This window comes from Acrocarpospora catenulata, assembly GCF_018476525.1.
Lineage (GTDB): Bacteria > Actinomycetota > Actinomycetes > Streptosporangiales > Streptosporangiaceae > Acrocarpospora > Acrocarpospora catenulata.
The window spans coordinates 1-57,671 of record NZ_JAHCST010000050.1 but is presented as its reverse complement, the minus strand read 5'-3'; the positions used below and the strand labels follow the sequence as shown (position 1 = coordinate 57,671).

General features: G+C 70.9%; 46 protein-coding genes and 1 pseudogene (1 of these 47 running past the window's edge). 20 read left to right on the top strand and 27 right to left on the bottom strand.

Going from position 1 to position 57,671, the window contains the following annotated elements:
* From KIP79_RS34690 to KIP79_RS34665, 6 genes are all read left to right on the top strand, one after another.
* Window positions 1-641 carry the 3' portion of a helix-turn-helix transcriptional regulator gene (locus KIP79_RS34690; protein WP_308170046.1) on the top strand. 301 nt of this gene lie to the left of the window's left edge, so the window shows 641 of its 942 coding nt (coding positions 302-942); its start codon lies beyond the left edge, outside the window; its stop codon occupies window positions 639-641.
* Window positions 641-832 carry a hypothetical protein gene (locus KIP79_RS34685; protein ID WP_214109196.1) on the top strand — a complete coding sequence of 64 codons (192 nt, stop codon included), beginning with the start codon at window positions 641-643 and terminating at the stop codon, window positions 830-832. Before KIP79_RS34690 ends, KIP79_RS34685 begins: the two co-directional genes overlap by 1 nt.
* 67 nt (window positions 833-899) lie before the next feature.
* Window positions 900-1,229: a Sec-independent protein translocase subunit TatA gene (gene tatA / locus KIP79_RS34680; RefSeq protein WP_214109195.1), complete on the top strand. Its 330-nt coding sequence runs from the start codon at window positions 900-902 to the stop codon at window positions 1,227-1,229.
* Window positions 1,230-1,265: 36 nt separating this feature from the next.
* A complete protein-coding gene (gene tatC, locus KIP79_RS34675; RefSeq protein ID WP_214109194.1) occupies window positions 1,266-2,114 on the top strand; it encodes a twin-arginine translocase subunit TatC in 849 nt (282 codons plus the stop codon).
* Window positions 2,115-3,005: a YegS/Rv2252/BmrU family lipid kinase gene (locus KIP79_RS34670; protein WP_214109193.1), complete on the top strand. Its 891-nt coding sequence runs from the start codon at window positions 2,115-2,117 to the stop codon at window positions 3,003-3,005. It abuts the gene before it with no gap.
* A gap of 56 nt (window positions 3,006-3,061) precedes the next feature.
* Window positions 3,062-5,770, top strand: coding sequence for a DEAD/DEAH box helicase (locus tag KIP79_RS34665; RefSeq protein WP_214109192.1), 2,709 nt, complete (start codon window positions 3,062-3,064; stop codon window positions 5,768-5,770).
* Here KIP79_RS34665 and KIP79_RS34660 read toward each other — a convergent pair whose 3' ends face one another.
* Complete coding sequence (locus tag KIP79_RS34660; RefSeq protein WP_214109217.1) at window positions 5,771-6,658, bottom strand: 5'-3' exonuclease; 888 nt, start codon at window positions 6,656-6,658, stop codon at window positions 5,771-5,773.
* 21 nt (window positions 6,659-6,679) lie between these two features.
* The gene (locus tag KIP79_RS34655) at window positions 6,680-7,513 is read right to left on the bottom strand and encodes a PP2C family protein-serine/threonine phosphatase (RefSeq protein WP_214109191.1); all 834 of its coding nucleotides are present in this window, start codon (window positions 7,511-7,513) and stop codon (window positions 6,680-6,682) included.
* A 247-nt stretch (window positions 7,514-7,760) separates the two neighbouring features.
* Between KIP79_RS34655 and KIP79_RS34650 the strand changes: the two genes are divergently transcribed.
* On the top strand, window positions 7,761-8,858 hold the full coding sequence (locus KIP79_RS34650) for a M24 family metallopeptidase (RefSeq protein WP_214109216.1): 1,098 nt from the start codon (window positions 7,761-7,763) through the stop codon (window positions 8,856-8,858).
* Window positions 8,855-9,991 carry an acyl-CoA dehydrogenase family protein gene (locus KIP79_RS34645; RefSeq protein ID WP_214109190.1) on the top strand — a complete coding sequence of 379 codons (1,137 nt, stop codon included), beginning with the start codon at window positions 8,855-8,857 and terminating at the stop codon, window positions 9,989-9,991. Before KIP79_RS34650 ends, KIP79_RS34645 begins: the two co-directional genes overlap by 4 nt.
* 65 nt (window positions 9,992-10,056) lie before the next feature.
* On the opposite strand, the gene KIP79_RS34640 is transcribed toward KIP79_RS34645, so the two are convergent.
* From KIP79_RS34640 to KIP79_RS34630, 3 genes are all read right to left on the bottom strand, one after another.
* Entirely contained in the window at window positions 10,057-10,269 is a 213-nt protein-coding gene (locus tag KIP79_RS34640) for a DUF397 domain-containing protein (protein WP_308170045.1), read from the bottom strand.
* Complete coding sequence (locus KIP79_RS34635) at window positions 10,260-11,084, bottom strand: helix-turn-helix domain-containing protein (RefSeq protein WP_214109189.1); 825 nt, start codon at window positions 11,082-11,084, stop codon at window positions 10,260-10,262. Before KIP79_RS34635 ends, KIP79_RS34640 begins: the two co-directional genes overlap by 10 nt.
* Before the next feature lie 409 nt (window positions 11,085-11,493).
* Window positions 11,494-13,821, bottom strand: coding sequence for an FtsX-like permease family protein (locus KIP79_RS34630; RefSeq protein ID WP_214109188.1), 2,328 nt, complete (start codon window positions 13,819-13,821; stop codon window positions 11,494-11,496).
* Window positions 13,822-14,442: 621 nt separating this feature from the next.
* Between KIP79_RS34630 and KIP79_RS49785 the strand changes: the two are divergent.
* Window positions 14,443-14,529, top strand: a pseudogene (locus tag KIP79_RS49785) (FAD-dependent monooxygenase); the annotation flags it as partial.
* 95 nt (window positions 14,530-14,624) lie between these two features.
* Here the strand turns inward: KIP79_RS49785 and KIP79_RS49780 are convergent.
* The 11 genes from KIP79_RS49780 to KIP79_RS34575 form a co-directional block, all read right to left on the bottom strand.
* On the bottom strand, window positions 14,625-16,061 hold the full coding sequence (locus tag KIP79_RS49780) for a hypothetical protein (RefSeq protein ID WP_214109187.1): 1,437 nt from the start codon (window positions 16,059-16,061) through the stop codon (window positions 14,625-14,627).
* 99 nt (window positions 16,062-16,160) lie between these two features.
* Window positions 16,161-16,487 carry a hypothetical protein gene (locus KIP79_RS34615; RefSeq protein ID WP_214109186.1) on the bottom strand — a complete coding sequence of 109 codons (327 nt, stop codon included), beginning with the start codon at window positions 16,485-16,487 and terminating at the stop codon, window positions 16,161-16,163.
* A complete protein-coding gene (locus tag KIP79_RS34610) occupies window positions 16,484-17,377 on the bottom strand; it encodes a dihydrodipicolinate synthase family protein (protein WP_214109185.1) in 894 nt (297 codons plus the stop codon). Before KIP79_RS34610 ends, KIP79_RS34615 begins: the two co-directional genes overlap by 4 nt.
* A 30-nt stretch (window positions 17,378-17,407) precedes the next feature.
* Window positions 17,408-18,724 carry an aminotransferase class I/II-fold pyridoxal phosphate-dependent enzyme gene (locus tag KIP79_RS34605; protein WP_214109184.1) on the bottom strand — a complete coding sequence of 439 codons (1,317 nt, stop codon included), beginning with the start codon at window positions 18,722-18,724 and terminating at the stop codon, window positions 17,408-17,410.
* 2 nt (window positions 18,725-18,726) lie between these two features.
* Window positions 18,727-19,755, bottom strand: a complete 1,029-nt coding sequence (locus KIP79_RS34600; protein WP_214109214.1) for a nitronate monooxygenase — start codon at window positions 19,753-19,755, stop codon at window positions 18,727-18,729.
* A 164-nt stretch (window positions 19,756-19,919) separates the two neighbouring features.
* Entirely contained in the window at window positions 19,920-20,051 is a 132-nt protein-coding gene (locus tag KIP79_RS48715) for a hypothetical protein (RefSeq protein ID WP_256447588.1), read from the bottom strand.
* A gap of 113 nt (window positions 20,052-20,164) precedes the next feature.
* Entirely contained in the window at window positions 20,165-21,418 is a 1,254-nt protein-coding gene (locus tag KIP79_RS34595) for a TIGR02679 family protein (protein ID WP_214109183.1), read from the bottom strand.
* The gene (locus tag KIP79_RS34590) at window positions 21,415-25,515 is read right to left on the bottom strand and encodes a TIGR02680 family protein (RefSeq protein ID WP_214109182.1); all 4,101 of its coding nucleotides are present in this window, start codon (window positions 25,513-25,515) and stop codon (window positions 21,415-21,417) included. Before KIP79_RS34590 ends, KIP79_RS34595 begins: the two co-directional genes overlap by 4 nt.
* Entirely contained in the window at window positions 25,515-26,666 is a 1,152-nt protein-coding gene (locus KIP79_RS34585; RefSeq protein WP_214109181.1) for a TIGR02678 family protein, read from the bottom strand. The genes KIP79_RS34590 and KIP79_RS34585 overlap by 1 nt, the downstream gene beginning before the upstream one ends.
* On the bottom strand, window positions 26,663-28,192 hold the full coding sequence (locus KIP79_RS34580; RefSeq protein WP_214109180.1) for a TIGR02677 family protein: 1,530 nt from the start codon (window positions 28,190-28,192) through the stop codon (window positions 26,663-26,665). The genes KIP79_RS34585 and KIP79_RS34580 overlap by 4 nt, the downstream gene beginning before the upstream one ends.
* Before the next feature lie 43 nt (window positions 28,193-28,235).
* Window positions 28,236-30,887, bottom strand: a complete 2,652-nt coding sequence (locus tag KIP79_RS34575; protein ID WP_214109179.1) for an NACHT domain-containing protein — start codon at window positions 30,885-30,887, stop codon at window positions 28,236-28,238.
* Window positions 30,888-31,018: 131 nt separating this feature from the next.
* On the opposite strand from KIP79_RS34575, the gene KIP79_RS34570 reads away from it, so the two are divergent.
* Both KIP79_RS34570 and KIP79_RS34565 read left to right on the top strand, forming a co-directional pair.
* A complete protein-coding gene (locus KIP79_RS34570) occupies window positions 31,019-31,237 on the top strand; it encodes a hypothetical protein (protein ID WP_214109178.1) in 219 nt (72 codons plus the stop codon).
* A 496-nt stretch (window positions 31,238-31,733) separates the two neighbouring features.
* Entirely contained in the window at window positions 31,734-32,954 is a 1,221-nt protein-coding gene (locus KIP79_RS34565; protein WP_214109177.1) for a calcium:cation antiporter, read from the top strand.
* On the opposite strand, the gene KIP79_RS34560 is transcribed toward KIP79_RS34565, so the two are convergent.
* Both KIP79_RS34560 and KIP79_RS34555 read right to left on the bottom strand, forming a co-directional pair.
* Window positions 32,927-34,801 carry an ABC transporter ATP-binding protein gene (locus tag KIP79_RS34560; RefSeq protein WP_214109176.1) on the bottom strand — a complete coding sequence of 625 codons (1,875 nt, stop codon included), beginning with the start codon at window positions 34,799-34,801 and terminating at the stop codon, window positions 32,927-32,929. The genes KIP79_RS34565 and KIP79_RS34560 overlap by 28 nt on opposite strands.
* Before the next feature lie 108 nt (window positions 34,802-34,909).
* The gene (locus tag KIP79_RS34555; RefSeq protein ID WP_214109175.1) at window positions 34,910-36,922 is read right to left on the bottom strand and encodes an erythromycin esterase family protein; all 2,013 of its coding nucleotides are present in this window, start codon (window positions 36,920-36,922) and stop codon (window positions 34,910-34,912) included.
* A gap of 237 nt (window positions 36,923-37,159) precedes the next feature.
* Here KIP79_RS34555 and KIP79_RS34550 point away from each other — a divergent pair, with 237 nt between their 5' ends.
* Window positions 37,160-38,662 (top strand): sensor histidine kinase, encoded by a 1,503-nt coding sequence (locus tag KIP79_RS34550; protein WP_214109174.1) that lies wholly within the window; start codon window positions 37,160-37,162, stop codon window positions 38,660-38,662.
* Here the strand turns inward: KIP79_RS34550 and KIP79_RS34545 are convergent.
* Together KIP79_RS34545 and KIP79_RS34540 are read right to left on the bottom strand one after the other, a co-directional pair.
* Entirely contained in the window at window positions 38,659-39,627 is a 969-nt protein-coding gene (locus tag KIP79_RS34545) for an endonuclease/exonuclease/phosphatase family protein (RefSeq protein ID WP_214109173.1), read from the bottom strand. The two genes, KIP79_RS34550 and KIP79_RS34545, sit on opposite strands and share 4 nt — an antisense overlap.
* A gap of 36 nt (window positions 39,628-39,663) precedes the next feature.
* Window positions 39,664-39,804 (bottom strand): hypothetical protein, encoded by a 141-nt coding sequence (locus KIP79_RS34540; protein WP_214109172.1) that lies wholly within the window; start codon window positions 39,802-39,804, stop codon window positions 39,664-39,666.
* A gap of 159 nt (window positions 39,805-39,963) precedes the next feature.
* On the opposite strand from KIP79_RS34540, the gene KIP79_RS49040 reads away from it, so the two are divergent.
* A complete protein-coding gene (locus KIP79_RS49040; protein WP_214109171.1) occupies window positions 39,964-40,446 on the top strand; it encodes a uroporphyrinogen decarboxylase/cobalamine-independent methonine synthase family protein in 483 nt (160 codons plus the stop codon).
* Here KIP79_RS49040 and KIP79_RS34530 read toward each other — a convergent pair.
* Both KIP79_RS34530 and KIP79_RS34525 read right to left on the bottom strand, forming a co-directional pair.
* Window positions 40,436-41,623, bottom strand: a complete 1,188-nt coding sequence (locus tag KIP79_RS34530) for an MFS transporter (RefSeq protein ID WP_214109170.1) — start codon at window positions 41,621-41,623, stop codon at window positions 40,436-40,438. The genes KIP79_RS49040 and KIP79_RS34530 overlap by 11 nt on opposite strands.
* Before the next feature lie 104 nt (window positions 41,624-41,727).
* Complete coding sequence (locus KIP79_RS34525) at window positions 41,728-44,763, bottom strand: NACHT domain-containing protein (RefSeq protein ID WP_214109169.1); 3,036 nt, start codon at window positions 44,761-44,763, stop codon at window positions 41,728-41,730.
* A 201-nt stretch (window positions 44,764-44,964) separates the two neighbouring features.
* Here KIP79_RS34525 and KIP79_RS34520 point away from each other — a divergent pair, with 201 nt between their 5' ends.
* Both KIP79_RS34520 and KIP79_RS34515 read left to right on the top strand, forming a co-directional pair.
* Window positions 44,965-46,068, top strand: a complete 1,104-nt coding sequence (locus tag KIP79_RS34520; RefSeq protein ID WP_214109168.1) for a hypothetical protein — start codon at window positions 44,965-44,967, stop codon at window positions 46,066-46,068.
* Between the two features lie 177 nt (window positions 46,069-46,245).
* Window positions 46,246-46,896, top strand: coding sequence for a hypothetical protein (locus KIP79_RS34515; protein ID WP_214109167.1), 651 nt, complete (start codon window positions 46,246-46,248; stop codon window positions 46,894-46,896).
* Window positions 46,897-46,942: 46 nt separating this feature from the next.
* Here the strand turns inward: KIP79_RS34515 and KIP79_RS34510 are convergent, their stop codons facing one another.
* The gene (locus tag KIP79_RS34510; RefSeq protein ID WP_214109166.1) at window positions 46,943-47,767 is read right to left on the bottom strand and encodes an alpha/beta fold hydrolase; all 825 of its coding nucleotides are present in this window, start codon (window positions 47,765-47,767) and stop codon (window positions 46,943-46,945) included.
* A gap of 26 nt (window positions 47,768-47,793) precedes the next feature.
* Complete coding sequence (locus KIP79_RS34505) at window positions 47,794-48,159, bottom strand: hypothetical protein (RefSeq protein ID WP_214109165.1); 366 nt, start codon at window positions 48,157-48,159, stop codon at window positions 47,794-47,796.
* A gap of 247 nt (window positions 48,160-48,406) precedes the next feature.
* Between KIP79_RS34505 and KIP79_RS47690 the strand changes: the two genes are divergently transcribed.
* The 3 genes from KIP79_RS47690 to KIP79_RS34485 all read left to right on the top strand — a co-directional run bounded on the left by KIP79_RS47690 (window position 48,407) and on the right by KIP79_RS34485 (window position 51,304).
* Complete coding sequence (locus tag KIP79_RS47690) at window positions 48,407-50,029, top strand: fibronectin type III domain-containing protein (protein ID WP_250214321.1); 1,623 nt, start codon at window positions 48,407-48,409, stop codon at window positions 50,027-50,029.
* A gap of 94 nt (window positions 50,030-50,123) precedes the next feature.
* Window positions 50,124-50,774 (top strand): hypothetical protein, encoded by a 651-nt coding sequence (locus KIP79_RS34490; protein ID WP_214109164.1) that lies wholly within the window; start codon window positions 50,124-50,126, stop codon window positions 50,772-50,774.
* Between the two features lie 89 nt (window positions 50,775-50,863).
* Window positions 50,864-51,304 (top strand): Lrp/AsnC family transcriptional regulator, encoded by a 441-nt coding sequence (locus tag KIP79_RS34485; protein WP_214109163.1) that lies wholly within the window; start codon window positions 50,864-50,866, stop codon window positions 51,302-51,304.
* On the opposite strand, the gene KIP79_RS34480 is transcribed toward KIP79_RS34485, so the two are convergent.
* Genes KIP79_RS34480 through KIP79_RS34470 form a run of 3 tightly spaced genes read right to left on the bottom strand, consistent with a single transcriptional unit; the run spans window position 51,283 to window position 54,754 of the window.
* Complete coding sequence (locus tag KIP79_RS34480; protein WP_214109162.1) at window positions 51,283-52,302, bottom strand: N-acetylglucosamine kinase; 1,020 nt, start codon at window positions 52,300-52,302, stop codon at window positions 51,283-51,285. The two genes, KIP79_RS34485 and KIP79_RS34480, sit on opposite strands and share 22 nt — an antisense overlap.
* Entirely contained in the window at window positions 52,299-53,558 is a 1,260-nt protein-coding gene (locus tag KIP79_RS34475; protein ID WP_214109161.1) for a 6-phospho-beta-glucosidase, read from the bottom strand. Before KIP79_RS34475 ends, KIP79_RS34480 begins: the two co-directional genes overlap by 4 nt.
* Window positions 53,555-54,754, bottom strand: coding sequence for an ROK family transcriptional regulator (locus KIP79_RS34470; RefSeq protein ID WP_214109160.1), 1,200 nt, complete (start codon window positions 54,752-54,754; stop codon window positions 53,555-53,557). Before KIP79_RS34470 ends, KIP79_RS34475 begins: the two co-directional genes overlap by 4 nt.
* 134 nt (window positions 54,755-54,888) lie before the next feature.
* Here KIP79_RS34470 and KIP79_RS34465 point away from each other — a divergent pair, with 134 nt between their 5' ends.
* The gene (locus tag KIP79_RS34465; RefSeq protein WP_308170044.1) at window positions 54,889-55,926 is read left to right on the top strand and encodes a LacI family DNA-binding transcriptional regulator; all 1,038 of its coding nucleotides are present in this window, start codon (window positions 54,889-54,891) and stop codon (window positions 55,924-55,926) included.
* A 143-nt stretch (window positions 55,927-56,069) separates the two neighbouring features.
* A partial coding sequence (locus KIP79_RS47685; protein ID WP_250214320.1) for an extracellular catalytic domain type 1 short-chain-length polyhydroxyalkanoate depolymerase occupies window positions 56,070-57,671 on the top strand: 1,602 nt, incomplete at its 3' end.

Below are 57,671 nucleotides of genomic sequence, written 5' to 3'. Positions count from 1 at the left end.
AGTTCGGCGGCAGCGAGGCGCTCGGCCGGGTGATCGCCAAACTGGAGCAGGCCGCCGGGGACGGCGCCGCGGCGGTCAGCAACCAGGTCGCGGTCGAGGTGGACGCCGCGCCCGGCGCGCTGGCCACCGTCACCGCCGCCGTCCGCGCCGGGCGGCGCCTCTCGCTCCGCTACTACGTGCCGGGGCGGGACGAGGTGACCCCGCGCGAGGTGGACCCGCTCCGCGTGGTGCTGGTGGACGGCCGCCACTACCTGGAGGGCTGGTGCTACCGGGCCGAGGCGATGCGCATGTTCCGGGTGGACCGCGTCCTCGAGGTCACCATGCTGGACGTGCCCGCCGACCCGCCCGCCGAGGCCGAGCCGATGGACGTCGCCGACGGCGTCTTCCGGCCCTCGGAGAGCGACGAACTGGTCGAGCTGGAGGTCACCCCCGCCGGGCGCTGGGTCTCGGAGTACTACCCGGTGGAGCGCGTGGAGGAGCTCGGCGAGGGCCGCCAGCGGATCACCCTGCGGGCGCGCGACCAGTCCTGGCTGGTACGGCTGGCGCTCCGGCTGGGCGACGCGGGCCGGGTGATCCGGCCGGAGTCGCTGGCCGAGCGGGTCACCGAGACCGCCCGGCAGGCGCTGGCCAATTACTACTGATGGGCAAAGACATGGCGTGGATCTACCTGGCGGTCGGCCTCGGCGTGGCCGGGCTGGCCGTGCTGGGGGTGCTGACCGCCCGGGTTTTATCGGCCGTACGGGGCCTGGACCGGGAGTTGGACCTGGCTCGTCGGCGGCTGGAACCTCGGTTACGTGCCGGAATCAGTGCGGTTCGTCCTCCCGAAGGGTGAAGAGTACGGTCCGCACGGCGTACGATCGGCTTGAGACGCGCACCATCCGCCTTGTAAGGGAAGTGTCATGGGCAACCTGGGACCCACTGAGCTGATCATTATCGGTCTCATCGTCATCCTCCTGTTCGGCGCGAAGAAGCTGCCGGACACGGCGCGGGCGCTCGGCCAGTCGCTCCGGCTGTTCAAGAAGGAGACCAGCAAGCTGCGGGACGAGGACGAGAACACCACGGTTGTGCAGGGTGAGACGGTGACCCCGCCGCCGGCCCAGACCGCGCCGCCCGCGCAGATTCCGCCCACGGCTCCGCAGGCGGCCACGCCCTCGGTTGAGGACCGGCTGCGCGCGCTGGAGGAGGAGAACGCCAAGCTGCGCGCCACCCAGGCCGAGAAGAAGAACTGAGCCGGAACTCACCCCTCCTAGCCCAGGAATCGTCCCATGGCGCTGCTGAAACGGTCGACTCCCACCACGGCCGCGAGCGATGACGGCCGCATGTCGCTCATGGATCACATCCGTGAGCTTCGGAACCGGCTCATCAAGATCATTCTCGGTGTGGTCGTAGGAACGATTGTCGGGTTCGTCTTCTTCGACCCGATCTGGGATTTCATGACCGGCCCGTTCTGCCGCCTGCCGGAGGCGTACCGGCTGGGCGGCGGCACCGAGTGCAGCCTCGTGGTCGGCAGCGTGACCGGCGGTATCTTCATCAACCTGAAGGTCGCGTTCATGTTCGGCCTGGTGGTGGCCGCGCCGATCTGGCTCTTCCAGGTCTGGGCGTTCGTCACCCCCGGTCTCTACCGGAACGAGAAGCGGTACTCCTACACCTTCCTCGCCCTGGCCATCCCGCTCTTCCTGGCGGGGGCCGCGCTGGCCTACCTGACCATGGACAAGGGCCTGTCGCTGCTGCTGGGATTCGTGCCGGACAACGCGGTCGCGCTGATCGACGTCAGCGACTACCTGTCGTTCCTGATGATGATGCTGCTCATCTTCGGCGTCTCGTTCCTGCTGCCGCTGCTGCTGGCCTTCCTGAACATCCTCGGCGTGCTGAAGTACAGCGCGGTGGCCAAGCACCAGCGCATGGTCGTGTTCCTGATGTTCGTGTTCGCGGCCGTCGCGACGCCGAGCCAGGACCCGTTCACCATGCTGGCTCTGGCGCTGCCCATGATCGCCCTGTTCTACCTGGCCCTGGGCTTCATGTACGCGCACGACAAGCGGCAGGCGGTCGCCGACGCGGCGAAGGCCAAGGCGCTGGAGGAGGAGCTCGACGGGCCGTCCGCTCCGGCGGAATAGGTGAGGCGCCTCACGGTCCTGGTCAACCCCGCCGCTCGCGGCGGGCGCGGCCTGCGCCTGCTCGGCCCGGTGCTGACCCGCCTGCGCGAGGGCGGCTGTGAGGTCACCGTCCTGACCGGGACCTCGGCCGACGAGGCTCTCGCCCTGGCCCGTACGGCTGTCGCCGCCGCGCCTGACGCCCTGGTGGCCTTCGGCGGCGACGGGCTGGTGCACCTGGCACTCCAGGCCGTCGCGGGGACCGACGTGCCGCTGGGCATCATCCCCGCCGGGACCGGCAACGACATCGCCGACGCCGTGGGCGTGCCGCACAAGGACCCGCTGCGGGCCGCCGACGCGGTGACCGGGGGAACCGTCCGGATGATCGACGCGGCCCGGATCACCCCCGGCGGGCGCTGGTTCGCCGGGGTCCTGGCCTGCGGCTTCGACTCCCGCGTGAACGAACGCGCCAACCGGAAGACCTGGCCGCCCGGCATGGCCAAGTATCTGCTGGCCGTGGCCGAGGAGTTACGGAGCTTCGCCCCCATCCCGTTCACCCTCACCCTCGACGGGGAGCGGGTGACACAGGAGGCGATGCTCGTGGCGGTGGCCAACACCCGCTCGTACGGGGCGGGCATGCGGATCTGCCCCGACGCGCGCCCCGACGACGGCCTGCTGGACGTGCTGGTCCTGGGCGCGCTCCCGAAGACCGCCTTCCTGCGCACCTTCCCCGGTGTCTACCGGGGCACCCACACCGCCCACCCGGCGGTCCGGATCGTCCGCGTCCGCAGTGTGACCCTCGACGCGCCGGACGTGATCGCCTACGCCGACGGCGAACGCGTCGGCCCGGCCCCGCTGACCTGCGAGGTCGTCCCGGGCGCGGTGCGCGTGCTGACCCCTCGATCTACTTTGTAAAGAGCCACGGCGCGGAGTAGGACGCCCGTAACACGGATATCGGTAGGGTTGACGGCATGAGCACGCCTGCGGAACGCTACGCCGCCTTCCGTGACCAGCAGAGCGAGCACGGCCCCGCGCTCACCTCGTTCCGCGGGTTGTACGACTTCGAGCTGGACGAGTTCCAGCTCGACGCCTGCCAGGCACTGGAGGCGGGGGACGGGGTGCTGGTGGCCGCCCCGACCGGCTCGGGCAAGACGGTGGTCGGCGAGTTCGCCGTGCACCTGGCCCTGGAACAGGGCCGCAAGTGCTTCTACACCACCCCGATCAAGGCCCTCTCCAACCAGAAGTACAACGACCTGGTCCGGCGGTACGGCGCGGCCAAGGTCGGCCTGCTCACCGGCGACAACAGCGTCAACGGCGAGGCCCCGATCGTGGTGATGACCACCGAGGTGCTGCGCAACATGCTCTACGCCGGGTCCGGCACGCTGGCCGGCCTCGGCTACGTGGTCATGGACGAGGTGCACTACCTGGCCGACCGGTTCCGCGGCGCGGTCTGGGAAGAGGTGATCATCCACCTGCCCGAGTCGGTCCGGGTGGCCGCCCTGTCGGCCACGGTCAGCAACGCCGAGGAGTTCGGCGAGTGGCTGGGCGAGGTGCGCGGCGACACCACGGTGATCGTCGACGAGCACCGCCCGGTCCCGCTCTGGCAGCACATGCTGGTCGGCAACCGCCTCTACGACCTGTTCGCCAACGAGGACGGCGCGACCCGGATCAACGCGAACCTGATGCGGCTGTCCAGGGACGAGCAGCGCCTGGCCCAGGCGCGCGGCAAGCGCGGCTACGGCCGCCCCCGGCGCGGCGGCCACGACCGGGCCGCCACCATCGAACGGCTGGACGCCGAGGGCCTGCTGCCCGCCATCACCTTCATCTTCTCCCGCGCCGGCTGCGACACCGCCGTCACCCAGTGCCTGTACGGGGGGCTGCGGCTGACCACCGACAAGGAGCGCCACGAGATCCGGCAGCTGGTGGACGAGCGCACCGCCCACCTGCCGGACGAGGACCTGGCCGTGCTCGGCTACCTGGAGTGGCGGGACGGTCTGGAGCGCGGCCTGGCCGCCCACCACGCCGGCATGCTCCCCACCTTCAAGGAGGTGGTGGAGGAGCTGTTCACCAAGGGCCTGGTCAAGGCGGTGTTCGCGACCGAGACGCTGGCCCTGGGCATCAACATGCCGGCCCGCTCGGTGGTGATCGAGAAGCTGGACAAGTGGAACGGGGAGACCCACGCCGACCTGACCCCGGGGGAGTACACCCAGCTCACCGGCCGGGCCGGGCGGCGCGGCATCGACGTGGAGGGCCACGCGGTGGTCGTCTACCAGGCGGGGATGGACCCGGTGAGCGTGGCCGGTCTGGCCAGCACCCGCACCTACCCGCTCCGCTCCAGTTTCCGGCCCTCCTACAACATGGCCGTGAACCTGGTCGGGCAGGTCGGCCGGGAGCGGGCGCGCACCCTGCTGGAGGACTCCTTCGCCCAGTTCCAGGCCGACCGGGCGGTGGTCGGGCTGGCCCGCCAGCTGCGCAAGTCCGAGCAGGCGCTGGCCGGGTACGCCGAGGCGATGACCTGCCATCTGGGGGACTTCCCCGAGTACGCGGCGATGCGGCGGCGGCTGTCGGACCGGGAGGCCGAGCTGGCCCGGCAGCGGGGGGCGGCGCGGCGGGCGCAGGCCGTACAGAGCCTGGAGACGCTCAAGCCCGGCGACGTGATCCGCATTCCCGGCGGGCGGCGAGCCGGTCTCGCCGTGGTGCTGGACCCGGGGCTGAACGTGCGCGGGGAGGGGCCCTCGCCGGTGGTGCTGACCGTGGGCAAGCAGGTCAAGCGCCTGGGTACGGCGGACTTCCCGGTCCCCGTGGAGCCGGTGGACTGGATCCGCATCCCGAAGAACTTCAACGCGCGCAGCCCGAAGGAGCGGGCCAACCTGGTGGCCACCATGCACGCCAAGCTGGGCGACCGGGACCTCGGCAAGCCCACCAGGGCGCGCGACCACGCCACCGAGGACGAGGAGATCAACCGGCTCCGCCGCGACCTGCGCCGCCACCCCTGCCACGGCTGCGACGAGCGGGAGGACCACGCCCGCTGGGCCGAGCGCTACCACAAGCTGCTCCGCGAGACCGAGACGCTCCGCCGCCGGGTGGAGGGCCGCTCGCACGTCATCGCGCGTACCTTCGACCGGGTCTGCGGGGTGCTCGACCAGCTCGGCTACCTGGACGGGGAGACCGTCACCGACCAGGGGCGCCGGCTGGCCCAGCTCTACACCGAGCTGGACCTGCTGACCGCCGAGTGCCTGCGCGAGGGCGTCTGGGACGGCCTGGACCCGGCCGAGCTGGCCGCCTGCGTCTCCGGCCTGGTCTTCGAGTCCCGCCAGTCCGACGACACCCGCAGCCCGAAGATCCCGGCCGGGGCCGCCAAGGAGGCGCTGGGCGCGATGCTCCGGATCTGGAGCGAGCTGGAGGGCGTCGAGGAGGACCACGGGCTGTCCTTCACCAAGGAGCCCGACTTCGGGTTCGCCTGGGCGGCCTTCCGCTGGGCCAAGGGGCACTCGCTGGACGCCGTGCTCACCGACGGCGACCTGGCCGCCGGTGACTTCGTGCGCTGGGTCAAGCAGCTGCTCGACCTGCTCGGCCAGCTGAGCACGGCCGCGCCGAAGGGCAGCAAGGTCAGGGAGAACGCCAACAAGGCGCTGGACGCGCTCCGCCGCGGCGTGGTGTCCTACTCCTCGGTCGGCTGATCACTGTTTCGCGAGGACGGCCAGGAGGCGGTTGAGCGGGCCGTCCAGGCCGTAACGGTCGGCGAGTTCGACCAGGCGCTCCGGGTCGCGGGGTTTGCGGGGGAGCGCGATGTCCACCTCGGGGATGGGCACGTCGTGGGCGACCTTGACGACGGCGGGGGCGACCGCGAGGTACTCGCCGGCGGCGTTCAGCTTGTTGCGGGCGCCGGCCGGGAAGCCGTCCTCGCCGGTGGCGGCCAGCAGCGCGGCCAGCGAGCCGAAGCGGGTGATCAGGGCCGCCGCGGTCTTCTCGCCGATGCCGGGCACGCCGGGCAGGCCGTCGCTGGGGTCGCCGCGCAGGGTGGCGAAGTCGGCGTAGGCGCGGCCGGGGATGCCGTACTTGGCGGTGACGAACGCCTCGTCCACCGTCTGGAGGTTACGAATCCCCCTTACTGTGTAAAGGACCCGGCATGGCTTCGCGTCATCCACCAGCTGGAACAGATCCCGATCGCCGGTGACGATCTCCACCGCGCCCTGCTGCCGGATCGCCAGGGTGCCGATCACGTCGTCCGCCTCGTATCCGGCGACGCCGATCCGGGCCACGCCCAGCGCGTCCAGGACCTCCTCGATCACCGGCACCTGCGGGGCCAGCGTGTCGGGGATCTGCTCCTGGTCGCCTTCGGCCACCCGGTGCGCCTTGTACGAGGGGAGCGCGGCCACCCGGAAGGCGGGCCGCCAGTCCGCGTCCATGCAGGCCACCAGCTCGCTGGGGGAGTGCGAGCGGACCAGCGTGGCGATCATGTCGATCAGCCCGCGCACGGCGTTGACGGGCATGCCGTCCGGCGCGGTCATCGACTCCGGGATGCCGTAGAAGGCGCGGAAATAGAGCGAGGGGGTGTCCAGGAGCATCAGCACCCTGTCTATGGTGCTCTACTCTCCGAGCAGCCGCACCGCCAGCAGGCACATGTCGTCGTCCGGGTTGGGGCCGCCCACCTCGTCGATCAGCGCGTCCAGGTCGGGCCCCTCCAGGTCGGGCCAGTCCAGTCGCTCGGCCGCGCGCAGCGCCAGGGTCAGGCCCTCCCCGATGTCCCGGTTCCGGCGTTCCACCAGCCCGTCGGTGAACAGCAGCAGCCGGTCCCCGGGCTGCAGGCGCAGCTCGGCCACCGCGAACGGGGGATGCGGGACGGCGCCCAGGACCAGCCCGGCGGGGGTGGACGGCTGGCTGGCCCGGCCGTCCCTGACCAGGATGGGCGCCAGGTGCCCGGCCTGGGCCCAGCGGAACAGGCCGGTCCGGGGGGTGAACAGGCCGGTGATCACGGTGGCGATGGTGTCGTCCAGGCAGTTGAGCACCAGGCGGTTGAGCCAGGACAGCAGCCGGTCCGGGGGCTGGCGGGTCATGGCCAGGCCGACCAGGGCGTGCCGGAGCTGGGCCATCTGCGCGATGGCCGCGATCCCGTGGCCGGACACGTCGCCCACCGCGAGCAGCACCCGGCCGTCGGCGAGCGGGGTCGCCTCGTACCAGTCGCCGCCCAGGCCGGACTGGCCGGCGGGCACGTACCTGACCGCGATGTTGGCGGAGGGCAGGTCCAGGATGGCCCCGGGTTCGGGGAGGATGGCGGCGCGCAGGGCCGTGCTGAGGCCGCGCTCGGCGGCCAGCTGCTCTTCCTGCCGGTCCAGGCGGGCGCGCAGGTCCGCCACCATTTCCGCGGCGGTCTGCGGGGTGGTGAGGTGGGTGGTGGTCAGGGGGGCCAGCGGAGCTCTCATCGGGGAGATGCGGTCGTCCGCGGGGAGGAGGGGCGGATCGCCGCCCACGACGCCGACCATGGGACTCGCTCTCGACACAGCATGTATCCGGACAATCATGAACTGGCCGTGATCGGCCTTGCGCGGAGCGTAGCAGTCATTCGGGGTGGGTGGGGAGTATTTGCGACCATCGGGCGCGCCCGCTCCCTCGCTCGGTTTGTCGGCGGGCTGTGCTTGGATAAGGGACGTGACAACGGAGTCCTCTGAGCTGTATCCGGTGACCAGGATCGCCCGGGTCCGGGAGGCCGTGGCCGCCTCCGGGCTGGATGCGCTGCTGCTCACCCCCGGTCCCGACCTGCGCTACGTCTGCGGTTACGACGCGCACGCGCTGGAGCGCCTGACCTGCCTGGTGGTGCCCGCCGCCGGGGAGGCGTTCATGATGGTGCCCCGGCTGGAACTGCCGGCCGCGCAGGCCTCGCCCGCGGGGCGGACCGGGGTGGAGTTCGTGCCCTGGGACGAGACCGACGATCCGTATGCGGTGGTCGCCAAGCGGCTCGGCACGGTCGGCGCGGTCGGTCTCGCCGACCGGATGTGGGCGATGCAGTCGCTGCGCTTCCGTGAGGCGCTGCCCGGGGCGGAGCAGGCCCTGGCCGGGCGGGTGCTGCGTGAGCTGCGCATGCGTAAGTCCCCGGCCGAGGCCGCCGCGCTGCGCGCCGCCGGCGCCGCCATCGACGCCGTGCACGAACTGGTGCCGAGCCTGCTGCGGGCGGGGCGGACCGAGCGGCAGGTCGGCCGGGACATCGCCGACGCGATCATGAACGCCGGGCACGCCACCATCGACTTCGTCATCGTCGGCTCGGGCCCCAACAGCGCCTCCCCGCACCACGAGCTCTCCGACCGGGTGATCCAGCCGGGCGACCCCGTGGTGGTCGACATCGGCGGCACCATGCCCTCCGGCTACTGCTCCGACTCCACCCGCAACTACGTGGTGGGCGAGCCCGGCAAGGAGTACCTGGCCTACTTCGAGGTGCTCCGCCGCGCCCAGGAGGTGGCCTGCGAGTTCGTGAAGCCGGGGGTGACCTGCGAGGCGGTGGACGCCGCCGCCCGCGAGGTGATCGCCGACGCGGGTTACGGGGAGTACTTCATCCACCGCACCGGCCACGGCATCGGCCTGGAGTCGCACGAGGAGCCCTACATCGTCGCCGGCAACACCGAGCTCATGGCGCCGGGCTTCGCCTTCTCCATCGAGCCGGGCATCTACCTGCCCGGCCGCCACGGCGCCCGCATCGAGGACATCGTGATCTGCGGCGAGTCCGGCGGGGAACGGCTCAACCTGACCACCCGGGATCTGGTCGTCGTCGGATGAACGTGGACCGGGTCTCGCCCACCCACGAGGGCTACGAACTGTTCGAGCTGGTGCGGGAGCTGGCCGCCAAGGAGGTCCAGCCGCGCGCCGCCGCCGACGAGGCCGCCGGGCGCTTCCCGCGCGAGCTGTTCACCCTGCTCGGCTCCACCGGCCTGCTCGGCCTGCCCTACCCCGAGGAGTACGGCGGGGCGGGGTTGCCGTACGAGGTGTATCTGCAGGTCGTCGAGGAGCTCGCCGGGGCCTGGCTGGCGGTCGGGCTCGGCCTGTCGGTGCACACGCTGTCCTGCTTCCCGCTGGCCGCCTACGGCACGCCCGCGCAGCGCGAGGAGCACCTGCCGTCGCTGCTCGGCGGCGAGTTGCTGGGGGCCTACTGCCTGTCGGAGCCGCAGTCCGGCTCCGACGCCGCCGCGCTCACCACCCGGGCGACCCCCACCTCGGACGGCTACACGGTCGACGGCGTGAAAGCCTGGACCACCCACGGCGGCGTGGCCGACTTCTACACCCTGATGGCCAGGACCGACGAGGGCGTCTCCTGCTTCCATGTCCCCGCCGGGCTGGACGGCCTGTCCTTCGCCGCTCCCGAACGCAAGATGGGCATGCGCTCCTCACCCACCGCCCAGGTCCGCTTCGAGGGCGTAGGGCTCCCGCCGCAGGCCCTGGTCGGCACCCCCGGCCAAGGCTTCCGCATCGCCATGTCCGCCCTGGACGGCGGCCGCCTCGGCATCGCCGCCTGCGCCGTCGGCCTGGCCCAGGCGGCCTTCGAGACCGCCACCGCCTACGCCAGGGAACGCCGCCAGTTCGGCTCCCGCATCGCCGACTTCCAGGGCATCGGCTTCCTCCTGGCCGACATGGCCACCCAGATCGCCGCCGCCCGCGCCCTCTACCTGGACGCCGCCCGCTCCCGCGACGCCGGCCGTCCGTACGGTCCCAAGGCGGCGATGGCCAAACTCTTCGCCACCGACATGTGCATGAAGGTCACCACCGACGCCGTCCAGGTCCTCGGCGGCTACGGCTACGTGGAGGACTTCCCGGTCGAACGCTTCATGCGCGAAGCCAAGGTCCTCCAGATCGTGGAAGGCACCAACCAGATCCAGCGCCTGGTCATCAGCCGGGCACTCACCAAAGTCGAATAGCTCCAGAGACACCCCGCATGCCCGGCGCTCTACTTCGGGCCGGGCATGCGTCCATCAAAGTCGCATCAGAAGTCGAATTCTCCAGCCTTCGCGCCCTTCACGAACGCATCCCACACACTCGCGCTGACCACGAAAGGCGGTTGCTCGGGGGATTCAGTGTCGCGGAGGCCGACTCGGCCACCGGTAAGCGGGGCGACCTCCAGGCAGTCTCCACCGCTTCCGCCTGAGAAGGACGACTTACGCCAGTGCGCGGCTGCCAGTTCTGCGTTCAGGTCCACAGGTTCACCAGCTTCTCTTTTATTAGTTCGATCGATGCACGCGCGGGAAATGCCTCGGCGCGTAGTGCGTCATAGAGGTTGATTACCTTGGCCACCTTTTCGGCCTCAATGGTGACAAAACCGAGTGTAGCAGCCTCCATGTACACGGTGTCGGGTTGTCCCGGGCGTCCGGCGATCATGAACCCGCCTTCGAGACCAATGGTCGCGCGGCTGTCCATGGGGGAGACCTGAATGGTCACGCTGCGATTGTCGGACATCTTGATCAGATGTTCTAGTTGCTCGCGCATTACATCCCTGCCGCCGATCGGGCGGGATAGCACGCCCTCGTCCAGGACCGCCCACAACATTGGGGGCGTGACGCGGTCCAGGATGAGCTGCCGGTCCAGGCGGGCGACGACGGCCTCCTCGATCTGGTCGTCGGCCATCCGGGGGCGCCCGCTGAGAATCGCGCGAGCGTATGCCTCTGTTTGGAGCAGGCCGGGGACGACATTCGGCTGCCAGGTTCGGATGACCGTGGCGTCCGGTTCGATTTCCAGCCAGGGCTGGAACCACTCCGGTCTGGCCGTCATGCTGACCAGTGGCCACAGGCGGAGGAGTTCGCCGTTGAGGCCGAGGGCCTTCTCGCAGAGTTCGACGAACTGGCGGCTTGGGATCCGTGTTGCCCGTTCGACGAAGCTGACCATGCCCGCGCTGAAGTTGATCTTCTCGGCGAGTTGTTCCTGGGACATGTCGGAGGCCATTCGGTATTTCCGAATCTCCGAGCCGAGGAGCGCGCGCGGGCTTTCGGCGGGGTCGAGCTCTTGGGGGGCGGGCATTTTACCTCCAGTCATCGAGGTTATACCGGCGGTTCAACAGGAATTGTTAAACCGATGAAAAATGGCCATCTTGTACGCCAAACAAATTAAGGCCATCATGTGCCCGATCCGTCAAGCTTTTCGTCTGCCTTCTTTTGTCTATTGGTGTCGACCGCCACGACAAAAGGGATAAATCCTACGATTTGCCAACTCGTGCGGTGGCCGCCGAGCCCGCGCAGCACCAGCCGGGAGTGCGGGCACGACCTGGACCTCGGCCGTCTCCAGCCGCTCACTTCTACGAGGGGAGTTCGTGGTCGGCGAAGGCGCCGCCCAGCCAAGATCGGCGCACTTGGCGACGACGAGTATGGGTGGCCTGGTGCAGCTGGCTGAACAGTTACCCCGGGAACCTCGTGTCCGCTGGTCGAGTGGCTCACTCCGTGTGGAAGATGTGGCCGATGTGCAGCCGTGCGGCGAGGTGTCCCGGCCACAGCGCGAGAAGGTTGGCGACCAGGAGCGCTGCCGGTCCGATCGCCAGCAGCGCCCAGAGGGCGACCGGTGGCTCGTAGAACAGCGGGGTCTGGTTGGCGACGATGCGCCACAGCGTGCGGCCCAACATGACGCCGAGCGGCACCCCCAAGGAAAGGCCCACGATCGCGAGCAGTGACGCCTGGGTGAACACGACGAGCCGCGACTGGCGGCGGGTCATGCCGAGTGTCCGCATGACCGCGACCTGGCGCCTGCGCCGTCGTACGGCGGTGGCCAGCGCGTGGCCCACGGCGCCTACAGCGAGGAGCGCGAGAAAGCCGCCAAGGAACAGCGGCAGGCTCTGGATGTCCTGGACCTCGACGAGCTGAGGGGGCGCGCTCATCGGCAACAAGTCCATGCGTTCAACACCGTCGATCGCTTTGATGGCTGTCAGGAGGCGGCTGCGAACGGCCTCCGTATCGGCGCCCCCCCGAAGAGCGACGAGTGCCGCGTGGTATTTGAAGTCCGTACCGAACAGCGTCTCGAAACCGGCCGCGCTGGTCCATGCCCCGGAGTGGTAGTCGTTGTGCGAACCCTGCGGAACGAAGCCGATCCCGGACACTTTCAGGTCCTTTGGTCCGGTCGTCCCGGTCAGCCGTACGGTCGAGCCGACCTGTAGCTCAAGATTGCGCGCAGTGATTGGGCCGAGGACGATGTCGCCCGCCGTTTCGGGCAGCCGGCCTGAGGTGAGAACCACCGGGACGGGGGCGCCGACAGGTGCGTAGGTGTAGACAGTGACGGTGACCGCGTCCCCGCCCGTGACCTGGCCCGCCCCGGCCACCGCAATGCGGGCGTCGTTGACCGCGATGACATCGCGATCTCGGGCGGCAGTGGCTGTGATCTTGTCCGTCGGCTGCCAGTCCCGCCCATTCTCGCCGAGCACCGTCAATAACTGAAATGTCTGGCCGAACCTGCGAGGATCGTTCGCCGCGTCCGTAACACCCGCGGCGAACGTGAAGGAGGACAGCACCCCGAGCACACCAGCGACCGCCCCGAACATCGCGGGCCGCACCGGAACAGCATCGCGGCCCCGGCCGGGCTCAAGGGCGAATTGGCTGCCGACCACGAGAGGTACGGGCAGGCCGAGGCGCGCCCCTGCTCGGGCGACGGCGGAGCGACGCGGCGGTGCCTCGGATCGCGCCGCCGCGACCGAGATCCGCCCCGATACAAGCGCTCCGGCGAGGACCATCAGCGGCACGACCGCCCACCCGGAGGCGAGGACGAGCACATCGACGTCGATGCCGGGTACGGGCTCGACCAGAGATGCGGCGCCGATCGGCATCCACAGGGAACCGACGACGGCTACGCCGATCCCTAGCGTCGCGCCGACCAGGGAGGCGAGGAACGGCCCCGCAGCGGCGGCGGTCAGTGTCTGCCTCGTGGTCATGCCGGGGACGCGCAGCACCTGCAACTCGGTCACGTTGGCCGTGGTATAGCGGGCGACCGACTGGCCGACAAGGACGACCGCGGCGACCAGCGCGGCCAGGGCGAAGGCCAGAAGGGACAGGCTCTCGTAGGCGTTGACCTGCTGAGTATGCCGGGCGACGTCAGCCTCGTTCCGGATCTCGATGTCTGTCCGGCCGGTGATCTTGGCCAGCCCTTCCTTGAATGTCGGGAGTCCCTCCTCTCCTGAGTCGAGACGGACCAGCGCGTTGACGAAGCCGTACGAGCCGGTGCCGACGAAGTTTCTCGGATAGGCGGCGAAGAGAGCCGGTGAGGGGTAGACCGAGAACTGGCGTTCCAGCGTGTCAGAGAACCAGAAAGAACGGATGACACCGACGATGCGTGCCCGCACCCGCGGGCCGTGGGGGCTGCCGTCGAAGTAGGGGTCGTCGGCCTCCTGCTCGGTCATCAGGCGCAGGGTGAGAGCGTCCCCGACGCCCAAACCGGTGGCGGCGGGAAACCGGCCGGTGACCATGACCTCGTCGGCACGGCCGGGATCGGCGAGGCGTCCCTCCAGCACCACCGGTCGTTCCACCGTCTGGTACGCCTCGTGGTCCGCAGGCGGGAGAAGCCCCCCGTAGCCAGGGAGCTCTTCTACGGAGAAGGGCGCCACGGCGAAGCCGGACACGGCCGCGACGCCGGGCATCGCGCGCACTTTGTCCCAGTCGAACTTGGGATCGTTGGGCAGGACGACGGCGTCGGACGGCAGCGTCACCGCACGCAGACGGCCCAGCGCGCTCTCCCCCCGCCGTGCGCCGGCCACGGCCGTCAGCACGGTGGCGGTCGCCATGGCCACGAGCAGCGCGAGGACGGTGAGTGACCGAACCCGTCTGCGCAACTCCAGGCGGAGCCAGACGGCGGCGAGATTCATGAGGGCTCCATGGGTGTGCTCGACGCGTTCATCGCGCCAGGAAGGCCGCCGCTGCTCGGCTCCGACAGCACCGGCATGATGCGCTCCACCGCTGAATTACATATCGCTTTAAATACCCGCGAAAGGGCGCTGGCCGTGAGGTTCCCGGGGGTGCTGGCACCCCCACCGTCCGGCAGGCTGGCACCCTCGCGCAACAGGGCATCGAGCTTGCATTGCCAGCCTGACCTCAGCGCTGGCGTGGACGGTGGATCGGGCCAAAGCGACTCAGCGAGAACTGGACGGGTAGCTCCTGACGGTCCCTCGGCCCCGATATTCCCGGATATGTGGGTTGTGCATTCGCCTGCGCAGTCTGTCGGTGGCGTTCAACCGCGACGGCCGTCTGGCCAGCGCCGGGGAAGACGGTGTGATCAGGCTGTGGGACCTGAACGTCGAGCACGCCGCCCAGTGGATCTGCTCCACCACCCGGAACGTCCTCACGCCCCGGCAGTGGAAAAGTACATCCCCCAGCTCCCCTACGCCCCACCGTGCCCGTGATGCTCCGACGCCACGCGGCTGGCCGAGCGCTACCGGTACGACCGGGTGCTGCTGGCCGGCGACGCGGCACACATCGTGCAGGCAGTCCGCGGGGCCAGCAAGGCTGATGAGTCGCGACACGTCTGTGGAATGCCGGTCCGGGAGGCGTACCCGAAGGACCTCACAACTGGAGATCGGGCACGAATTCGTCAGGAACGTGAGCCGGGCAGCAGGTCGGTGAGGTTGCGGAGCTTGCCGCTTCGGCTTCCCGTTCCCGGGTCGATCCAGGCGATGATCGAGAGCAGCAGCCAGGTGACCGCGATGGGCAGCACCTGGTCCACGATGCTGTCGGGAATGACCGATGTGGTGGTCCGCAGGAGCAGGAAGACGGCCAGCGGGGCGATTGCCACGAACGCCCCGCCGAGCCCGCGCAGCACCAGCCGCAGCCGGGAGTGCGGGACGACCTGGACCTCGGCCGTCTCCAGCCGGTCCCAGTCACCGTCGATGATCGGCACCACCGCGGGGACCAGCCGGGCGGCGATCTCGTGGGCGGGAGTGCTCTGCCGCAGCAGGAACTCCATCTTCAGCTCACGCAGCCGGGCCGCGATCCCCCGGCAGCGCTCGGCCACCATCCGGTCCCCCATGGGATCCCAGGCCGTCAGCTGCCGGGGCAGACAGCGTTCGATCAACCGGGCCAGCCACTCCAGCTCCCAGGCGACGCCGACCGGATCGCTGAAGGGGAACGCCTGCCCGAGCGCCGACCGCTCCTCCAACGGCAGGTGCGCGTCCTGCGCCCGCGCACCGAACCAGATCAGCGTCTGCACCAGCTCGCCGACCGTCCACACCCGCATCTTGCGGCGTTCCAGGAGGCTCGTGATCAGGTAGGTCAGGACGAAGACGAACCCCGCGACCACCATCGCCGTCAGTCCCGCCCAGAGCCCGGACCAGAGCCCCCCGGCCCAGCCCGCTCCGTCCCCCTGCCCGACCGCCAGCGTCACCACGGCCAGCGCGCCCTGCACGACCAGAAACACCGCGGCACGGGTCCGGATGCGCCGGATGTCCAGCACGAACACGCCCGCCAACGCCACGATCAGGCCGACCGTGCTCGCCAGCAGCAGCGCTCCCGTCACCGGCAACCATCCGGCTTCCGTCCACGGACCGTACAGAAGCAGGCCGGACACCACCAGGAAGGCCAGCCCGAACAGGCCGGAAGGCCGCGGCATCGCGAAATCGGCGTGGCGGAGGCTGCCCGACAGGGCACCGAGCGTGAACAGCACACCCAGCACGAGGTGAGCGAGACGCCAGCCGGTAGGCGGGTCGGCGACGGAGTACGACATGGTCACCGTGGCGGCGACCGGGACCAGCGGCCACAGCAGGACATAGGAGATGGCGTCCCGGTAACGCTCGATGACGTGGAACCATGCCTGGCGGGCGTTCGTCTGCCGCAGCCACCACTCGCAGTCATCCTTGATCCGCTCACGGTCGTCGTCGTCGATCAGCGGCGTCTCGGCCAGGTATCGGAGCATTGTGGTGTCGAACATGGTGCGTCGTTCCACGTAGTACTCGCGAACCGGGGCGATGAGCGGCAGGCTGAGCAGCCATTGCCCCACCTGCGGAACGGCTGAGGAATCGGCGCTCTGATCCACAGGCCCTCCCGTGGCGACGGAACCGCCCGATCGTTCTCAGAGCTTTTCACAGTGGCCGTCGCATGCAAAGAAGTGCTTTCTGCCCCGAAGAGGCCGTGGTCATCGGCGGGGCGGCAGGGCGCGTTCGGCCAGGGATGCGGCTGTGGCGGCGAGGGTGAGGCCGATGGCGAGGAGGAGGGGCAGGTGGAGGGTGGTGGTGATGATCGCGCCGGCCAGGGCGGTGCCTGCGGAGCCGGCGGTGATCTTCAGTGCGCCGATCCAGACGAACACCTGGCCGCGGGCTGTGGCGGGGGCGTACTCGTTGCGGGCGGCGAGGGTCGCGGCGAAGAAGCAGGAGTTGAGGACGCCGGCGAGGGCATAGGCGGCTGCCGCCGCCCAGAACACGCCGGTCAGTGTGACCGCGGCGAGGGCTAAGGCGACGGTCATGAGCCCAGGCTCAACTCGTCGACGACCCGGGCGACCTCGGCGTGGTCGGCGTCCGGCAGTCCGCGGATCGGCAGGGGGAGGCAGGGCCGATCGACCAGGCCCAGGTGCTCGGCGATCGCCGCTGTCACCCGCAGGCTGCCGTGGCGGGCGAAAAGGTCCCACAGTGGTCGCAGGCGCGCGGACAACGCGGTGGCCCGCTCGACGTCGCCGGCTTGCGCGGTGCGGGTGATCGCGAGCGCCGGTGCTGGCAGGGTGCCGGCGATGACGGAGTACCAGGCGTCGCAGCCCGCGTTCAGGCCGGTGGCCGCGAAGGCGTCACCGGAGACTCCGATCGTGACGTGCGTGGGAAGGATCTCGCGGAGCCGGGCGATCCGGGCGGCGGCCTGCGCGGGGTCCGCCGGGACGCCGGGGATCTTGATCGAGGCGACGTGGGGGAGCGCGGCGATGGCCTGATAGAGGTCGTCGGTGAAGGTGAAGTGGGTGGTGCCGGGGTTGTCGTAGACCACCAGGGGCACCGACAGCTCCCGGGTCACGACCTCGTACAGGCCGTACACGTCGTCCGGGGTCAGCGCCTGGTACGACACCGGGGCCAGCAGCACCCCGGCGGCACCGGCGGCCTGGGCGTCCTCGGCGAGCTCCAGGACATGTTTGGTACGCAGTGCGCCGATCCCGATGACCACCGGCACCTCCCCGGCGTGCTTGACGGCGAGGTGGGCGATACGGGTGCGTTCCTCGCGCGTGAGATAGGCGTAGGAGCCGGTCGACCCCAGTGCCGTGATCGAGTCGACCGCGGCGGCGGCCAGGCGCGCGACGAGCCCGGCGAAAGCGGACTCGTCGATGCGCTGCTCGTCCATCGGGGTTAGGGGGAAGGCGCTGAGGCCGGTGAACATGGAGGTCTTCCTTCTGGTACGGGGGACGAACTACGCCATTTGCAGGACAGCGGCGAGGTCGGCCGCGAACGCGGTCGCCTGCTGCGGGGAGAGCGTCGCGGTGGTCACCCGGATCGCCGGCGGCGGCCGGTCGCCCACGGCGAAGTTCTCGCCCGGCCGGACGGCCCAGCCGCGTTTGGCCAGGTCGTTCACGACTTGCCGGGGCCTGCCGGGGAGGGGGACCCAGACGTTCAGGCCGTCTGTGTGCCGCTGCATCGGCAGGCCTCGCCCGGTGAGCTCGGCGACGAGCAGGCCGCTGCGTCCGGCGTAGGACGCACGCGCCCGGTCCAGTAGCGCGTGGGTGTGCGGGTCGGCCAGCAGCCGGGCGACGAGGTGCTGAAGGATGTGGCTGACCCAGGTGGTCGCCGAGCTCAGCCGGGACTCCAGCCGGGTCGCGGTGTCCGGGTCGGCCAGCACGAACGCGACCCGCAGGTCGGGGCCGAGGAACTTGGACACTGACCGCACCAGCGCCCACCGGTGCGCGTCCGGCGGCGTGACGCGCAGGTAGGGACGGGACGACACGGCCGAGAAGTGGTCGTCCTCAACCACGAGCACGCCGGGGTATCCGGCCAGCACCTCGCGCAGCGCGGCAACCCGCGCCGGGCTCAGGCTCGCCCCGGTCGGGTTGTGCGCCCTGGGGGTGCACACGAGCGCCCGAGCGCCTGCCGCCAACGCGGCGCGCAGCCCCTCTACCGTCATGCCCTCCTCGTCGACGGCGACCGGGGCGCTCTGGAAGCCGCCCAGGCGGAGGGCGCCGATGCTGGACAGGAAGCAAGGGTCCTCGACGGCCACGGTGTCGCCTCGGGTCAGGTACGCGCCCAGCAGCCGATCGACCGCGTCGACCGACCCGTGGGTCAGCACCAGCCGATGCGGCCCTGCCACGTCCGGGGTCATGTGCTGGGCGGCCCACCGTTGGAGTTCCTCGCTGACCGGGGCGGTCCCGTACAGCGGCGGCGAGTAGCCGGCGTCCAGCACGCCGGCCATCCTGGGGAGGAACGCGGGGTCGGGGTTGCCGCTGCTGAGATTGACCACCCCGCCTTCCGAGGCCTGGCCTTCGCCGTCCAGGTTCGGCACCCCGAGGACGATCGTGCCACCCCGCCGGCGGGTCTCCACGATGCCCGCCGCGGCGAGCTGCGCGTACGCGGCGGCGACCGTGTTCCGGTTCAGCCCCAGCTCGGTGGCCAGCGTGCGGATCGAGGGCAGCGCGTCGCCGGCCGAGAGGGCGCCGGCGTCGATCCGCGCCCGGATCGAGGCGACGAGCCCGCCGGCGTTGGCGCCCTGGATGCCGCCCGCCACTGTGTCGCTCATGCTCACAAGCCCTCGGTGAGGTGCCGGATGACCTGTGCCGCCGAGCCGTCACGGGCACTGCGATACCCGGTGCCCGCCCACAGGTGCAGCAGGTCGGCGTCACCGGCCTTCGCGGCGGCCTGGCGCAGCGCCCGGGTCAGGTGGTGGATCGCCGGGTATCCGAACGGCGCGGAGGCGTCATGGCGGTCGATGAAGCCGTTGCGCAGGCCGCGGGCCGGGCGACCGGTGAAGGCGTGCGTGATGACCGTCTGGGTGAACGCCGGGTCGGCCAGCGCGTCCTTGTGGGTCTGCGAGGCGCCCGACTCCTCCGTACGCAGCAGTAGCGTCCCCACAGCCACCGCCTCCGCGCCCGCGTGCAGCAGCTCGCGGACGGCCTCGGGCCCGTCCACCCCGCCACCGGCGACCACGGGCAGGTCCACCGCCGCACGCACGTCGAGTACGAGGTCCCGGGTGGCGATCGGGGTCAACGGCCGGGCCGGATCGTACGTCGCGCTGTGCCCTCCGGCCGCGGTGCCCTGGACCACCAGCCCGTCCACCCCGGCCTCCTGCGCGGCCCGCGCCTCCGACGCCGTCGTGACCGTGGCCAGCACCCGGCTACCGGCTCGCCGCAACGCGGCGATGTCCCGCGCCCGCGGCAGGCCGAAGGTCAGCGAGACCACCGGCACCGGATCGGACAGCAGCAGCGCGAGCTTCTCCGGCCAGTGGTCGTCATCGTCCACCACCGGCCGCGGATCCAGACGAAGCCCGTACCGCTCCGCCTCGAGCTGCAACTCGGCGGCGTAAGCACGAAACGCCGCCTCATCCACCCCGCCCGAACCAGAAACGAACAGATTGACGCCGAAGGCCCCGCCGAACCTGCGAACCAGCCCGATCTCATCGGCGAGAGCACCGGCCGCCTTGTACCCCCCAGCAAGAAACGGGAACCCTCCCGCACCCCCCACCGCCCCGGCGAGAGCGACCGTGCTCGGCCCACCCGCCATCGGCGCCCCGACAACCGGAAGCGACGCCTCCAACAACCCGGACCGAAGCATCAACGAGGCCCTTCCGTATCCGTACTACCCTGCCGCGCAGCCCGCGACATGATATGTCCTAGGACATAATTGTAGGTCATGGGTGCGGCGTGCCCGCAGGGTCCTCGGTCGGCGCGCAGGTGCCGCGTAATCCTCGCTGGTAGCGGGCGCGGCGACCCACGCTGTCAGGCGACTGCTATGAGTGCCGCGATTAGGCCGTACTCGATGGCCGTGGCGGCGGATGCGGCGGTCTGGGTGGCGGCGATGGCTGTCAGGGCTACGGCGAGTGTGATGACGAATCTGGTGGAAGTACGCATTGCATCACCTTCAGTGATTGATGGGCCCGGTCTCCTCGTATTCGGTGTTCAGCGGGGTCTGGATTGCGGGGGTTTGGTCGCGTTGACGGAGCGGTCGGTGGGGGAGTGCCGGGTCAAAGATGATCTGCTTGGGGCGCGGCGGCCAGGTCGGTGAGGAGGTCGGAGAGGACGAGTTCCTCTTCGACTCGGACGGCGCGTTGTGCCATGGCCTGGGACAGGTCTGGAGCCCAGGGCGTTGGGTGTGGGCGGCCGGTCAGGGGGGCGGAGGCGGGGACCGCCTGGTAGGAGGGGGTGTCGAAGCGCCATGGCTGGAAGCCGATTCGTTCGTGGACGGCGGTGGCGATGGCAACTCCGCCCCAGTCGAAGTCTCCGTGGTAGGCGAAGGTGGCGCCGCTGGAGGCGAGGAGGTCGAGTAGGTGCCAGACGGCCGCTGATGGTCTGCCGCTCGCGCATACCAGGGGCGGGCAGGAGGGGCCGAGTTCGTCGGCGGCGGCGGCGATCACTACGGGGTTCTCGCAGATGCGGACCAGGCCGGCGGTGAGGGGGGTCTCGTGGCGGCGGAGTTGGCGGAGGGTCAGTACGCAGGGCTCGCCCGCCTCGGTGGCCGCGTTGAGGATCCGGCCGGTGGGGGTGCGGTCGTCGCCGGTCAGGCCGAGGCAGAGGACGAGGGAGGACAGGTCGTCGAGGTGGACGCCGACCGCGGCCCAGGCGGCGCGGCGGGCGTCCGCTCTGCCGCCGTCCGTGTACGGCAGGCCGGCGAGTGCGCGTGCCGCCGACAGGGCCAGTGTCGCCAGTGGGCGGCCCTCGTCCAGTGCGTGGGCGTCGCCGCAGGTTTCTGCGGCCAGGCGGCCGAGGGGCAGGCCAGGTGCGGGTAGCCGGGCCAGGATCGAGGTGAGGTGGTCGAGCAGCGGGCGCGCCTCGTCGGCGGTCGGAGCGAGCCTGCGGACCAGTCCGGTGGTTTCCAGCCAGGAGCGCCAGCCGGAGAGTTCCGGGCGATCGGCGATCAGGGTGTCGAGCCGGCCGAACGCCCGTAGCCAGGCGGCAGCCAGGGCCGCGTTCTCGGCGGCCAGATCGCGGACGGGGCCGCCCAGGCGTACCACGGCCTCGTGCAGGCCTTCGGGTGCGACGCCGCTGGCCCGCAGCATCTGGTCCACCTCGTCCAAGGAGACCGACAGTGAGGTGCCGGTGCCGGCGCGGCGGCCGAGGAGGAGTTCGATCGCCCGTCGCTGCCCCGGCGACGCGCTGGTGAGGGTGATCGTGCCGGTCAGCGGTCTGCCCTGGGCCAGGCGGCGGCGTGCCCGGTCCACCAGCCAGGCGGTCTCCTCCCCACCCAGGAGTCGGCGTAGCCGCTGGTATTCGTCGCTCATGTGAACAGGTCGTCCTGCCGTACGGCGACACTGGGGGCGGCCACGGGCAGGGAGGCGACGGGACGTTCGGTGCGGCGGCGTTCGCGGCCGTCCCAGCGCCATGGGGTGACCAGGACGGCGTCGATGCCGTCGCGGCGGCTGAGCTGGCAGATCGCCAGGCCGGGGACCTGCGGGTAGCAGCCCCACTCGCGTTCGCTGGTCATCACCACGTCCATGTCGAAGGTGGCCAGCAGGCCCAGGCACTTGGCCCGCGAGTCGTCGTCGACCCCGGCGAACGCCTCGTCCAGGGCGACCAGGCGGGGAGCGTGCGGGTTGCCCGCCGACTTGTAGTGCGCGGAGGCGGCGGCGAACAGCGGCACCGAGGCCGCCAGCACCCGCTCGCCGCCGGAGGCGGGGCCGGTCGCGGCCCGCCACTGACCGTCCTGCAGCCGCTGGATCGCGAACTCGTGCCAGCCGCGGTAGTCCAGCGCCCTGGTCAGCGCCTCGGTCCAGCCCGCGGCCGGGTTGTCGGCGTGCTCGCGGGCGATCCGGTCCTGCAGGAACGCGCCGACGAGGGAACGGTCGGCGACCGACCAGGCGTCCACCGTCTGCCGGAGCTTGTCGCGGACCCGGTCCAGACCTTCGGGGGCGTTCCTGGCGGTCTTCCAGATCAGGCGCAGGCGCATGCCGGTGGAGGTGGGGCGGGACTCCAGCTCGGCGTTCATCTCCCTGACCTCGAACTCGGCCGCGGCGATCAGCTCGTGCAGCGTACCCGCCACCTCGTTGAGCAGATGGTTCTCCAGGATCTCGCGTTCCTTCGCCGACAGGAGCCTGGCCCGGTGCTCGGTCTCCTCCGTCAGCGCCTCGGCCAGCTCGGGAACGTCCCTGGTACGCCCCTGGAACAGCACGTCCACGATCATGATGCCCTCGCGCAGGGTGAGCCCGACGGAGTGCCCGTGCCTGGCCAGGGCGTCCGACAGCAGCTTGTGCTCCTCGGCCACCTTCTTCTGCACCCGATCCCACGGGCCGTCGCCGTCGTCCACGCCGTCGAGCTCGGCGTTGACCGTCCTGGCCAGGAGCACGGTCGGGGTGGCCGCCCACTCGCCCGCCGGGTCGGGCACCGCCAGGGCGGGCAGGGCCACGCGCAGCAGGCCGGTGGCGGCGAACGCCTGGAACTCCCGTACCGCGGCGTCGCGCGCCGCGGCCGCCTCCCCGATCTGGCCGCGCAGGGTGTCACGCGCGCCCTCGGCCTTGCCGCGTTCCTGCAGGGCGCCCTGCTCTCTGCGCCGGGCCGCGTTCTCCGCGGTCAGGCGCTCCTCCAGGTCCCGTTTCACCAGTTCGAGCTGCCGGAACAGTTCCTCGACGGCCGCGCCGGCGGTCTCGGCCAGCGCGCGGTAGGTCTCGGCGGCGGCGTCCGCCCGCTCGCGCGCCGCGGCCGCCAGCTCCGCCGCCTCGTGCAGCTGCCGCCTGGTCCGGTCGAGTTCCTCTGCGGCCTCCTCGGCCGCCTCCAGCGCGGTACGCCGGGCCTGCTCGACGGGCCAGAACCTGGCCAGGGCCAGCCGGTAGTCGGCCACCCCGGCCTTGACCGCCGCCAGGCCCGGAGGGTCGGCGGGCAGACCGACGTCCCCGGCGAACTCGGCCGCCCGGAGTTCGGCGGCGTCCAGCTCGTGGTGGCGGGCCAGCGTGACCCGGGTCGCGGCGGCGTGCTTGGCCTCCAGTTCGCTCCGCCGTTCGTGTTCGGCGGCGAGCTTGACCTGCGCCTCGCGCAGCGGCGCGTCCGCGGGCAGCGCCCGGTGTTCGGCGGCGAGCCGGTCCCGCCGTGCGGCCAGCGTGTCCAGGTCGGCGTCCAGCTGTTCGATCCGGCGGCGTACCTGGTCGAGTTCGCCGCGGAGCACGGCCAGCCTGGCGCGCCGCGCGGCCTCCCGCGCCCCTTCGCCGATGTGGTGGGCGTCCTGCTTGTGCCAGGATCCGGCCAGTACGCCGTTGGCCCACCGGCCGTCCACCGCCACCCACGTCCCGCCGGGGCGGCCGGGGCCCAGCCCGATGGCCTGGAGCACGGCTCGTACGGCGTCGTCGGGCAGGGCCGCGGCCTGCGGGTCGGCCCGGTCGACGGCCGGGCGCAGGACGACCGCGCACGACGGCCCGGTCAGGGGCTCGCCGGCCACGATGACGGTGTCGTCCGCGGCGAGCAGGGTTCCCGCCGGCGTCACCCAGGCGTCGAGGATGCCCGCGGCCTCCAGTGCGGCCTCCAGCCCGGCCCGATGCGCGGGCGGCACGGCCTCGGCGAAGTCCACGACCTTCCACAGGGGCGCGCCGGGGCGGCCGAGCCGGGTCTCGGGGGCACGGGTGCGCGGGGCCGGCGGAGCGTCGTGGCCACCGGTTTCCAGCCTGGCGATCTCCTCGGCCAGCGTCGCGGCCAGCTGCCTGGCCCCGCGCAGCTCGGCGTCGAGTTCGGCGCCGAGGCGGCCGAGCGCGTCGGTGGCGGCTCTGGCCGCGTCGTCGACGGCGGACGCGGCCGGGTTGGGGCCGTCGGCGGCCACGGCCCAGCCTTCCAGCGCCGCCAGCGCCTCGTCAGGGTCCTCCAGCCGCAGCTCGGTCAGGCCGGCCAGGTAGATGGCGTAGGCATCGACCAGGCCGGTGGTCGCCGTGGCCGTCGCCTCCTCGGCGGCGGCGACCCGCTCGGCGGCGGCCTGCAGTTCGCCGGTCAGCCGGTCCACCTCCGCGCGGGCCGCGGCCAGCCGGGACCTGGCCTGCGCCACGGTGTCGATCAGCCGTTCCAGCTCGCCGATCGCCTGGTCCTGGCGGGCCGCCAGCGTCTCGGCGTCCCGCCGCGCCCTGGCCAGTTCGGGCGGCGGCACGATGGCGTGCCAGTCGAGGATGGCGAGGTGGGCGGGCTCGAACGCCGCCGCGCGGGCGGCCGTGCGGGTCAGCTCCCTGGCCTGGTCCAGGTCGCGGCCCGCCTCCTGCGCCCGGTCCAGGGCCGTACGGGTCCGCTGCTCGCGGCGGTGGGTCTCGGCGGTGAGGCGGTCACGCTCCCCCTCGCAGCGTTTGGCGTGGTCGGACTGCCGCCTGGCCTCCTCACCGGTCTGGTTGAGCCGTTCCGCGTCGCGCATCTCGGGGCTCTGCCGCAGTGCCTCCCTGCGGGCCTCCAGCAGGGTGCGCCGCGTCGCCAGTTCCTCCAGCGAGGTCTGGGCCGCCGCCAGCTCCGCCTCGGCCGCCGCGTGCGCCGCTTCTGCCTCGCCCAGGTCACGCCCCAGATGCTCGTACCGGCTCTGGGCCAGGCGCGGGACGGCGGCCTTGCGTCTGGCGGCGATTCCGGCGTACCTGCGGTAGTGGACCAGGAAGTCGGAGGCGGCCCGGCGCGCCTCCTCCAGCCCGCGCAGCGCGTCGCGCTCCTCGTCCAGACCACGGAACGCCTCGGCGACCGTGGCGATCAGGGCGGGGCTGAGCGGCGGCAGCGCCTCGGTGAGCGCCCTGGACAGCAGCTTCTCGTCCGGCTTCTTGGACAGCTGCGGCTGCCTGAGCTGGATGAGCAGGTTCACCAGCGCCTCGTAGCGGTGCGCGCCGAGACCGAAGAGGGCCTCGTCCACCGCCCGGCGATAGTCGGCGGCCCGGTCGTAGACCATGCCATGGCCCTCGACGGCCTCGCGCAGCTTCTCCCGGGTGAGCACCACCCCGGCGGGGGAGAGCAGGTGGAGTTCGGCGCCGACGCGCTGGGGGGTGAGGAAGAACCAGTGCCGGACGATGCCGCGGTCCCTGACCGCCTTCAGCCCGCAGCCGATCGTGCGGAACTCCTCGCCGCCGTCGGCGGTGCGCCGCCCGAACTCCAGCCACGCGTAGCCCAGCCGCTCGGGATGCGGATGCTTGCCGCCGAGCAGCAGGTTCCACTCCATCCGCTTCTGCCGGTCGCCGTCCGGCTCGACCCGGTGCGGCGCGAGTTCGCCGTCCAGCAGGAACGGCAGCGTCAGGGCCAGCACCTTGGACTTGCCCGTGCCGTTGTTGCCGCGCAGCAGCAGGCGCCCGTCGTGGAAATGGAACTCCTCCACGTCGTAGTAGAAGATGTCGACGAGCCCGGCGCGCAGCGGCTTCCAGCGTTCGGAGGTCGGGGAGGGCGGCATCACTGTCCTTTGATTACGGGTTCGTTCAAGGCGTAGCGGGCGATGGCGGGCAGTCCCGCGACCGAGTTCGCCGTCTGGCGTGCCAGTCGCAGTGCCGTCAGCTTGGCCAGCGCGGTGGCCAGCAGGCCGTCCTCCGCGCCCGGTTCCGTCACGCCCTTGCGCCAGAAGGAGGCGTGATCGCGGGCGGCCTGCCGGACGTAGGCGCGCAGCTCGTCCATGCTCACCTCGCCGCGGGTGGCCAGATGCTCGGCGACCAGCAGCGTCACGTGCCCGTCCGTCCGCTGCTCGGGCATGCGGACATCGGTCAGCTCGTCCTCGGGATCCACCATCGCGATGCCCTCGGCGCGGATCTCGGCGACCAGCCCGGTCGCCTCCTCGATGCGCCGGGTGATGACGTGCCGCTGGGAGGTCAGGTAGGCGCGCTCGGCCTCGTCGAGGTCGGCGAAGTAGAGCACCGGGTCCTCCAGCAGCCTGCGGGTCAGCCTGCGGCGCAGCGCCTGGTTGCGCAGGTCGTCGGTGTCGGGGACCGGTTCGGCGGTCAGCTCGGTCAGCCGCGCCTCGAAGGAGCCGGCCGCGATGGTGGAAGGGCCGCGCGTGCCGGTGAGCAGCGCGGCCAGGACCGGCCTGCGCACGTCGTACAGGACGTCGCCGGTGGCGGTCAGGTAGGCGTCCTCGTCACCCGCGACCCGGCGCAGCACGCCGAGGCCGAGCAGCGTCCGCACCACGGTGACCAGGTCGGTCCGTTCGGCGCGGCTGTCGAGGGTGAAGTCGAAGTCCAGTTCGGGTTCGGCGGCGGCCGACAGCACCTCCTCGGCGAGCCTGCCCAGTGTGGTCTGCGCGTCGGCCCGTTCCAGCACGGCCAGGGCCAGGCAGAGCAGCACGTAGCGGCGGCGGCCGTACGGCTCTCCCGTCCTGCCTCTGGCGGGATGGGTGGCGTCGGTCGTGTCCGCGACGGTCTTGAACAGCCGGGCCGTGGCCGAATCCACCGTCAGCCGCCAGCCGGTCTCCCGGGTGAGCCAGCCGCGCAGCTCGGTCAGGTGCCGGCGGACCAGCATCAGCGTCTCGGCGTCGTCCTCCGCGGTCAGCAGCGGCTTGGCCAGCAGGGCGCGCAGCGCGGCCCGCCGCTGGGCCGCCTCCTCCTCCGGGGTCATCCGGCCACCAGGTCGGTGATCTCGATCACGTGCTCGGGGCCGGTGAGCACTCCGTCCTCGGTGTGGATCTCCACCGCGCCTCCGCCGGGGACGAGCGTCAGCCGTACCTCCATCGAGCCGTCGCCGGTCACCGTCTTCACCTCCGTGTCGCCCGGCCGCCGGGCGGCCAGCGCGTCGCCCAGCAGGGCGAGGAACAGCCGGAACGCCCGCGGCTCCAGCAGGCCGAGCTCGGAGAGCAGGACCGGCCCGCCGGTCCGCAGCCGGGCGCGGGCCGCGGCCGTCTCGGCCGCCTCCCGTTCGGCCTGCTCCAGCAGCAGCCTGCGCGCCGCCGTGCGGTCGGTCACCTTGTTCGGCTTGCCCCGGCGTTCGTACGATCCGGTACGGCGAAGCTGCGGCGAGATCCGGATCGGCGGCGCCTGCCGCCAGGAGGTCGCGGCCCCCACCTCCCGCCATTCGTCCAGGGTCGCGGCCGTGACGGTCAGGTGCCTGGCCGGGGTCAGACCGAACGCCGCCCGCCACAGCCGGTGCGCCGCCGCCTCGTTCGGCGCCTCCGCGAACCAGCGGGCCAGGGTGCGGAAGTCCGCGGAGCGGTCGGAGCGGCCCGAGCGGCGCTCGTTGAGCAGCCCCACGGCGTCGATGAGCTGTTTGATCGCCGAGATCGCCGCCTGGCGCAGCAGCCGCGCCTGCGACGGGCGGCCCACATCGATGGAGACGAACCAGTCGCGCAGCCCGCGCCAACGGTTCACCCAGGACGAGAACGCCGCCTCCTCGGCCTTGGCGTAGGCGTCCGCGGCGTCCGCCCCGTCGGGAACCGCGTCCGCGGCCTCGCGCCGCGCGGCCAGCCGCAGCAGCTTCTCGTAATCCGACTCCTCCAGCTCGGCCAGCAACGCGGCGATCCGCGAGCCGGAATTGGCGAGGTCGGCGATGAAACGGTTGATGTACTCGATCAACCGCTCCTTGTAGGCGATGAAGCCGGCCACGTCGCCGTCGGAGAAGTCGATGGCGCGGCGCAGCGAGGCCATGAAGGCCTGCGCGTTGTCGGCCAGCGACGAGAACCGCTCGGCCAGGGACAGCAGGAGCAGGTGGACCCGGGCAGGGTCGGGATCCTCGTCGCGGGCCAGCACGGCCAGCGACTGGACCTGCTCGGCGATGTCCCCCAGCGCCACCGACTGCAGGACGCCGCGCCGCCCGATGGCCTCCTCGTAGAACGCGATGGCCTGCTCGGCCGCCTGACCGGCGGGGGTGAGCTGGAACAGGTACCGCTTGCGGTGAAAGTCCTCCACCGAGGTGACCCGGCCGGTGTCGGCGTCGGCCTGCAGATTCCCCCAGTCCCGCAGCTTCTCCAGGGCCTGGGCGAGCGGATCGTCGTTGTCCCGCCGGAGCTCCGCGGCCACCTCCTCCGGCCGCAGATGCACGATGAAGCGTTCCTTCGCCCGCGCGAACACACGCAGGATCTCCCGGTACAGGACGGCATTGGGAGCGCTCAGGTGAGCGAACGGCTGATGCTCCTGAGACGGGACGGTCATACCGCCATTCTCCTCGACCTGCGGAGAGACCGTGGCACGTTGTTCACGAGTGGTCCGGTAGACGCTGCCAGAACGTGTCCGGGTCTTCTTCGCGGGCTGCGGTGTCGAGGTGTTCCTGGATGAGGCGGTGCGGGTAGGTGAAGCCGCTGCCGGTGCGGTAGAGGAGGATACGGTGTTCGGCGTCCTCCAGGAAACGCTGGTAGCGGAGGGGGATGTAGCCCAGGGCGGTGAGGACCAGGCGCACGGTCCAGTACTGGATCAGGGCCAGGCCGCCGTAGCGGAAGGCGCGGGCCAGGCCGTACAGGCCGGCGAAGAGGGCGGCCAGGAGCCAGGCGGGGGTGGTGTCGAGATGGCCGGTCGACAGGGTGACCAGCAGGAGTAACGCGAGGGCGACGATCAGGGCGTTCAGGGCGCCGTGCGCCAGGGCGTAGCGGGCCGATCGGCGGATGCCCTCGTTGGGGCGGGTCCGGTCGTCGTCCAGGGAGGGCTCGAAGTTGTTGCCGAGCAGGTAGATCACCACGAGCAGGACGGTCGCCGTGTAGGGCAGCCAGACGGGCTCGGGGAAGTACAGATGGAAGGCGTAGCCGAACAGCAGGGCTTTGACCACGTTGAGCAACGTCGCCACGGTGCCCCGGACGAGGGCCTGGTTGCGCGGGGAGTAGAGGAGGAACTCGGTCGGCCGCCAGGTCCAGCGCATCCGTTCCACCGGTTTGAACACCGGCCGGAACCCGCCTTCCATCGTGGTGATGTACCCCCAGGCCGCGATGAGCAGGGCCAGGATGACGCCCTGCGAACCCCAGTCGATCCTCTGGAGCGCGGCGCCGCCGATGAGTATGGCGGGGATGTTGAGGACGACGGCCTTGCCCGGCGACTCCTGCCGGCTGTCGGCCAGTCGCTCGCTGATCACGATCTGGCAGCAGGTGACCAGGACGGTGATTCCGGCGAGCAGCGCCACGTCCGGGAGGCGCGCCTGGATCGCGCCCGTGTGGATCGCCACCGCCATCCAGCCCACGGTCATGATCCAGAGCGTGATCGTCGCCGCGCCGCCGGTGGCCGCGCGGGGCACTTTGCGCGCGGCCGGGGAAAGCCAGTCAAGGTCCAGGCGGTCGAGGTAGAGCACCTGCTCGCCGCGGGTGGTGAGCGTTTGGGCCAGCCAGGTCAGGCGGCAGAGGGCGGCGTACGGATTGGGGTGGCCCTGGAGCCGCTGGGCGAGGTAGGCGTCGAAGAGCCGTTTGCGGCGTTCGGCGGGGGAGCCGGGGCGGCGCAGGTCGTCGGCCGGGCGGCCGGTGTAGGTCAGGCGGATGATGTCGAGCATCAGCGGCGACTGCAGCAGCGGCCACAGGCCGGTGTCGGCGTCCAGCGCTTCGCGTACCGGCGCCAGACCGTCCGGGTTAGCGATCAGGTACTCCTGGACGTCCTGCCTGCTCGGCCTGGCCAGCTCGACGCGGAGCGCGGTGTCCACGGTGAGGGCCAGCTGCACGTCACGGTTGCGGCAGCTCAGCACCAGGCCCGCGGCCTGCCGCCGGAACCGCCTGAGCTGCGCGGCGCACTCCCGGCGGTGCGCCGACGGCACGTGGTCGAGTCCGTCCAGGATCGGCAGCAGCAGGTCGTCGGCCAGCCAGGTGCGGACGAACTGCTCGGGGGTGTGGTCGTAGGCGCGGTGGACCTCGGCGACGAGCCAGTCCTCGAACGCCTCGCCCCGGTAGGTGGCCAGGTTGAGCAGCACGGGCAGCGGGCGCCCCGGGTGGCCCGGTTCGGCCTCCAGTTCCGCGATGGCCTCCTCGGCCAGGGCGTGGGCGAGCTTGGCGAGCTGGGCGGACTTGCCGAGGCCCGCGTCGGCGAGCAGGGTCAGCTCGTCGCCGCCCTGCTCGAAGAGGGCGCGGATATCGGTCACGGTGGTGTCTGTCCGGATTAGTTCCGGACGGCTCCCGCGCTTTTTCCCGCCGGGTTCCTCGTCCAGCAGGGTGAATCTGGGGATTAGGTAGTAATACGCCTGCGCCCTCGCCGCCTCTTTTCCGGCTTTGTCGCGGACCATTCGCAGCAGTTTGAGTCGCCGGCGGTGGCTCACATTCGCCCGGCGGCGCAGCCACCAGCGGCCGAGCAGCGCCGTCAGCGCGGCGGCGCAGGCTCCCGCCAGGTAGGAACCCGGCGCGGGCAGGGTGAGCGCCAGCATCACCAGCACGGCTTCGAGCGCGGCGGTGAAGGCGACCGCGCCGATCTTCGCCAGCCACCGGGACATCCGCCTGATCGGGGGTTTTGCCGGCGATCCCCAGTCTCCGACGGCGCGGTCGGGTACGGCGGCGTCCTGGTCCAGGCCCGGCAACGGGAGCAGCCCGCGCAGCCGCGTCTCCTCGCGGTGGCGGCGCTCGGTAGCGTCCCAGCGGGCCTTCCACTCGCCGGGCCGGCCGCCGAGCGCGCGCACGATCGCCCGGAAGACCTGCCAGCTGTAGCGCCGTTTGCCGGAGAAGACATAGGAGATCATTGCGCCGGCGTAGTTGGTGGCCTTGGCGAGTTCGTTGATGCCCGGACGGCCGGCCGGGGGGCGGGTGGCGTACAGCTCGTCGTACAGGCGGCAGGCGAGTTCGGCCCACGGGCGGAACTCCGGCTCCGCGGCCTCCGGGTCGGGGCGGGTCACGCCCTTGACGGTCTGGCCGCCCCGGCCGCGCTTCCTGGTCGTTTCCTCGTTGCTCGTCATTGGTACCCATTCACCCATTAACACCTGGTCAGACGCCCTGTTCGCGGTCGGCTCCGGGGGTCTAGAACGGAAGTCGCGGACTGGCCAGTCGCGTCGATTCCAAACCCGAACCCGTCGAAAGGGATGAAGCCGTGGACGCCTACGCTCTCCTCCTCCTGCCGCTGGCGGGCGCGCTGCTGCCGCGTGTCGTGGCCGTGATCGCGCTCGCCTTGGTCCTGCGTGGCAGCACGCCCAGCGAACGCCCGGCGTTGCTGGACGCCGTCGCCCGATGTCTGCGGAGCATGCCGCGCGGGTGGCCGTCCCGCGCCGGCGGCCGTGGAAAGGCCGCGCCAATCCGTGAGCGAGCGTAGCTCTCGCATTAAATGGATAAATCAGGACAGGTGTCGATGGCGTAACAATTGGCGGCCTGTGCTAATTGCGGGCCGCCAATTTGCGCGCTCATATGGGCGTTAATATGCCTTTGTGTGTGATGGGGGGCGCTGACTTGTTCGTCCATTTCACAAAGTGGGATATGTCGGTATATGGGGAAGTCTTTGCCTGGGGTGGAGGTCGGTCGGGAGGTTGGCGTCCCGGCCGGGGGCGACGGTGGTGCTCACGTGTCGGCTACCCTCATATACAGACTTCGCCCCGGCCGAAATGGGCATCAACCCCTATACCGGACACCGCAGTCAGAGGGCAGACTGGGCGATTGAGGATCGCCGACGCCCCGTCATCCGCGTCCCTCGTACTGACGACGCGGTGGGAGCCCTAACCGAGGGCGATCCCGCCGATCGGCATGGCCGCCTGGGTTCTCAGCCTGACCTGTGCATGTCCATGGCGTTCCGAGAGAACTGAGGAGGTACTTGTTTGAGCGTCTCGCCGACCCCTGCGACTACCCGTTCCCCGCTGGGACTGGCCGCCCTGATCGTGCCCGTCGCGGCCGTCCTGACCCTCATCTTGGTGTGGGGGCGTAGTCTGCCGGTCCCGGTCGAGATCGTGGTCGTCGTGCTGCTGGCCCTGTCCGTGCTGGCGGCGGTGCACCACGCCGAGGTGGTGGCGCACCGCGTCGGGGAACCGTACGGCTCACTCATCCTCGCCGTGGCGGTCACCGTCATCGAGGTCGGCCTCATCGTCTCCCTGATGCTCTCCGGCGGCCCCGGCGCCGCGACGCTGGCCAGGGACACCGTCTTCGCCGCCGTGATGATCACCTGTAACGGCATCGTCGGCCTGTCGCTCCTGATCACCGCCCTGCGCAGCGGCACCGCCCCGTTCAACGCCAAGGGCACCGCCACCGCGCTGGCCACCGTGATTACGCTGGCGACCCTCAGCCTGGTGCTGCCCACCTTCACCACGAGCAGCCCGGGCCCGATATTCTCCGGTCCGCAACTGACCTTCGCCGCCGTGATCTCGCTGGCCCTGTACGTGCTGTTCCTGTTCGTCCAGAACGTCCGCCACCGCGACTACTTCCTGCCCGCCCAGAACTTCGTCGTACGACAGCCCAGCGCCGTCCTCGAGGCGCAACCTACCGGCCCCGCCTCTCCGCCGGCGGGCAAGGCCGAGAATGTGATCGCCGTCGCGCGGCCCGAAGAAACCGAGGACGCCGACACCGAGGAACACGCGGAGACCCCGTCCACAGGCACGGCCCTGGCCAGCCTCGGGCTGCTGCTGGCCGCGCTCGTCGCGGTCGTCGGCCTGGCCAAGGTGGAGTCCAAGACCATCGAGGCGGCCGTCTCCGGCGCCAAGCTGCCGCAGGCGGTCGTGGGCGTGGTCATCGCCATGCTGGTGCTGCTGCCGGAAACCCTCGCCGCCGCCCGCAACGCGCACCGCAACCGCACCCAGATCAGCCTCAACCTCGCCCTCGGCTCCGCCATGGCCAGCATCGGCCTGACCATTCCCACCATCGCGGTGCTGTCGATCTGGCTGGAGGGCCCGCTCGTGCTCGGGCTCGGCGCGACCCACATCGTCCTGCTCGGCCTCACCGCGGTCGTCGGCACCCTCACCGTGCTGCCCGGCCGCGCCACCCTCCTCCAGGCCGGCGTCCACCTGGCCCTGTGCGGCAGCTACCTCTTCCTCGCCGCCGTCCCGTGAACGGGATCGAGCGGCAACGGCTCCTCCTCTTCGACCAGGAAGCCGCCGGACTGGTGGTGCCAGAGCCGGGAGTACGGCCCCTGGGCCTGGAGGAGTTCGCCGTGAGTGCCCTGTTCCACGACATGGCCCTGGTCGAGGACGACCAGCCGGTCCATGCGGACGACGGTGCTCAGCCGGTGCGCGACCACCAGGGCGGTACGGTCGCGCATCAGACGCCATAACGCCTCCTGGACGAGGATCTCGCTCTCGGAGTCCAGCGCGCTGGTGGCCTCGTCCAGCAGCAGGATCGGCGCGTCGCGCAGGATGGCGCGGGCGAGCGCGACGCGCTGGCGCTGGCCGCCGGAGAGCTTGACGCCGCGTTCGCCGACCAGCGTGTCGAAACCGGCGGGCAGGGCTTCGGCGAACTCGGTGACGTGCGCCGCCTGCGCGGCCTGGCGGATCTCGGCCTCGGTGGCGCCCGGGCGGGCGAAGGCGATGTTGTCGCGCAGCGTCCGGTGGAACATGGCGGGTTCCTGGGGCACGTAGGCGATCAGGCTGCGCAGGTCGGCCTGCCGGAGCCGGGCGATGTCCTGGCCGCCGACCAGGATCCGGCCGCCGTCGATGTCCATGAGGCGCAGCAGCAGCCGGGTCAGCGTGGTCTTGCCGCCGCCCGACCGGCCGACCAGGCCGATCTTGGTACCGGCCGGGATGTCCAGGTCCAGGCGGTCGAACAGGAGCGGATTGCCGGCGTGCGCGAACCGCACCCCTTCGAAGCGGACACCGGCGTCGGCGGGGCGCAGCGGCTGCGGGTTGTCCGGGTCGACCACGGCAGGCGGGGTGAGGAGCAGTTCGGTGAACTGGGCGGCCTCGGTCAGCACGCTCTCCATGCGGCGGTAGATCTGGTTGAACTCGAACATGAGGCTGATCGAGTTCGTGTAGTAGGTGAACGTCACCACGATCGCCTCCACGCCCAGGCCGCCCCGCAGGGCGACGGCCAGGAGCAGGCCGACGGTGCTGGTGAGGACCGACAGCGGCGCGACGACGGTGTCCACCCGGAGGTTGCCGTAGTCCCAGGAACGCAGCGACAGCCGGCGCTGCTCGGCGAGCCGGTCCCGGTGCTCCACGGACTCGCGGTCCTCGGCGGCGAACGCGCGGACCGTCTCCATGTTGGACAGCACGTCGGCGACGTGCCCGGACACCCGGATCTTGGCGGCCTCCCGCCGGTCCACCAGCACCTGGCGGCGGCGGATGAGCGGGGCCACCAGGAACCCGGTGACGAGGATGAGGCCCACCAGCACGAAGACCAGCAGCGGGTGGTAGCGCCACAGCACCACCGAGGCGAACGCCAGCGGCACCACCTTGGCGACGATCGAGAACGCGAAGGTGTCGACGAACGCCTCGAACCCGCTGGAGAAGTTCAGCACCCGTTTGGTCAGCGAACCGGCGAAGTTGTCGTGGAAGAACGCGGCGTCCTTGGCCATCAGCTCGTCCATGCCCACCTGGCCGAGCCGCTCGATGCCCCGGGCGTCCGTGCGGTTCAGGAAGTGCAGTCCCAGCCGCCACAGCGCCTCGCCGAGGAGCAGCATCGCGCCGAAGCCGAGCACGTACGGCAGGAGCGCGTCGAGGGTGCCCTCCCCACGACCGGCCAGATGCCCCACCAGCCCGCCCACCGCCAGCGGCGCCAGGTAGAACAGGCAGATGTTCCCCAACGCCGGCAGCAGCATCGCGGGCACCGAGACCCGCCGCAGCCTCCGCAGTTCCCGGACGTAGTACCGCAGCGCCAGCAGGACGGCCGACCTCCGGGCCGACGGTTCGCCGGGCGGCGAATCCGGGGAAGCCGGGGAATCAACTGAACCGAGCACAGCCATGTCCGCCCCCCTGAATACCGACCCCGCAGCCATGCTCCCGCAGCCGGTACGGATACAGCGAGTGATTTTTCGTTGCCTGTGGAGGGCTGGACAGACCATTACCACCAGTTAGACGGCAAACGGATAGGTTTCCGATGCTTCTCCCTTTTCCCACCCCGCGGTGCGTTCGAGGGGTTCGACGGCACGAGTCTCGTCGATGTGGATCACCGCGTCGAACTGCTCGGAGACGCGCGCCAGGAAGTAGTGGCTCCGCCGCTCGGTCCGCGGCCGGTAGACGACGCCGATCGCCCGCTCCAGCAGCACCTTTCGCAGGAGTTCCCTGGTCTGCGGCGCGGCGTCGAAGAAGAGCAGGAACTCCTTGCCGCCCGCCTCGTGGTGCAGTTCCTCGATCGACGGGGAAAGCGCGGGACGTACCAGCTTGCGTTCCGCGGGTCCGCCCCAGTCGTCGGCCGCCGTCACCGTGCCGGTGTAGGTGGTGAAACCGATGAGGCGGCAGTCGCCCGGGTGCCGCTCCCGGACCAGCCGGCCGACGGTGACCTCGCCCCGGGCCGTCGCCTCGGTCGCGGCGGCGTCGCCGACGTGGGAGTTGTGCGCCCACACGACGATCTTGGCGGGCTCGCCCCGCCGGTGGCTGAGATGCCTGGCCAGGGCGTCCAGGGTCGCCGCCAGGTGCTCGTCGCGCAGGTTCCAGGTCGAGGCGCGGCCGCCGAACATGGTGCGGTAGTACTCCTCCGCCGCCTTGACCACCAGCGCGTTCCGCTCGGCGTAGAACAACGCGTCCTCGGCCAGCAGGCCGTTCCGCCGGGCGTACTCCAGCCCGTGCCACTGCAGGTCGAAGAGCTGCTCGACGACCTTGCGCTCGCAGGTCTCGCCCGCGCCGAACGCGGCGGCGAACCCGTAGGCCTGGCCGTCGCCGTCCGCGCTGTGGTCGAAGCAGGCGTACCGTTCCCGCGCCCGCGCGGCCGCGGCCGGATCCACCCGTTCCAGGTAGGAGATCACCTCCTGGATGGACCGGTGGAGGCTGTACAGATCCAGCCCGTAGAAGCCCGCCTTGGCCGCCTCGTCGCCGCCGAGGTTGTCGTTGTGCGCGCGCAGCCAGCCGACGAAGTCCAGCATGACCTCGTTCCGCCACAGCCAGGCCGGGAACCGCGCGAAGCCGCGCAGCGCCTGCTCGGCGGTGACGTCGTCGCTACGACCGCGTACGTACCGGTTCACCCGGTAGGCGTCGGGCCAGTCCGCCTCCGCCGCCACGGCGCAGAAGCCCTTCTCCTGGATGAGTCGGCGGGTCATGCGCGCGCGTGCCGCGTAGAACTCGTGCGTACCGTGGGACGCCTCACCGATCAGGACGAAATGGGCATCCCCCACCAGCTCGAACAGCAGATCGTCGTTCGGCACACCGTCCTCGGTGGGCAGCGCCTCCGATCGCACGGCCGCGACGTCCGTGTGGATCCCCGCTCCGGTGGTGGGGACCCGCGCGATGGGCGCGGCGCGCAGGAGGTCGCGCACCTCCTCGTCGGTCGTCCGGGTGAAGTCCCAGTAGGAGTGCCCCACCGCCACGAACGGCGACGGCGTGGCGGCGCAGACCACCTCGTCGACCTCGGCCGCCAGCTCCGCGCAGGTGGACTCCGGCGCCGCAGGCACCGCGACGACGATCCGGCCGGGCCGGAGGGACCGGAGCGCGCGCACGGCGGCGTGCATGCTCGCGCCCGTCGCCAGGCCGTCGTCGACCACGATGACCGTCTTGCCGGCCAGGTCCGGCGGCGGACGCCCTTCCCGGTACATCCGCTCGCGCCGCAGCAGTTCCCGTCCCTCGCGCTGTGCCACCTGCTCGATGGTCTCCGGCGAGATGTCCAGCGCCCGGACCACGTCGTCGTTCACGACGATCGTCCCGCCGCGGGCGATCGCCCCCATGGCGAACTCCCCGCTCCCCGGAGCGCCGAGCTTGCGCACCAGGAACACGTCGAGCGGGGCGTCCAGGGCCCTGGCGATCTCGTACGCCACCGGCACCCCGCCCCGGGGCAGCGCCAGCACGACCAGATCGGGTTCACCGCGATACGACTCAAGCAGACCCGCGAGCACGCGCCCGGCGTCGGCCCGATCCTGGAACAAGCGGTTCACCATGGCCACCGCCTCCCTGGAGAACCAGGAACCCTACCCCGCTCCAGGGGCACCAACCCGGTGTTTAACAGCTCACATCCGACGTATGGCGTGGCCGTGGAAACTCCTGCCCTACCTGTCGAACCCAGCGTTGGTCAACTGCGCCCGTCCGAAAACTTTGCCATCCTTCGGGACGTTTTTGCAGGTCAACGGGGTTCTTTGACTCGGCAGGGGAAATTCGCTCATTCGGGAGGAGGTCTGATGGTGAAGTGGCAACGGTCATCGTTCCTGGGCCGCAGGACGATGATCACCGGCGCCTTCATGGCGTTGATGTGCCTGTTTCTCAGCACGCTCTTCCTGATGTACGCGGGCAGCAAGGAAGCCGACAACGCGCTGGCCAAGGAAATAGCCGCCTTTAGCCGGGTGGTGCCACTCATCCGGCAGGGACCGCTCCCTTCGGTGCTGCCGGACGAGGACGACGCGGCGATACAGGTCCTGGACGCCCAGGGCAAACCGGTCGCGGCGAGCGCCCAACTGGTCGGCAAACCTCCGATCGCCACCTTCCGCCCCGACGACGGGGCCACCCGCTCCGTCCGGGTGCTCTGCCCGCCGGCAGGGCTGACCGGGTGCCAGACCGTGGCCGCGTACAACATCTTCCAGCCGGACAGCATCTGGAGGCTCTACGTGGCCACCCCGACGGTCCCCTGGTACGGCAACTCCACGGCGGTGCTCCTGGCGATCGGCACCTCCCTGCTGGTGAGCGCCGTGGTCACCGGCTGGGCGTACCGGGACATCGCCAACGCGGTTGCCCCGGTGACCGCGATCCGGCGGGAACTCTCCGACATAACCGCCAGCCAGCTGGACCGGCGGGTCCCGGTGCCGGACAACCACACCTACGAAGAGATCAAGGTCCTGGCCGAGACGGTCAACGACACCCTGGACCGCCTGGAGGGCGCCTACGAGCAGCTCCGGCGGTTCACCTCCGACGCCTCCCACGACCTGCGCAGCCCCATCACCGCCATGCGGACGCAACTGGACGAGGCGCTCATGTTCCCCGAGGAGACCGACTGGCCGACCACGGCCACGGCGGTGCTCGCCGGAGTGGACCGGCTCCAGGCGATCGTGACCGACCTGCTGGCCCTGGCCCGGCTGGACGCGGGCGCCCCCCTCAGCCGCGAGCCGACCGACCTGGGCCGGCTGGCCGGCGCCGAACTGGACCAGCGCGCCTACCGGGCGATGATCGTCAGGCGCCTCCAGCCGGACGTGCGCGTCGACTGCGACCGGCTGCGCGTCACCCGGGTGCTGGTCAACCTGCTCGACAACGCCGAACGGCACACCACCTCCCAGATCACCGTCACCGTACGCGCCGAGGACGGGAGCGCCGTCCTGGAGGTCCTGGACGACGGCGCCGGGGTCGCCCCCGGGGACCGCAAGCGGGTCTTCGAACGCTTCACCCGTCTGGACGCGGCACGCGACCGGGACTCCGGGGGGACCGGGCTCGGGCTGGCCATCGCCCGGGAGATCGCCCAGGCGCACGGGGGCACCCTGCGCATCGAGGACAGCGACCGGGGGGCACGGTTCGTGCTGCGCCTTCCCTTGAGCAAGGGCGTCGCCGTGACACCCCAGCCCGCGCCCGAGCAGCCCCGGACCTGGACGATTCTCCTCGACCGGCAGGCGGGACATCCGAAGACCGACCGGGCGGCCACGGTCTTCACCCAGATCCGGCGTCTGGTCACCGGCGGGGTGTTCAGCAGGCATCGTTAGCGCTGGAGCGTGAGGTCGGCGAAAACGGCCCGGTGATCGGTTCCGGGAAGGACGTGGGTGCTGAAGGCGTGCACCCGCGTTCCCCCGCCGGCAAGGACGTGGTCCAGCGTCACCGAGGGGATCGGCACGCCGTGGAAACGCCAGGAGATGACCGGCCAGGTGGTGGCCAGGCCGTCCCCGGTGGCGTCGGCGGCGTCCCGGTAGCCGGTGGCCAGCAGGGCGCGCATCCGCGCGTGGTCGAGGGTCGCGTTGAAGTCGCCCATCAGCACCCGGGCGTCGCCGTCCGCCGGCGGCAGCGCGGCCAGGCCGTCGGCCCAGCATCGGTACTTGTCCGCGCGGGCGGGCGCGCACGGGTGCACGGAGACCACGTCCACGTTCCGGCCCGGAGCCTCGACCGTGGCCCTGAGCTGGGCGAACCCGCCGAAGTCGATGACCTCGCGCTGGTTGACCGGGAAACGGGAGTAGATTCCCGATCCCCCGACTCCGGGACGGGCCTCGCGGGCCTGGTGCGGCAGTAGTTCGTGCAGGCCCGCATCGCGCAGGGCTTCGGCCGCGGTGGGGGTGAGTTCCTGTAGGGCAAGTACGTCGGGCCGCAGGTCCCGTACCAGCCGGACCAGCGCCTCCCCGGGCACCGATCCGACGAGCAGGTTCGCCGACAGCACCCGCAGCCGGGGCCCCTGCGGGGGAGCGACCTCGCCCGGCAGCGCTCTGGGTCCCACCAGCGCCGCCATCACCAGGCAGACCAGCCCGGCGACTCCCGCCGCGTACCATCGGCGGGCGAGTGACGCGACCGCCACGGCGACCGGCGAGCAGAACGCCACCACCGGGGTGAACGCCACCAGCCGCACCCAGTGGAAACCCACATCCCCGGGAACCAGCCGGAGCGCCGCCCACACCGCGAACATTCCCGTGACCGTCCAGGCGGCCACCCCCGTCCAGCGGCGTTTCCTTGCAAGAACGGGCACGCTCCGCCAACCCCCCGAATCAGGCCTCAGATCCGATCAGATCGTAGTGATCCGCACCACCCGGGTCTTGGTCTTCCCGCACGGGCACCAGCTGGTGACCACCCGCCCGATACGCTCGATCTCCTGCCACTCGTGGCGGTGGAACACCCCCGCTCGCAGCCCCGTCGTTGCGTACATGTCGCTCACTGTTGCCCCTCGTCAAATGGACTTTCCAGCCAGTACCGCGTGACATTTCGTTCCAGCGGTCGTTCCACCCAAGGCCGACCGGTTCCGCCTGAGGAATGCCTTGCCCCGCAGGGGATGCTGACGGAGGCTCAGGGGAAGGAGGTGGCCCGGGTGGTGTTGGTGACGACGGTGGTGGGCAGCTATCCGCAGCCGGACTGGCTGGTGGACCGGGAGATGCTGGGGAGCAGGCTGCCGCCCCGGGTGCGGGCCAGGGAGATCTGGCGGGTGCCGGGGGAGTGGCTGGCGCAGGCGCAGGAGGACGCCACCGTGGTGGCGATCCGGGACATGGAACGGGCGGGCATCGACATCCTCACCGACGGGGAGATCCGCCGCGAGAGCTACTCCAACCGCTTCGCGACCGCCCTCCCGGACAAGGACGTCATCCTGGGCGTGGTGGACCTCAACGACCCCAGTGTCGAACCCCCGGAGATCATCGCCGCGAGAATCCGCGCCGCGCTGGAGTACCACCCCGCCGAGCGCCTCCAGATCGCCCCCGACTGCGGCATGAAGTACCTGCCGCGCGAGGTCGCCTTCGCCAAACTCCAGGCGATGACCGAGGCCGCCGCCACCGTCCGCGCCGAACTCAGCCGCTGACCGTCTCCTTGGTCCTCGCCCCCGGTACGGCTCGCGCCGGCCGGTCCGAGGGCAGGAACCGGGAGACGATCGTGATCGCCACGCCCAGCAGCAGGCCGAAGCTCAGGGCCACCCGCAGCGAGGTCGCGTCCGCCAGGAACCCGATGATCACCGGCCCGAGCAGCAGGCCCGCGTACCCGATGGTGGCGGTCTGCGCGATGGCCGGGCCGGACTGCGCGGGATCGGCCGCGCCCGCCAGGGAGAGCGCGAACGGGATCACCGGCGCGATGGCCAGCCCGGCGAGCACCAGCACCGGCATGGCCACCGCCGGGCTGGGGGCGGTGACCACCACGGCGAACGCGGCGGCGGCGCCCAGGCCGCCGATGGTCAGCTGGGTGCGGGCGCCGTACCTGGCCCGGAGCCGGTCACCGGCCAGGCGGCCGCCGAGCATGCCCGCCACGAAGAGCGGGTAGCCGAGCGCGGCCACCGACTCCGGCGCGCCGAGCACGTCACGCAGGTAGAGGCCGTTCCAGTCGGCGACCGTGCCCTCGATGGTGAAGGCGGCGAAGACCACCACGCCGAGCAGGTAGACGACGTTCGGCAGCCCCTTCCGGGATCCGCCGTTCTGCTCGTCGGCGGGGGAGTCCTTCAGGAAGGTGGGCATCAGGGCCAGGGCGGCCGGGATTCCGGCCGCTCCGACGGCGGTCAGGTGCGTGGTGAAGGTCAGCCCCAGTCCGATCGCCAGGTAGCCGAGCAGGCCGGAGACGATCGCGCCGAAACACCATCCGGCGTGCATGCCGCTCAGCAGCGGGCGGCCGTACCCCGCCTCCACCGCCGCGCCCTGCGCGTTCATCGCCACGTCCAGCAGCCCGAAGGCGAGCCCGAACGCGCTAGCCGCCAGGATCAGCAGCGGGTACGTCGGCGCCAGGCCGAGCAGCGCCAGTGCCGCCGAGCAGAGCGGTCCCGTGACGGCCAGCAGGCGGTGGCTGCCCGCGCGCCGCATCAGCGGGCGGGCGGCCTGCATGCTCAGCAGCGAGCCGATGCCGCAGGCCAGCAGGGCGATGCCCAGCTGCCCTTCGGAGAGGTCGAGCTTGCCGGCCAGGGCGGGTACGCGGACGGCGAGCGTCCCGGAGAAGATCCCCGCGAGAATGAACGTGAGCGTGGTGCCGATCCGGGCCTTGCGCAGGCCGTGTCCCATCGCGGTGTCCTTCCGGGCAGCTGGGCGATCAGTGGGAGCGCTCTCATGAGCAGATCATCGGAGTGATCCGTCGTCCAGGGGTTGGCGGAGCGGTCAAACGATGGTCAGGAGACGGCGGTCCCCTCCTCGGGGAACTCGAAGATCGAAAATGTGCCGTCGATCCAGCGGTCGAGGACTTCCCGGTTGGCGGGAGGAAGCCGGTTCAAGCCGGGGAGCGGCTGGACGACTCTGCCGATTCGCCGCGCATGTGACAGTGCGGTGGCAACAGGCGGAAGCAGGCTGATTTGGGAGGAGAAGTATCGCTGGGCCAGTTCGAGGTGGCCCATGAGCACGAACAACATGCCCGCCTGTACGTCCGGCCGGTGCCCGGCGCATCGGCGGAGTGCGGCGCCGAGCAAACCAGCGGCCTGGTCGGTCTGTAGCGCATGAAAACCGACCACGGCCTGAGGGATGATAAGGGCTGGTTTGTGGGATTCCGGGCAGCTGATCTCTAGAGTCAGGTCGTCTGCAGGGCTGTCAGGTAGCGAGCTTCGGCTGAAGATTTCCGCCGTCGACCTGCCCACGTATGCGAGCAGAGCCAGTGCCCTTTTCGTCCTGACGGGATCGCGCGGTTCCTCCGCCATGGCTCGCGACAGCCACAGAGCCAAGCTGGAGTTGGGGGTACTGGTCAAGAAGTCCAGATCACCTTCGAACAGCCGCTGTGCGAGCATGCTCACCGAAGGGTGTGGCCAGCGTGAATCCGGACTGAAGTCCACCACACCATGTCGCACGCACAACTCCCACACACCCGGGACTTTGATCAGATGCGTCATGGCTGCTGGGCCTTCGCGCTCGACCCGACGCTGTACTGCGGCGGCGATCAGAGGGAGGCACTCGTGAAGTGACTTGGCGCGCATGAGCGGCAGCAGCATGCCGCCGGAGACCGACGATGTTGGGTGGACTTCGACGACGGCCTTCGCCAGCGCCGCTAGCGCCCCCTCAACCAACGGAAGCCCATCTGCGGCCTTGATCAGGCAGTTCAGCGCCGTGTCCGAGGACGCGATCTCCGGCCGGCGCAGGAGCTGGAGAAGCGTCGCCGAGGAGCCCGCCACGAACTGGCGGTCGGCCACGCTGAGACAGATCTGCACCAGCACTTCGTTGGAGGAGGAGGCGATCAGCTCATCGAGTTGGTCGGCCAACTCAGCAGGGCTCGCGGAGCGTCGCGCCATGTGCTGGGCCGCAAAGTACTCTCTGAAGCTCTTGTGCGTGAAGTCGAACAGCTCCCGCTGGAGCCGGTCCCGGCCGATGTCGGTGAACATCCAGGCTCGGCCTCGGCACAGCTCGATCAGCGCGTGCGCGCTCTCGCGGGCGCGGTTTCGGTCCGCCATGGACTCGGCCAGGAAATTGCGGACGAGGATCTCCTTGACCTCCTCCTCAGTCATCCCCGGTTCCGGCCGCCGGAGCGAGACATATCCCACTTCGCTCAGCGCCACCTCGTAGGAGTGGCGCTCGACATTGGTTTTGGCCAGCTCCCGCATTCTGTCCCAGTGTTCAAGCAGCAGATGGGCGCAGCTGCTGTAAATCTGATATCGGTTACCCGGAATCTCCAGCTCGGCGTCCATCAGCATACAGATGAATGCCAGCATCAATGGATTTGTGCGCAGGTCGGAAATGGGTTTGCTCTGCACCATAAATTTGTCGACGCGCTGCTTCACCTGCTCCTCGGGCTGGGGCTCGCCGAGCCGGATCCAGTTCCCGACGTACTCGGCGATCTGCCGTTCGTTGAACGGCCACAGGGTGTATTCCTGGAACACCTCCGGCGCCAGCCGGGCCGCCTCGTAGCCGATGCGCCGGGAGGTGGCCAGGATCTGAGCGCTGGGGTAGGCCGCGCTGGCGGTCTCGATGATGCGGCAGGTCTGCTCTCGCTGGACCGGGGAGAGCAACTCGTCCAACCCGTCGAAGACGATCAACGCAGAGCCTTCGTGCAGCAACTCCTCCACCAGCCCGGCGGGCGGCGGATGCTGGTAGGTCGTCGCCAGCACCCGCTCGATCTCGCTGACGAGGTTGAACCCGGACTCCTCGAACCGCAGCTGCCGGAGCACCAGGTGGAAGGGCACCCCGCGCCCTTCGGTCAGCCAGAGCAGCGCGAACAGTCCGCTGGCGGTGGACTTGCCCGCACCAGGGTCGCCGAGGATCACCGACCGGTCGATGCGGTCCAGGAAGTCCGCCGAGCTGAGTGTCACCCCGCCGTGTTGCCGCGCGAGGATTGACTTGCCGGCGCCCGGGTCCCCGAGGACCAAGGGCGGACCACTGCGCTGCCACGCGGCAAGTGACCTGCCGGCGCCCGGGTCGCCGTGGATCAAGGGCGGACTGCTGAGGTCCGGGAAGACCGCCGAGCTCGATGTCCCCTTGCCGCTGACCAGTTGTGGCTCGGCGGCGTTCAGGTGCCAGAGTAGGTCGGGGCGGACGTATAGGTCGCCGTGGTCGACCCCGCGACGCAAGCCCACGTTGGGCAGCTGGATCTTGGCGTGTGCCTGGGCGAACCGGTTCCGGTAGCCCTCCAGCCAGTTCTCGCGCTGCTCCCCGGTGTCGCTCTCGCGGGTGCTGAGCAGGGCGACGTGGTGTTCGATGGCCCTGATCGTGTCCAGGGACAGCAGCGCGCCCGCCCAGTCCATTCCGGCTCGCTGGTCGGTGAGCCGTTCGCGTAGTTGCTCGGCCACCTGGGCGCAGGACTGCTCCAGCACGGTGTCCAGCTGCACCGCGTAACGGTGGAGCTCGCCTCGGTCGGCGTGCGGGAACGCCCGGCTGAACTGGTCGCGCAGCAGCGTGGAAACCTGCGGCCGGTGGTCGTCGGCGACCCCGTGCAGGTGCAGGGCGATGTACTTCTGCGCGGTCGACTTGAAGGCCGGCGTGTTCAGGAGTTGGCGTACCTGGTGGAAGGTGACCCCGGCCGGGAGATGCTCCACCAGCCCCAGGGTGACCAACTGTCCGATGTGCGGCCCGGGGATGAAGGAGAGCGTCTGCCGTACATCGCTGGTCCGGAGTTTTCCGCGTCGGGCCAGGTGGTTCTGTGCCCTGGTGATGAACGGCTTGGCCGCGAGGTTGAGTACCGACTTCGCGACGGCGCCGGCCACGGCAGAAGGGTCCACGGTCTTCATCATGGCCTATCCATGAATCGTTCGCGGGTGGCATCCGCCGATCTTTTCCCGAGTTACTCGAATATGCAGTTCAAATGGGCTTGACAGGACGGCTTTTCGGTGACTCGAAGGTGAGTTCAAAAGTTGAGTCTTCTCGTTGTGAGATTTCCGTCCTATGAACGGGTGTAAGGGCCGCAGTGGCCGTTTCCGATGGGAAAGGGAACTATGGTGACGACAATCCGATTACCTCTGCGCCGGATTCTCCTCGCGGTGCTGTCGCTGGCGATGGCGGCGGCAGGCCTGACCGCGCTGGGCGGTCAGGCGCAGGCGGCCGTACCCAACCGGTGGGGTTTCGCCTTCGTCGACGTGCCCTCCGGGGTGCCCGACCCCAACCACCAGGCGGGCAGTTGGCCGGCGGCCTTCAGCGTCTCGGTGACTCCCGGCGCACCGGGGGAGACGTTCGTGCGCTTCCCGCAGATCGGCGGGCCCGGCGGCGTGGTGCACGTGACGGCCGTGACCAACCAGCCGGTCTGGTGCCAGGCCGAGAAGTGGAACGCGGTCGGGCCCGACGAACTGGTCTCGGTCCGCTGCTACCGCTTCGGCGGCGCCCCCATCTGGGTGCCGTTCACCGTCATGTACGAGGAGAGCACCGGCCTGCTCCCCGCGGGCACCCACGCGTTCGGCTACGTGCACCACAACGGCGCCGCCATCGTCAGCCAGTACAACTCGGTCGGCGCGGTCAACACCGTGGTCCCGCTCGGCCTCGGCGTCTGGCGGGTGACCTTCCCCGGCCTGGGCGCCCCGGCCCCGGCGGGCGGCCTCCAGGCGACCGCCGTCAACCCCACCGCCCCGGCCAGGTGCAAGGTGGGCAACTGGAGCCCGGCGGCGGCCGTGCAGACGGTCGAGGTGCGGTGCCACGACGCCGTCAACAACCCGTTCAACACCGGCTGGTCCCTGACCTACCAGCGGGAACGGGCGATCACGGGAGCCGCCATCCCGCCGAAGTACTTCGCCTACACCTTCGACGTCAGCGCCGCCAACCCGGGTCCGTACGCGCCGGTGCCGGTGGGGATCAACTACAACTCGCAGGGCGCGGTGAACACCGTGCAGACGGCCGGTCCCGGCATGCGGTTGGTGATCTTCCCCCGGATGGGGATCCTCCGTGACCACGTGCAGGCGACCGCGTTCGGGCCGGGGCCCGAGTACTGCAACCTGCTGACGCTCTGGCTGAGCACCGGAAGCCAGGCGGTCGTGCGGGACGTGGTGTGCTACAGCACGACGACGCAGGTGGACCGCCAGTCGCTCGTCACGTACACGTCACAGTTCTAGAGATGGAGGCGCCGGCGGGCGCCGATCCGCCGGCGCCTCCACATGTGGGGACGAAAACTTTCGAAATTGTTCCGAGAGTTTTCGACAACAAACGTGGCATGCTTCGCGGTTCTGGTCAATGGCCGCGCGTGCGTGTCTGTCACCATCCGGCGCTCTTCGTTACCTACAGTGACGATCATGCGTTGCCTCGCGACCGCGCTCGCCGCCGCGGTTCTCACCCTGACCCCGTTGCCGACCATCGCCGCCGCGTCGGCGCCGCGCCCGCAGTACTGCTCCAGCGCCAAGGGCGGCCTGTACTTCTCCCCCTGGGGCGAGGCCACGGTGCTCTGGGAGCCCCGGATCAGGGCGCTGATCAAGAAGTACGGCGCGGTCTGGGACGCCGTCCGGCCGGTCTCCCGGGTGCGGGGCAAGGACGGCGAGGACCTCGGCATCCGCATGCCCATCGGCATGCAGTACGACAGCATCGGCCTGGACGGACGCATCTGCTACCCGGGCGGCTTCTCCCTCACCCAGCCCGGCACCGGTAACCATCTCACCATCGACGACGGTTTCGCCATCCGGGTGCTGCCCTGCGGCGCGTACGCCAAGCCCGTGATCAACGGCGTCCGCCAGGACAAGGAGGTCCAACTGGCCACCTGCTTCGCCCCCGAGGCCCTGGTCTCCATCGCGGGCGTGAAGAAGGGCGGCTTGGGCGGCCTCACTCCCTGGCACTTCAAGGCGTCCCCGGCCCTGGCCGAAATCGTCAACCGCATCGTCGGCGAACCGGCACTCAAAGCGGGCGAACCCCTGTTCTCCCTCGCCCCCGTCCTGAAGTACCACCCGTTCTGACCGGTACGGGCCTCCTCCGTGGAGGCCCGTACCCGGTTACGGAGCGTCAGGAGGACAGGAACTCCAGCAGATCGCCGCAGAGCCGCTCCTTGTGGGTTTCGATGAGGCCGTGCGGCGCCCCGGGGTACACGGTCAGCGTGGCGCCCTTGATCCGGGCCGCCGACGCCTGACCGCCCACCTCGAACGGCACCACCTGGTCATCGTCCCCGTGCACGACCAGCGTCGGCACGTTGAAGGAATCCAGATCCCTCCGGAAGTCGGTCGCCGAGAAGGCCGCGATGCACTCGTACGCCCCCCGATGCCCGGCCTGCATCCCCTGCCGCCAGAACGCGTCCCGCATCCCCTGCGACACCTTCGCCCCCGGCCGGTTGGCCCCGAAGAACGGCCCATCCGCCAGATCCCGGTAGAGCTGCGAGCGATCCGCCAGTGAAGCCGCCCGCAACCGGTCGAACACCTCCACCGGCACCCCGCCCGGATTGTCGTCGGTCTTCAGCATGTACGGCGGCACGGCCGACACCAGCGCCACCGACCGCACCCGGAAGGTCCCGTGCCGCCCGACATACCGGGCCATCTCCCCACCCCCGGTGGAGAACCCGACCAGCGACATGTCCCGCAGATCCAGCTCTTCCACCAGTGTGGCCAGATCGTCGGCATAGGTGTCCATGTCGTTCCCGGACCAGGTCTGACTGGATCGCCCGTGCCCCCGCCGGTCGTGCGCCAGACACCGGAACCCCCGCTCGGCCAGGAACAGCATCTGCGACTCCCAGCTGTCGGCCTGCAACGGCCACCCGTGGCTGAACACCACGGGCCGCCCCTCGCCCCAGTCCTTGTAGTAGATGTGCGCTCCATCAGCGGCGGTCACATAGGCCATGGCCCTGCTCCTTCGCTAAAACGCGGCTACCGCTCCCACGGGGCGGTGTCGTGCATCTTCTTGTAGTACTTGGCCAGGTGGGACTTGACGCGGGGCATATCGGTCCCGGGGATGTCCACACCGCCGCGGGCGCCCTGGACGATGCCGCCCGCGGACATGATGGCGCGAGGAACGGCCGTCAGACGGCCCTTGATGACGTCGGCGATGAGGAGTTTGTAGCTGCCGAAGTTCTTCGGGTGGGCGCCGTCGTACCAGACGTGGGCGTCGCGGTAGGCGGCGTCGGGCGCGTCCTCGGCGTCGGCCCACTTGCGGACGCGGCGTTCGGCGGCGTCGCCGTCCCACTCGCGGTCCCGGGAGGCCAGCGGCAGGTCCTTGAATCGTGTCACGGTCATGGTCGCGTTCCCTCCTCCCCACCCGCCGTACCCCGCCCACCCGCCTCAAACATCCCGAAATTTCGGATATTTCAGAAATGTGCGGAGGTCTCGGCCGGTGGTTTGCGCCTGGGCGTCCAGGGCCGAAATGGCGAATGTTTCATTGCCGAATCCAGGAAAGCGCAGGTAGCGGATTTTGGGCGGCCCGTGGCCTGCTCAGGCGATCAGTGGCCTCCTAGCATCGCTTGACCCGATCAGAGGAGAGCGAATGCGCCACAAACTCAGAACATTTCTCGCCATCGTGCTGGCGATGGTAGGGGCGGTGGTCTTCGGTGTCACGGGACCCGCCCAGGCCGCGCCGGTGCGCATCATGCCGCTGGGCGACTCGATCACCGGCTCGCCCGGCTGCTGGCGGGCGCTGCTGTGGAACCGGCTGCAGAGCACCGGCTACACCAACATCGACTTCGTCGGCACGCTCGGCCCGCAGGGCTGCGGGGTGTCCTACGACGGCGACAACGAGGGCCACGGCGGCTTCCTGGCCACCAACGTCGCCAACGCCAACCAGCTGCCCGGCTGGCTGTCGGCCACCAACCCCGACATCGTGCTCATGCACTTCGGCACCAACGACGTGTGGAGCAACATCGCCCCGGCGACCATCCTGAGCGCCTTCAGCACGCTGGTCGACCAGATGCGGGCCAACAACCCGAACATGAAGATCCTGGTCGCGAAGATCATCCCCATGGCGGCCAGCGCCTGCGCCGCCTGCCCGCAGCGGGTGATCGACTTCAACAACGCCATCCCCGCGTGGGCGGCGGGCAAGACCACCGCGGCCTCGCCGATCACCGTGGTGGACCAGTGGACCAACTTCAACACCACCACCGACACCTACGACGGCGTCCACCCGAACGCGGCCGGCGACCAGAAGATGTCCGACAAGTGGTACCCGTCGCTGACCCCGCTGCTCAGCGGCACCCCCACGGACACCACTCCGCCGACCACGCCGGGCACCCCGGCCGCGTCCAGCATCACCTCCACCGGGGCCAGCCTGACCTGGACGGCATCCACCGACAGCGGCGGCTCGGGCCTGGCGGGCTACAACGTCTACCGGCGGGTGGGCACCACCGACACCCTGCTCACCCAGTCCACCACCAATTCGGTCGCCCTGACCGGGCTGACGGCCAGCACCCAGTACCAGGTGTTCGTCCGGGCGCGTGACGGCGCGGGCAACCTGTCGGGCAACTCGGCGCTGACCACCTTCACCACCAGCGCGCCGCCGGTGGACACCACCCCGCCGACCACTCCGGGCACCCCGACCGTGTCCGGCGTGACCTCCACCGGCGCGACCCTGAACTGGACCGCCTCCACCGACAGCGGCGGCTCGGGCCTGGCCGGTTACAACGTCTACCGGCGGGTGGGCACGACCGACACCCAGATCGCCACGTCCACCACCAACTCGGTCACCCTCACCGGCCTGACCGCCAACACGCAGTACCAGGTGTTCGTCCGGGCGCGTGACGGCGCCGGGAACCTGTCCGGCAACTCCTCGCTGGCGACCTTCACCACCACCGGTGGCGGCACCGGCGGCGCCTGCACCGCGACCGGCACCGTGCAGACCCAGTGGGGCGACGGGTACGTCGTGCAACCGGTCACCGTGACCGCGGGAACCTCCGCGATCACCGGGTGGACGGTCACCTTCACCCTGCCCGCCGGCCATACCATTACCGGTTCCTGGAATGCGACCCTCACGGTCAGCGGCCAGACTGTAACCGCCAAGAGCCTCGGCTACAACGGCAATCTGGGCGCCGGCCAGAACACCAGCTTCGGCTTCCAGGCCAGCCGCCCCAACGGCAACACCGCCACCCCGTCCGCCTACACCTGCACCTCTCCCTGATTCCCACCGGCCGGGGTCCCCAGGTGGCACCGGGGGCCCCGGCCGGTGGCCCGAATGCAAGCCGCGTGCAAGGAAAGACCGTTAAATTCGCCGCATGTCTCGTCGAATGGTTCTCGGCACCGCCGCCCTCGCGGCCTCGGCCGCGTTAATCTTCCCCACCGCCGCACAGGCCGCCGCCCCGGCCCCCGCCACCGTCGCGAAGAAGCTCTTCAACGCCTGGCTGCACAACGACAAGGTGGCCGCCGCCAAGGTCGCCACCCCCGCCGCGGTCTCCAGCATCTTCGCCTACGTCTTCCGCGCCCCCGACGTCTTCGCCGGCTGCAAGGGCAACTTCTGCCGGTTCAAGCACACCAGCGTGAACGTCCCCGGCGACCTGGACGGCATCGGCATGGTCGTCACCGGCGGCAAGGTCACCAAGGTCTACCGCTCCCGGCACGCCACCAAGCCGGCCACCGTCGCCCAGTACCTGTTGAAGGCCTGGACCAAGAACGACCGCAACATGGGCCTGGAAGTCGCCAAGAAGGACGCGGTCTGCACGGACTCCAAGGGCAAGGAGGGGCAGTACTGCCTCTTCCGCGCCAAGTACGACCCGAACGGCGTCAAGTACCTCTGGCAGGGCTGCACCAAGGAGCCCAAGGGCTACTCCTGCGCCTACTCCTACGAGGGCGGCGCCCTGCTGATGCACGTCCGCGGCTCCAAGGCCCGCGGCTACGAGGTCGCCTTCGTCAGCGCCATCGCCGACTGAACCGGCCCGGCCCCGTCGCGCGTGTGATGGAATCAGGCCGTGACCACTTAGCGGCGCGGGAAGGTCAAGACGGCACTACCGTGTGCGGGGTGGAGGAGATCGATCGCCGCATCGTGACGCTGCTGGCCGCCGACGGGCGGATGAGCTTCACCGACCTCGCCAAGGAGACCGGGCTCTCGGTCTCCGCGGTGCACCAGCGGGTGCGGCGGCTGGAGAAACGCGGCGTGCTCCGCGGCTACGCGGCGCTGGTGGACTACGACGAGATCGGGCTGCCGCTCACCGCGTTCATCTCGATCAAGCCGATCGACCCGGCCGCCGCCGACGACGCGCCGGATCGCCTCCGCCACCTGTCGGCGATCGAGTCCTGCCACAGCGTGGCGGGGGAGGAGAGCTACATCCTGAAGGTCCGGGTGGCCTCGCCACTGGCCCTGGAGGATCTGCTCAACCAGATCCGGGCGGCGGCCAACGTCTCCACCCGGACCACGGTGGTGCTCAGCACCCCCTACGACTACCGGCCACCCTCGGTATAAGCGGCCGCGCCCTCGGGGAAGGGGCGCGGCCGTCCGGCGTTCCCGGCGTAGTGGTCGCGCACCCGCTCGTGCGCGTCCGGCGTGGCGCCCAGCCGGTCCAGCCCGAGCAGGGCGGCCCCCGCGATGGGCGGCAGGTCGGGGATCACCAGGCGGGCCAGTGGCGCGCTCGCCGCGTACCGTTGCTCGACCAGCATGGTCAGCAGCGGGTCGCGGGCGGTCAGCACGCCGCCGCCGAGCACCACCTCGCAGGGCGCGTCCAGCAGGTCCACCCGGCGCATGGCCACCGTGCCGAGCAGTTCGATCTCCTCGGCCTGCCGTTCCACCACCGACCGGGCCACGGCGTCGCCGGGGGCGGCGGCCAGCAGCGGGGCCACCAGTTCGTGCAGGCGCTCGGTGGGCAGTTCCTCGAAGTGCAGGGCGATCACCACCTCCTCCACCGTGCGGGTGCCGAACACGCCCCGCACCACCTCGGTCAGCGCCGTGGCGGGCCCCCGGCCGTCCTCGGCCCGTACGGCGTGCCACAACGCCTCCTCGGCCAGACCGGACCCGCCGCCCCAGTCGCCGCTGATCCGGCCCAGGGCGGGGAAGCGGGCCACCCGGCCGTCCGGGGCGACCGCGACCGCGTTGATCCCGGCCCCGCACACCACGGCGGCACCCCAGGTGGCCTCGGTGCCCGCCCGGAGCAGGGCGAAGGTGTCGTTGCCGACCACCACGCCGCGGCCGTACCCGCGGGAGAGCAGTTCGGCGGTCAGCCGGTCCTCCTCGACGGGCAGGTCGGCCCCGGCCACGTAGGCGGCGATGTGGTCGGCGTAGGGGGAAACGGCGTGCGGGAGAGCCTGCCGTACCGCGGCGTGGAGCGCGTCGATGGCGGCGGGCACGCCCACGCTCTGCGGCAGGAAGGCCGCGCCCCTGGCGGTGGCCAGCACCGTGCCGTCCTCGGCGATCAGGGCCACGTCGGTCTTGCTGTTGCCGCCGTCCACGGCCAGCACGGTCCTCATCGGGCCGCCCACGGCAGGTAGGCCCGGTTGGCGGCCACCAGGCGCCCGGCCAGGTCGGCGGCCAGGTCGGCCTGCCCGATCAGCGGGTTGGCCAGCAGCGCATCCCGCACCCGCCGCTCGCCGCCGTGCCGCGCAGCCTCCAGCGCCAGCGTCTCGTACGCCGACACGTGCGCGATCAGCCCGCGTAACAGCGGCTGGACGGGATCCACCGGGAGCGGGGTGGCGCCGTGCGCGCCGACCGTGGCCGGCACCTCGATGACGGCCTCGGGGTCCAGGAACGGCAGCGTGTCCCCGTTGCGGGTGTTGACCACCTGGGTGTCCCCCCGGTCGCCGATCAGGGAGGCGATGAGCGCGACCGCCGCCTCGGAGTAGTAGGCGCCGCCGCGCTTGTCCAGCAGCTCCGGCTTGGTGTCGCTGGCGGGGTCGGCGTAGATCTCCAGCAGGGCGTCCTCCACGGCCTTCACCTCGGCCGCCCGGGACGGCTTGGCCCGCTGCTCGGCCACCACCTGGTCGTGCGCGTAGAAGTAGCGCAGGTAGTAGGAGGGCACCATGCCCAGCTCCCGGAGCACCCAGACGGGCAGCCCGATGTCGGCGGCGATCTCCTCCCCTTGCTCCTCGATCAGCTTGGGCAGCACCTCCTGCCCGTCCACCTTGACCGAGCGCTCCCAGGTGAGGTGGTTGAGGCCGACGTGCCCGAGTTCGACCGAGGCGGGCGCCACCCCCAGGTGGGCGGCGAAGCGGCGCTGGAAGCCGATCGCCACGTTGCACAGGCCGATGGCCCGGTGCCCGGCGTCCAGCAGGGCCTTGGTGACGATGCCGACCGGGTTGGTGAAGTCGACGATCCAGGCGTCCGGGGCGTGCGCCCGTACGGTTTCGGCGATCTCCAGCACCACCGGGACGGTCCGCAGCGCCTTGGCCAGCCCGCCCGCGCCGGTGGTCTCCTGCCCGACGCAGCCGCAGTCCAGCGGCAGCGTCTCGTCCACGTTCCTGGCCGCCTGCCCGCCCACCCGCAGCTGGAGCAGCACCGCCGCGGCCCCGGCCACCCCGGCGGCCCGGTCGGTCCAGGTGCTCACCGCCGCCGGATGCCCGGCCCGCGCCAGCATGCGCCGCGCCATGCCGCCGACCAGGGCGAGCCGTTGTTCGTCCGGATCGATCAGGGCGATCTCGGTCAGCGGGAGCTCGGCCCGCAGCCGGGCGAACCCGTCGATCAGCTCCGGCGTGTACGTCGAGCCGCCCCCGACCACGGCCAGCTTCACAGCGCCTCCTTCGGAAGGTTCAGAGTCGAGCTGAAAACCTCGTCGCGGACCTCGCCCAGGCCCAGGTGCAGCGCGCCCGCCAGCACCGGGTTGCCCTCGACCGTGGACAGCCGCACCGGCGGCCGGGGCAGGCAGAGCGCGTGCAACTCCTGTTCGATCATGGCCCGCAGCGGCTCCCCACCGGCCAGCAGCATGCCTCCGGAGAGCACCACCACCTCCGGATCGACCACCGCGGTCACCGCCGCCAGCCCCGTCGCCAGCCGCTCCGCGATCTCCCGCAGTGCCCGCCGCCCTTCGGGCGCGCCCTTATCCAGAGCCCGTACGGCGTGGCGTACCGCGGCGGCGGGGGTGGTGCCGCGCAACCCGTGTGAGCGCAGCACCCGCAGCACGGCCGGGCCTCCGGACAGCGCCTGGAAGCCGTGATCGGCCCGCCGCCCCACCTCGCGCGCGGTGGGCGCGCCGGCGACCGGCATGTACCCGACCTCCCCGGCGCCCCCGGTGGCCCCCCGGTGCAGCCGCCCGCCGAGCACCAGCGCCGACCCGATCCCCGAGTCGGCCCACAGCAGCGTGAAGTCGCGGTGCCCGCGCGCGGTCCCGTGCGCCTGTTCGGCCAGCGCCACCAGGTTGACGTCGTTCTCCACGTCCACCGGCACGCCCAGCCCGTCGCGCAGGGTGCCCAGCAGGTCGGGGATGTGCCAGCCGGGGATGTGCGCGGCGTAGCCGAGCCTTCCGGTGGCCGGGTCCATCGCGCCCTGGATGCCGATCACGACCCGGTCGGGCGACGGCAGGCCCTGGCCGGCCCCCGCCAGGGCGGCCCGGACCCGCGCCACCACGTCCCCGCCCGCCCTGCCCGGCGTGGCCAGCCGGTGGGTGGCCAGCACCGTGCCGGTCAGGTCGGCCACCGCCGCCTCGATACGCGCGGGCGTCACGTCCAGCGCGGCCACGTGCGCGGCCCCGGCGTTGATCCGGTACACCTCGGCGGTACGGCCGGGCAGGCCCTCCCTGATCCCGTCCAGCACCACCAGGCCGGCCTCCCGCAGCCGTGCCAGCAGCTGGGAGGCGGTCGGCTTGGAAAGGCCGGTGAGCGCGCCCAGTTCCGGGCGCGTCAGCGGGCCCCGGTCGAGCAGCATCTCCAGGGCGGCGCGGTCGTTGATGGCACGCAGTAGGCTCGGCGTACCGGCCAGGGAGCGGCTCACGGGGTGGTTCCTCCAAATTAGGAAAGCTTCCTAACTGTCAGTAGAAAGTAAAGAAACTTTCCGAACCCGTCAAGTCGGACGATACCTCGCAACCGACTCGTAACCGTTTCGAGTGGTCCGGTACACTACGCGGCGTGACGGCGATCGATCCGGAGTACCGGCGTGGCCGGCGCCGGGGGGAGATGACGGTCGCCACCATCGCCCGGATGGCCGGCGTGTCCGCGCCGACCGTGTCGAAGGTGATCAACGGTCGGGCGGGTGTGGCCCTGGACACCCGGCGCAAGGTGGAGGAGCTGCTGCGCGAGCACGGCTACCGCCGCCCCGAGGCGGTCGGCCCCGCCGCCATCCTGGAAGTGGTCTTCTCCGTGCTGGAGAGCCATCTGGCCATCGAGCTCATGCGCGGCGTGGAGTCGGTGGCCAGGGAGCACGAGCTGGCCGTCGGCTTCACCGAGATGCGGGGCAGGCTGGCCCCCGGCCGGGGCTGGCTGGAGCAGGTGCTGGCCCGCCGCCCCACCGCCGTGATCGCCGTCTACGCCGGGTTCACCGCCCAGCAGCACGGCCAGCTGGCCGCCAGCGCCATCCCGCTGGTCGCGCTGGACCCCACCGGCGACCCCGGCCACACCATCCCCTCGGTGGGCGCCACCAACTGGAGCGGCGGCGTGGCCGCCACCCGCCACCTGCTCGACCTCGGCCACCGCCGGATCGCCAAGATCAGCGGCCCGCCCAACTTCCTGTGCGCCAGGGCCCGCCTGGACGGCTTCCGCGCCGCGATGGACACCGCCGGCGTGCCGGTGGACCCCGCCCTGATCCGCGACGGCGCCTTCGCCTTCGAGGACGGCCTGGCCCTCGGCCGCGAGCTGCTCGCCCTGCCCGACCCGCCCACCGCCGTCTTCACCGGCAACGACCTGCAGGCCCTGGGCGTCATCCAGGCGGCCAGGGAGGCCGGGCTGCGGGTGCCCGACGACCTGAGCGTGGTCGGCTTCGACGACCTGGAGTTCACCCGCTGGGTCGGCCCGCCGCTGACCACCGTGCGCCAGCCGCTCACCGCCATGGGCGCCGCCGCGGCCCAGATCGCCATCGCCCTGGCCACCGGCGAGGAGCCCGCCCAGCACCGGGTGGAACTGGCCACCACCCTCGTCGTCCGGGACAGCACCGCGCCGCCCTCCCGATGAAACTTTCCGCCGGCCGGACCGGTTGAGCTGCTGCTCAGACCGGCCGCCCGGCCCTCTCCTTGACCGGGTTCCGGGCCCTGCGTAGCTTTCGCGGCGAATGCGATCGGTCATTCTTCTGAAATGTTTCAAAGGAGAGAAGGCGGATGGCGAAGCTGATAGGCCCATTCCGTATGGCCCTCACCGCCGTGCTGGTCCTGGCGGGCCTGGTGCTCGCCCGGCCGGCCTCGGCGGCGTCCCTGGTGGAGGTCACCAACTTCGGGACCAACCCGACCAACCTGCGCATGCACATCTACGTGCCGGACAACGTCCAGCCGAACCCGCCCATCCTGGTCGCCGTGCACTACTGCACCGGCTCGGGGCAGGCCTTCTACTCGGGCACCCAGTTCGCCTCCTTGGCCGACCAGTACGGCTTCATCGTCATCTACCCGACCGCTACCCGCAGCGGCTCCTGCTTCGACGTGTCCTCGCCCCAGGCGCTCACCCACAACGGCGGCAGCGACCCGGTCGGCATCGTGTCCATGGTGCGCTGGGCCGTCCAGAACCGGGGCGGCGACGCCAACCGCGTCTACGTCACCGGCGCCTCCTCGGGCGGCATGATGACCAACGTGCTGATCGGCGCGTACCCGGACGTGTTCAAGGCCGGGGCGGCGTTCATGGGCGTGCCGTTCGCCTGCTTCGCCACCACCGACGGCTCGTCGTGGAACAGCCAGTGCTCCTCCGGCCAGCGGATCATGACCCCGCAGCAGTGGGGCGACCTGGTCCGCAACGCCTTCCCCGGCTACAGCGGCGCCCGGCCGCCGATGCAGATCTGGCACGGCACCACCGACACCACCCTGGCGTACCCGAACTTCAACGAGCAGATCAAGCAGTGGACCAACGTCCACGGCCTGAGCCAGACGCCGACCTCCACCGACACGCCGCAGTCCGGCTGGACCCGGACCCGCTACCGCGACAGCGGCGGCAACCTGAAGGTCGAGGCGATCAGCATCGCCAACACCGGCCACAGCCTGCCGCTGAGCGGCCAGGCGGCGATGGCCATCCAGTTCTTCGGCCTCAACACCACGCCGAGCACCGACACCACCCCGCCCACCACCCCGGGCACTCCGACCGCGTCCAACATCACTTCCTCCGGTGCGACGCTGACCTGGACCGCCTCCACCGACACCGGCGGCTCGGGCCTGGCGGGTTACAACATCTACCGGCGGCAGGGCACCACCGACACTTTGATCGCCCAGTCGACCACCAACTCGGTCAACCTGACCGGGCTGACCGCGAGCACGCAGTACCAGGTGCTCGTCCGGGCGCGTGACGGTGCGGGCAACCTGTCGGGTAACTCGGCGGTGGCCACCTTCACCACCACTGGTGGCGGCACCACCGACACCACGCCGCCGACCACGCCGGGCACGCCGACGGCGTCCAACATCACCTCTTCGGGTGCGACGCTGACCTGGACGGCTTCCACCGACACCGGTGGCAGCGGTCTGGCCGGCTACAACGTCTACCGGCGGGTGGGCACCACCGACACCCTGCTCGGCTCCCCGACCACCAACTCGATCACGCTGACCGGCCTGACGGCCAGCACCCAGTACCAGGTGTTCGTCCAGGCCCGGGACGGCGAGGGGAACCTGTCGTCCAACTCGGCGCTGGCGACCTTCACCACCACGGGCGGCGGCACCGGCGGCGGCTGCTCGGCGACGGCCACCACCCAGACCCAGTGGAGTGAGGGCTACGTGATCGAGCCGGTC

Coding starts and splice junctions, on each gene's coding strand:
- KIP79_RS48715 (WP_256447588.1), bottom strand. CDS start 20,051: ATGCGTACTTCCACCAGATTCGTCATCACACTCGCCGTAGCCCTGACA.
- KIP79_RS34575 (WP_214109179.1), bottom strand. CDS start 30,887: ATGACGAGCAACGAGGAAACGACCAGGAAGCGCGGCCGGGGCGGCCAG.
- KIP79_RS34505 (WP_214109165.1), bottom strand. CDS start 48,159: ATGACCGTGACACGATTCAAGGACCTGCCGCTGGCCTCCCGGGACCGC.
- KIP79_RS34490 (WP_214109164.1), top strand. CDS start 50,124: ATGTCTCGTCGAATGGTTCTCGGCACCGCCGCCCTCGCGGCCTCGGCC.
- KIP79_RS34660 (WP_214109217.1), bottom strand. CDS start 6,658: ATGCTCCTGGACACCCCCTCGCTCTATTTCCGCGCCTTCTACGGCATC.
- KIP79_RS34645 (WP_214109190.1), top strand. CDS start 8,855: ATGAACGTGGACCGGGTCTCGCCCACCCACGAGGGCTACGAACTGTTC.
- tatA (WP_214109195.1), top strand. CDS start 900: ATGGGCAACCTGGGACCCACTGAGCTGATCATTATCGGTCTCATCGTC.
- KIP79_RS34595 (WP_214109183.1), bottom strand. CDS start 21,418: ATGAGCGACGAATACCAGCGGCTACGCCGACTCCTGGGTGGGGAGGAG.
- tatC (WP_214109194.1), top strand. CDS start 1,266: ATGGCGCTGCTGAAACGGTCGACTCCCACCACGGCCGCGAGCGATGAC.
- KIP79_RS34510 (WP_214109166.1), bottom strand. CDS start 47,767: ATGGCCTATGTGACCGCCGCTGATGGAGCGCACATCTACTACAAGGAC.
- KIP79_RS34590 (WP_214109182.1), bottom strand. CDS start 25,515: ATGCCGCCCTCCCCGACCTCCGAACGCTGGAAGCCGCTGCGCGCCGGG.
- KIP79_RS34585 (WP_214109181.1), bottom strand. CDS start 26,666: ATGACCCCGGAGGAGGAGGCGGCCCAGCGGCGGGCCGCGCTGCGCGCC.
- KIP79_RS34520 (WP_214109168.1), top strand. CDS start 44,965: ATGGTGACGACAATCCGATTACCTCTGCGCCGGATTCTCCTCGCGGTG.
- KIP79_RS34525 (WP_214109169.1), bottom strand. CDS start 44,763: ATGATGAAGACCGTGGACCCTTCTGCCGTGGCCGGCGCCGTCGCGAAG.
- KIP79_RS34665 (WP_214109192.1), top strand. CDS start 3,062: ATGAGCACGCCTGCGGAACGCTACGCCGCCTTCCGTGACCAGCAGAGC.
- KIP79_RS34600 (WP_214109214.1), bottom strand. CDS start 19,755: ATGCTTCGGTCCGGGTTGTTGGAGGCGTCGCTTCCGGTTGTCGGGGCG.
- KIP79_RS34550 (WP_214109174.1), top strand. CDS start 37,160: ATGGTGAAGTGGCAACGGTCATCGTTCCTGGGCCGCAGGACGATGATC.
- KIP79_RS34530 (WP_214109170.1), bottom strand. CDS start 41,623: ATGGGACACGGCCTGCGCAAGGCCCGGATCGGCACCACGCTCACGTTC.
- KIP79_RS47690 (WP_250214321.1), top strand. CDS start 48,407: ATGCGCCACAAACTCAGAACATTTCTCGCCATCGTGCTGGCGATGGTA.
- KIP79_RS34480 (WP_214109162.1), bottom strand. CDS start 52,302: ATGAGGACCGTGCTGGCCGTGGACGGCGGCAACAGCAAGACCGACGTG.
- KIP79_RS34630 (WP_214109188.1), bottom strand. CDS start 13,821: ATGGCGACCGCCACCGTGCTGACGGCCGTGGCCGGCGCACGGCGGGGG.
- KIP79_RS34635 (WP_214109189.1), bottom strand. CDS start 11,084: ATGCCCGCCCCCCAAGAGCTCGACCCCGCCGAAAGCCCGCGCGCGCTC.
- KIP79_RS34655 (WP_214109191.1), bottom strand. CDS start 7,513: ATGAGAGCTCCGCTGGCCCCCCTGACCACCACCCACCTCACCACCCCG.
- KIP79_RS34605 (WP_214109184.1), bottom strand. CDS start 18,724: ATGAGCGACACAGTGGCGGGCGGCATCCAGGGCGCCAACGCCGGCGGG.
- KIP79_RS34615 (WP_214109186.1), bottom strand. CDS start 16,487: ATGACCGTCGCCTTAGCCCTCGCCGCGGTCACACTGACCGGCGTGTTC.
- KIP79_RS34610 (WP_214109185.1), bottom strand. CDS start 17,377: ATGTTCACCGGCCTCAGCGCCTTCCCCCTAACCCCGATGGACGAGCAG.
- KIP79_RS34555 (WP_214109175.1), bottom strand. CDS start 36,922: ATGGTGAACCGCTTGTTCCAGGATCGGGCCGACGCCGGGCGCGTGCTC.
- KIP79_RS34580 (WP_214109180.1), bottom strand. CDS start 28,192: ATGACCGTCCCGTCTCAGGAGCATCAGCCGTTCGCTCACCTGAGCGCT.
- KIP79_RS34560 (WP_214109176.1), bottom strand. CDS start 34,801: ATGGCTGTGCTCGGTTCAGTTGATTCCCCGGCTTCCCCGGATTCGCCG.
- KIP79_RS34515 (WP_214109167.1), top strand. CDS start 46,246: ATGCGTTGCCTCGCGACCGCGCTCGCCGCCGCGGTTCTCACCCTGACC.
- KIP79_RS34685 (WP_214109196.1), top strand. CDS start 641: ATGGGCAAAGACATGGCGTGGATCTACCTGGCGGTCGGCCTCGGCGTG.
- KIP79_RS34540 (WP_214109172.1), bottom strand. CDS start 39,804: ATGTACGCAACGACGGGGCTGCGAGCGGGGGTGTTCCACCGCCACGAG.